The sequence below is a fragment of the Streptomyces sp. NPDC005551 genome (assembly GCF_042871785.1).
Lineage (GTDB): Bacteria > Actinomycetota > Actinomycetes > Streptomycetales > Streptomycetaceae > Streptomyces.
On sequence record NZ_JBIAJE010000007.1, the window covers coordinates 230,687 to 284,370 of the forward strand.

General features: G+C 71.2%; 55 protein-coding genes, 1 tRNA gene and 1 pseudogene. 32 read left to right on the top strand and 25 right to left on the bottom strand.

The window, feature by feature from the left end; translation table 11 throughout:
- The first annotated feature begins 99 nt into the window (after window positions 1-99).
- Window positions 100-1,416, top strand: a complete 1,317-nt coding sequence (locus ACFYP4_RS21685) for a chloride channel protein (RefSeq protein WP_388787610.1) — start codon at window positions 100-102, stop codon at window positions 1,414-1,416.
- A 117-nt stretch (window positions 1,417-1,533) separates the two neighbouring features.
- Window positions 1,534-1,607 (top strand) — tRNA-Met (locus ACFYP4_RS21690).
- A gap of 96 nt (window positions 1,608-1,703) precedes the next feature.
- On the opposite strand, the gene ACFYP4_RS21695 is transcribed toward ACFYP4_RS21690, so the two are convergent.
- A complete protein-coding gene (locus ACFYP4_RS21695; protein ID WP_358853193.1) occupies window positions 1,704-2,594 on the bottom strand; it encodes an NAD(P)-dependent oxidoreductase in 891 nt (296 codons plus the stop codon).
- A gap of 558 nt (window positions 2,595-3,152) precedes the next feature.
- Between ACFYP4_RS21695 and ACFYP4_RS21700 the strand changes: the two genes are divergently transcribed.
- Complete coding sequence (locus tag ACFYP4_RS21700) at window positions 3,153-3,494, top strand: alpha-amylase (protein ID WP_358853194.1); 342 nt, start codon at window positions 3,153-3,155, stop codon at window positions 3,492-3,494.
- 108 nt (window positions 3,495-3,602) lie between these two features.
- On the opposite strand, the gene ACFYP4_RS21705 is transcribed toward ACFYP4_RS21700, so the two are convergent.
- Window positions 3,603-4,136, bottom strand: a complete 534-nt coding sequence (locus tag ACFYP4_RS21705) for an HAD domain-containing protein (RefSeq protein WP_358853195.1) — start codon at window positions 4,134-4,136, stop codon at window positions 3,603-3,605.
- Window positions 4,137-4,696: 560 nt separating this feature from the next.
- Here ACFYP4_RS21705 and ACFYP4_RS21710 point away from each other — a divergent pair.
- Entirely contained in the window at window positions 4,697-7,246 is a 2,550-nt protein-coding gene (locus ACFYP4_RS21710; protein WP_388787191.1) for a discoidin domain-containing protein, read from the top strand.
- Window positions 7,247-7,384: 138 nt separating this feature from the next.
- Here ACFYP4_RS21710 and ACFYP4_RS21715 read toward each other — a convergent pair whose 3' ends face one another.
- Window positions 7,385-7,855, bottom strand: coding sequence for a GNAT family N-acetyltransferase (locus tag ACFYP4_RS21715; RefSeq protein WP_388787194.1), 471 nt, complete (start codon window positions 7,853-7,855; stop codon window positions 7,385-7,387).
- A 170-nt stretch (window positions 7,856-8,025) separates the two neighbouring features.
- Here ACFYP4_RS21715 and ACFYP4_RS21720 point away from each other — a divergent pair, with 170 nt between their 5' ends.
- From ACFYP4_RS21720 to ACFYP4_RS21735, 4 genes are all read left to right on the top strand, one after another.
- Window positions 8,026-10,152 carry a DUF1996 domain-containing protein gene (locus tag ACFYP4_RS21720; protein WP_388787197.1) on the top strand — a complete coding sequence of 709 codons (2,127 nt, stop codon included), beginning with the start codon at window positions 8,026-8,028 and terminating at the stop codon, window positions 10,150-10,152.
- Window positions 10,153-10,407: 255 nt separating this feature from the next.
- Window positions 10,408-11,211: an alpha/beta hydrolase gene (locus ACFYP4_RS21725; protein WP_358853199.1), complete on the top strand. Its 804-nt coding sequence runs from the start codon at window positions 10,408-10,410 to the stop codon at window positions 11,209-11,211.
- Complete coding sequence (locus ACFYP4_RS21730; protein WP_388787200.1) at window positions 11,211-12,542, top strand: PP2C family protein-serine/threonine phosphatase; 1,332 nt, start codon at window positions 11,211-11,213, stop codon at window positions 12,540-12,542. The genes ACFYP4_RS21725 and ACFYP4_RS21730 overlap by 1 nt, the downstream gene beginning before the upstream one ends.
- Window positions 12,539-12,886 carry an STAS domain-containing protein gene (locus ACFYP4_RS21735; RefSeq protein WP_358853201.1) on the top strand — a complete coding sequence of 116 codons (348 nt, stop codon included), beginning with the start codon at window positions 12,539-12,541 and terminating at the stop codon, window positions 12,884-12,886. The genes ACFYP4_RS21730 and ACFYP4_RS21735 overlap by 4 nt, the downstream gene beginning before the upstream one ends.
- A gap of 26 nt (window positions 12,887-12,912) precedes the next feature.
- Here the strand turns inward: ACFYP4_RS21735 and ACFYP4_RS21740 are convergent, their stop codons facing one another.
- The 3 genes from ACFYP4_RS21740 to ACFYP4_RS21750 form a co-directional block, all read right to left on the bottom strand.
- Entirely contained in the window at window positions 12,913-13,428 is a 516-nt protein-coding gene (locus tag ACFYP4_RS21740) for a GNAT family N-acetyltransferase (RefSeq protein WP_388787203.1), read from the bottom strand.
- Window positions 13,429-14,134: 706 nt separating this feature from the next.
- Window positions 14,135-15,628 carry a hypothetical protein gene (locus tag ACFYP4_RS21745; protein ID WP_388787206.1) on the bottom strand — a complete coding sequence of 498 codons (1,494 nt, stop codon included), beginning with the start codon at window positions 15,626-15,628 and terminating at the stop codon, window positions 14,135-14,137.
- 142 nt (window positions 15,629-15,770) lie between these two features.
- Window positions 15,771-16,241, bottom strand: coding sequence for an ATP-binding protein (locus ACFYP4_RS21750; RefSeq protein WP_358853205.1), 471 nt, complete (start codon window positions 16,239-16,241; stop codon window positions 15,771-15,773).
- A 226-nt stretch (window positions 16,242-16,467) separates the two neighbouring features.
- On the opposite strand from ACFYP4_RS21750, the gene ACFYP4_RS21755 reads away from it, so the two are divergent.
- Window positions 16,468-16,815 (top strand): STAS domain-containing protein, encoded by a 348-nt coding sequence (locus ACFYP4_RS21755; protein WP_358853206.1) that lies wholly within the window; start codon window positions 16,468-16,470, stop codon window positions 16,813-16,815.
- Window positions 16,816-17,020: 205 nt separating this feature from the next.
- Here the strand turns inward: ACFYP4_RS21755 and ACFYP4_RS21760 are convergent, their stop codons facing one another.
- Window positions 17,021-17,971 carry a hypothetical protein gene (locus tag ACFYP4_RS21760; RefSeq protein ID WP_358853207.1) on the bottom strand — a complete coding sequence of 317 codons (951 nt, stop codon included), beginning with the start codon at window positions 17,969-17,971 and terminating at the stop codon, window positions 17,021-17,023.
- 497 nt (window positions 17,972-18,468) lie between these two features.
- Between ACFYP4_RS21760 and rpmG the strand changes: the two genes are divergently transcribed.
- From rpmG to ykgO, 3 genes are all read left to right on the top strand, one after another.
- The gene (rpmG, locus tag ACFYP4_RS21765) at window positions 18,469-18,633 is read left to right on the top strand and encodes a 50S ribosomal protein L33 (RefSeq protein WP_358853208.1); all 165 of its coding nucleotides are present in this window, start codon (window positions 18,469-18,471) and stop codon (window positions 18,631-18,633) included.
- Between the two features lie 47 nt (window positions 18,634-18,680).
- Window positions 18,681-18,941 carry a type B 50S ribosomal protein L31 gene (locus ACFYP4_RS21770; RefSeq protein ID WP_388787211.1) on the top strand — a complete coding sequence of 87 codons (261 nt, stop codon included), beginning with the start codon at window positions 18,681-18,683 and terminating at the stop codon, window positions 18,939-18,941.
- Between the two features lie 77 nt (window positions 18,942-19,018).
- Complete coding sequence (gene ykgO, locus ACFYP4_RS21775; protein WP_358853210.1) at window positions 19,019-19,141, top strand: type B 50S ribosomal protein L36; 123 nt, start codon at window positions 19,019-19,021, stop codon at window positions 19,139-19,141.
- Between the two features lie 199 nt (window positions 19,142-19,340).
- Here the strand turns inward: ykgO and ACFYP4_RS21780 are convergent, their stop codons facing one another.
- On the bottom strand, window positions 19,341-21,014 hold the full coding sequence (locus tag ACFYP4_RS21780) for a cellulase family glycosylhydrolase (RefSeq protein ID WP_358853211.1): 1,674 nt from the start codon (window positions 21,012-21,014) through the stop codon (window positions 19,341-19,343).
- Between the two features lie 223 nt (window positions 21,015-21,237).
- Between ACFYP4_RS21780 and ACFYP4_RS21785 the strand changes: the two genes are divergently transcribed.
- On the top strand, window positions 21,238-21,870 hold the full coding sequence (locus tag ACFYP4_RS21785) for a TetR family transcriptional regulator (protein WP_358853212.1): 633 nt from the start codon (window positions 21,238-21,240) through the stop codon (window positions 21,868-21,870).
- A gap of 220 nt (window positions 21,871-22,090) precedes the next feature.
- On the opposite strand, the gene ACFYP4_RS21790 is transcribed toward ACFYP4_RS21785, so the two are convergent.
- Window positions 22,091-23,671, bottom strand: coding sequence for an MFS transporter (locus tag ACFYP4_RS21790; protein ID WP_388787216.1), 1,581 nt, complete (start codon window positions 23,669-23,671; stop codon window positions 22,091-22,093).
- A 596-nt stretch (window positions 23,672-24,267) separates the two neighbouring features.
- Between ACFYP4_RS21790 and ACFYP4_RS21795 the strand changes: the two genes are divergently transcribed.
- From ACFYP4_RS21795 to ACFYP4_RS21805, 3 genes are all read left to right on the top strand, one after another.
- A complete protein-coding gene (locus ACFYP4_RS21795) occupies window positions 24,268-25,191 on the top strand; it encodes an SGNH/GDSL hydrolase family protein (protein WP_358853214.1) in 924 nt (307 codons plus the stop codon).
- 104 nt (window positions 25,192-25,295) lie between these two features.
- Window positions 25,296-25,535: a hypothetical protein gene (locus tag ACFYP4_RS21800; RefSeq protein ID WP_358853215.1), complete on the top strand. Its 240-nt coding sequence runs from the start codon at window positions 25,296-25,298 to the stop codon at window positions 25,533-25,535.
- A complete protein-coding gene (locus ACFYP4_RS21805; protein WP_358853216.1) occupies window positions 25,535-25,912 on the top strand; it encodes a toxin Doc in 378 nt (125 codons plus the stop codon). The genes ACFYP4_RS21800 and ACFYP4_RS21805 overlap by 1 nt, the downstream gene beginning before the upstream one ends.
- 84 nt (window positions 25,913-25,996) lie before the next feature.
- Here the strand turns inward: ACFYP4_RS21805 and ACFYP4_RS21810 are convergent, their stop codons facing one another.
- Both ACFYP4_RS21810 and ACFYP4_RS21815 read right to left on the bottom strand, forming a co-directional pair.
- The gene (locus tag ACFYP4_RS21810) at window positions 25,997-26,725 is read right to left on the bottom strand and encodes an FAD binding domain-containing protein (RefSeq protein ID WP_358853217.1); all 729 of its coding nucleotides are present in this window, start codon (window positions 26,723-26,725) and stop codon (window positions 25,997-25,999) included.
- A 247-nt stretch (window positions 26,726-26,972) separates the two neighbouring features.
- Window positions 26,973-27,527: a YciI family protein gene (locus ACFYP4_RS21815; RefSeq protein ID WP_358853218.1), complete on the bottom strand. Its 555-nt coding sequence runs from the start codon at window positions 27,525-27,527 to the stop codon at window positions 26,973-26,975.
- A gap of 179 nt (window positions 27,528-27,706) precedes the next feature.
- Between ACFYP4_RS21815 and ACFYP4_RS21820 the strand changes: the two genes are divergently transcribed.
- Window positions 27,707-27,952: a hypothetical protein gene (locus tag ACFYP4_RS21820; protein WP_358853219.1), complete on the top strand. Its 246-nt coding sequence runs from the start codon at window positions 27,707-27,709 to the stop codon at window positions 27,950-27,952.
- Window positions 27,953-28,228: 276 nt separating this feature from the next.
- Here the strand turns inward: ACFYP4_RS21820 and ACFYP4_RS21825 are convergent, their stop codons facing one another.
- Both ACFYP4_RS21825 and ACFYP4_RS21830 read right to left on the bottom strand, forming a co-directional pair.
- Window positions 28,229-29,074, bottom strand: a complete 846-nt coding sequence (locus ACFYP4_RS21825; protein ID WP_388787222.1) for an RNA polymerase sigma factor SigF — start codon at window positions 29,072-29,074, stop codon at window positions 28,229-28,231.
- Window positions 29,075-29,417: 343 nt separating this feature from the next.
- On the bottom strand, window positions 29,418-29,858 hold the full coding sequence (locus ACFYP4_RS21830; RefSeq protein ID WP_358853221.1) for a hypothetical protein: 441 nt from the start codon (window positions 29,856-29,858) through the stop codon (window positions 29,418-29,420).
- 229 nt (window positions 29,859-30,087) lie between these two features.
- Here ACFYP4_RS21830 and ACFYP4_RS21835 point away from each other — a divergent pair, with 229 nt between their 5' ends.
- From ACFYP4_RS21835 to ACFYP4_RS21855, 5 genes are all read left to right on the top strand, one after another.
- The gene (locus tag ACFYP4_RS21835; RefSeq protein ID WP_358853222.1) at window positions 30,088-30,651 is read left to right on the top strand and encodes a WHG domain-containing protein; all 564 of its coding nucleotides are present in this window, start codon (window positions 30,088-30,090) and stop codon (window positions 30,649-30,651) included.
- Between the two features lie 469 nt (window positions 30,652-31,120).
- Window positions 31,121-31,603, top strand: a complete 483-nt coding sequence (locus ACFYP4_RS21840; protein WP_358853223.1) for a GNAT family N-acetyltransferase — start codon at window positions 31,121-31,123, stop codon at window positions 31,601-31,603.
- A 144-nt stretch (window positions 31,604-31,747) separates the two neighbouring features.
- A complete protein-coding gene (locus tag ACFYP4_RS21845; protein ID WP_358853224.1) occupies window positions 31,748-32,752 on the top strand; it encodes a TIGR03885 family FMN-dependent LLM class oxidoreductase in 1,005 nt (334 codons plus the stop codon).
- Complete coding sequence (locus tag ACFYP4_RS21850; protein ID WP_388787226.1) at window positions 32,743-34,443, top strand: alpha-amylase family protein; 1,701 nt, start codon at window positions 32,743-32,745, stop codon at window positions 34,441-34,443. The genes ACFYP4_RS21845 and ACFYP4_RS21850 overlap by 10 nt, the downstream gene beginning before the upstream one ends.
- 124 nt (window positions 34,444-34,567) lie before the next feature.
- A complete protein-coding gene (locus tag ACFYP4_RS21855) occupies window positions 34,568-36,229 on the top strand; it encodes a glycoside hydrolase family 13 protein (RefSeq protein ID WP_358853226.1) in 1,662 nt (553 codons plus the stop codon).
- Between the two features lie 37 nt (window positions 36,230-36,266).
- On the opposite strand, the gene ACFYP4_RS21860 is transcribed toward ACFYP4_RS21855, so the two are convergent.
- Window positions 36,267-36,617 (bottom strand): hypothetical protein, encoded by a 351-nt coding sequence (locus ACFYP4_RS21860; protein WP_358853240.1) that lies wholly within the window; start codon window positions 36,615-36,617, stop codon window positions 36,267-36,269.
- 309 nt (window positions 36,618-36,926) lie between these two features.
- Here ACFYP4_RS21860 and ACFYP4_RS21865 point away from each other — a divergent pair.
- Window positions 36,927-37,031, top strand: a pseudogene (locus tag ACFYP4_RS21865) (potassium-transporting ATPase subunit C); the annotation flags it as partial.
- Between the two features lie 2 nt (window positions 37,032-37,033).
- Here ACFYP4_RS21865 and ACFYP4_RS21870 read toward each other — a convergent pair.
- The gene (locus ACFYP4_RS21870) at window positions 37,034-37,459 is read right to left on the bottom strand and encodes an SRPBCC family protein (protein ID WP_358853227.1); all 426 of its coding nucleotides are present in this window, start codon (window positions 37,457-37,459) and stop codon (window positions 37,034-37,036) included.
- Between the two features lie 272 nt (window positions 37,460-37,731).
- Between ACFYP4_RS21870 and ACFYP4_RS21875 the strand changes: the two genes are divergently transcribed.
- Window positions 37,732-38,430 (top strand): class I SAM-dependent methyltransferase, encoded by a 699-nt coding sequence (locus tag ACFYP4_RS21875; RefSeq protein WP_388787230.1) that lies wholly within the window; start codon window positions 37,732-37,734, stop codon window positions 38,428-38,430.
- 73 nt (window positions 38,431-38,503) lie between these two features.
- Here the strand turns inward: ACFYP4_RS21875 and ACFYP4_RS21880 are convergent, their stop codons facing one another.
- The 3 genes from ACFYP4_RS21880 to ACFYP4_RS21890 all read right to left on the bottom strand — a co-directional run bounded on the left by ACFYP4_RS21880 (window position 38,504) and on the right by ACFYP4_RS21890 (window position 41,001).
- Complete coding sequence (locus ACFYP4_RS21880; RefSeq protein WP_388787233.1) at window positions 38,504-39,034, bottom strand: hypothetical protein; 531 nt, start codon at window positions 39,032-39,034, stop codon at window positions 38,504-38,506.
- 90 nt (window positions 39,035-39,124) lie between these two features.
- Complete coding sequence (locus tag ACFYP4_RS21885) at window positions 39,125-40,240, bottom strand: AI-2E family transporter (protein ID WP_388787235.1); 1,116 nt, start codon at window positions 40,238-40,240, stop codon at window positions 39,125-39,127.
- A gap of 266 nt (window positions 40,241-40,506) precedes the next feature.
- Entirely contained in the window at window positions 40,507-41,001 is a 495-nt protein-coding gene (locus tag ACFYP4_RS21890; protein WP_358853231.1) for a peptidylprolyl isomerase, read from the bottom strand.
- Window positions 41,002-41,415: 414 nt separating this feature from the next.
- Here ACFYP4_RS21890 and ACFYP4_RS21895 point away from each other — a divergent pair, with 414 nt between their 5' ends.
- Window positions 41,416-43,398, top strand: coding sequence for an amino acid transporter (locus ACFYP4_RS21895; RefSeq protein ID WP_388787238.1), 1,983 nt, complete (start codon window positions 41,416-41,418; stop codon window positions 43,396-43,398).
- A 91-nt stretch (window positions 43,399-43,489) separates the two neighbouring features.
- Here ACFYP4_RS21895 and ACFYP4_RS21900 read toward each other — a convergent pair whose 3' ends face one another.
- On the bottom strand, window positions 43,490-44,065 hold the full coding sequence (locus ACFYP4_RS21900; protein WP_358853233.1) for a TerD family protein: 576 nt from the start codon (window positions 44,063-44,065) through the stop codon (window positions 43,490-43,492).
- Between the two features lie 333 nt (window positions 44,066-44,398).
- On the opposite strand from ACFYP4_RS21900, the gene ACFYP4_RS21905 reads away from it, so the two are divergent.
- The gene (locus ACFYP4_RS21905) at window positions 44,399-44,587 is read left to right on the top strand and encodes a hypothetical protein (protein ID WP_358853241.1); all 189 of its coding nucleotides are present in this window, start codon (window positions 44,399-44,401) and stop codon (window positions 44,585-44,587) included.
- Between the two features lie 64 nt (window positions 44,588-44,651).
- Here ACFYP4_RS21905 and ACFYP4_RS21910 read toward each other — a convergent pair whose 3' ends face one another.
- The gene (locus ACFYP4_RS21910) at window positions 44,652-45,017 is read right to left on the bottom strand and encodes an STAS domain-containing protein (RefSeq protein ID WP_358853234.1); all 366 of its coding nucleotides are present in this window, start codon (window positions 45,015-45,017) and stop codon (window positions 44,652-44,654) included.
- Window positions 45,018-45,232: 215 nt separating this feature from the next.
- Here ACFYP4_RS21910 and ACFYP4_RS21915 point away from each other — a divergent pair, with 215 nt between their 5' ends.
- Entirely contained in the window at window positions 45,233-45,673 is a 441-nt protein-coding gene (locus tag ACFYP4_RS21915; protein ID WP_358853242.1) for an ATP-binding protein, read from the top strand.
- 380 nt (window positions 45,674-46,053) lie between these two features.
- Here ACFYP4_RS21915 and ACFYP4_RS21920 read toward each other — a convergent pair whose 3' ends face one another.
- Both ACFYP4_RS21920 and ACFYP4_RS21925 read right to left on the bottom strand, forming a co-directional pair.
- Window positions 46,054-46,320 (bottom strand): hypothetical protein, encoded by a 267-nt coding sequence (locus ACFYP4_RS21920; RefSeq protein WP_358853235.1) that lies wholly within the window; start codon window positions 46,318-46,320, stop codon window positions 46,054-46,056.
- A 64-nt stretch (window positions 46,321-46,384) separates the two neighbouring features.
- Window positions 46,385-46,579 carry a hypothetical protein gene (locus ACFYP4_RS21925; RefSeq protein ID WP_388787242.1) on the bottom strand — a complete coding sequence of 65 codons (195 nt, stop codon included), beginning with the start codon at window positions 46,577-46,579 and terminating at the stop codon, window positions 46,385-46,387.
- 371 nt (window positions 46,580-46,950) lie between these two features.
- Here ACFYP4_RS21925 and ACFYP4_RS21930 point away from each other — a divergent pair, with 371 nt between their 5' ends.
- Window positions 46,951-47,499, top strand: coding sequence for a DUF1062 domain-containing protein (locus ACFYP4_RS21930; RefSeq protein WP_388787245.1), 549 nt, complete (start codon window positions 46,951-46,953; stop codon window positions 47,497-47,499).
- A gap of 165 nt (window positions 47,500-47,664) precedes the next feature.
- Here the strand turns inward: ACFYP4_RS21930 and ACFYP4_RS21935 are convergent, their stop codons facing one another.
- A complete protein-coding gene (locus ACFYP4_RS21935) occupies window positions 47,665-48,390 on the bottom strand; it encodes an alpha/beta hydrolase (protein ID WP_358855839.1) in 726 nt (241 codons plus the stop codon).
- Between the two features lie 253 nt (window positions 48,391-48,643).
- On the opposite strand from ACFYP4_RS21935, the gene ACFYP4_RS21940 reads away from it, so the two are divergent.
- Complete coding sequence (locus ACFYP4_RS21940; RefSeq protein WP_358855840.1) at window positions 48,644-48,997, top strand: VOC family protein; 354 nt, start codon at window positions 48,644-48,646, stop codon at window positions 48,995-48,997.
- 50 nt (window positions 48,998-49,047) lie between these two features.
- Here the strand turns inward: ACFYP4_RS21940 and ACFYP4_RS21945 are convergent, their stop codons facing one another.
- Window positions 49,048-49,602 (bottom strand): hypothetical protein, encoded by a 555-nt coding sequence (locus ACFYP4_RS21945; RefSeq protein WP_358855841.1) that lies wholly within the window; start codon window positions 49,600-49,602, stop codon window positions 49,048-49,050.
- 763 nt (window positions 49,603-50,365) lie between these two features.
- The gene (locus ACFYP4_RS21950; protein ID WP_358855842.1) at window positions 50,366-50,539 is read right to left on the bottom strand and encodes a hypothetical protein; all 174 of its coding nucleotides are present in this window, start codon (window positions 50,537-50,539) and stop codon (window positions 50,366-50,368) included.
- Between the two features lie 91 nt (window positions 50,540-50,630).
- Between ACFYP4_RS21950 and ACFYP4_RS21955 the strand changes: the two genes are divergently transcribed.
- The 3 genes from ACFYP4_RS21955 (at window position 50,631) to ACFYP4_RS21965 (ending at window position 53,523) form a co-directional block, all read left to right on the top strand.
- Window positions 50,631-51,389: a hypothetical protein gene (locus ACFYP4_RS21955; protein WP_358855843.1), complete on the top strand. Its 759-nt coding sequence runs from the start codon at window positions 50,631-50,633 to the stop codon at window positions 51,387-51,389.
- A 179-nt stretch (window positions 51,390-51,568) separates the two neighbouring features.
- Window positions 51,569-52,351, top strand: coding sequence for an SRPBCC family protein (locus tag ACFYP4_RS21960; RefSeq protein ID WP_358855844.1), 783 nt, complete (start codon window positions 51,569-51,571; stop codon window positions 52,349-52,351).
- Complete coding sequence (locus tag ACFYP4_RS21965) at window positions 52,348-53,523, top strand: zinc-dependent alcohol dehydrogenase (RefSeq protein WP_358855845.1); 1,176 nt, start codon at window positions 52,348-52,350, stop codon at window positions 53,521-53,523. Before ACFYP4_RS21960 ends, ACFYP4_RS21965 begins: the two co-directional genes overlap by 4 nt.
- Window positions 53,524-53,684: the final 161 nt, after the last annotated feature.

Here is a 53,684-nt window from a genome sequence, read left to right on the forward strand (position 1 = left end):
ACACCCCGCGCCTTCCCAGGAGAGCGCACCGTGACCGGCGGGGCCGGGAAGAGCGGCGAGCCGACGGCTCAGCCCACGGAGGCGGACCTCCTACGGAACATGCTGCGCGCCCCCGGCTACCTGAGGGCGCTGGTGTTCTCGGCACTGCTCGGCATTCCGGTGTCCCTCGTGGCCTTCGGGTTCCTCGCCGGTCTCCACGAACTCGAGCACCTGCTCTGGGCCGACCTGCCCGAGGCCCTCGGCCGGCACTCACCCCCGTGGTGGTGGCCGCTGCCGCTGCTGCTGATCGCCGGGCTCGTCGTGGGACTGGTCGCCACCCACCTGCGCGGAGCGGGCGGCCACATCCCGGCGTCGGGCCTCCACGGGGGCGGGACGGCACCGGCGACGCTGCCCGGCGTACTGATCGCGGCGGTGGCGAGCCTGCCCCTCGGCGCCGTCCTCGGACCGGAAGCACCGCTGATCGCGCTCGGCGGCGGGCTGGCGCTGCTCTTCCGGGACCTAGCCCGCGCCCCCGCCACACCCCAGAGCACCGCTCTGCTATCAGCGGCCGGTGCCGCCGCCGCAATCGCGGCGATCTTCGGCAACCCGTTGATCGCCGCGGTGCTCCTCATCGAGGTGGCCGGCGTGGGCGGACCGCAGCTGATCGCCGTGATGCTCCCGGCGCTGTTGTCGAGCGGGGTGGGAGCGCTGGTGTTCACCGGGTTCGGCCGCTGGACGGGGCTGGAGACGGGAAGTCTCGCCCTCCCCCTTCCGGAGCCTCCCGCGCGGCTGGACGTCGGGGACGTCGTGTGGTCGGTTCTGATGGCCGTCTGCATCGGCGTACTGCTGCACGCCGTGATCGCGGGCGGGCGGCTCGCCGCCGCGTTCGTGGCGGCCCGCACACTCTCCAGGACGGTGCTCTGCGCGGTCGCCGCGGGTGGCTGCGCGGCTCTCTACGCGGTGATCACGGACCGTTCACCCGTGGAGGTCGCGTCCTCGGGGCAGGCCACGCTGGCCACGATGGCGTCCGATCCCCACGCCTGGGGAGTCGGCGCCCTGCTGGCGGTCGTGGTGCTCAAGGCCGCCGCCTACGCGTTGTGCCTGGGCAGTCTCCGGGGCGGCCCCGTCTTTCCCGCGCTGTTCCTCGGCGCGGCGGCGGGGCTGCTGCTGTCGCCCCTGCCCGGCTTCGGCGTCGTACCCGCGGTCGCCGCGGGCCTGGCGGCGGCCGCGGCGACCGCCCTCCGGCTGCCCGTCAGCAGCATCGTGCTCGTGGTCCTGCTGCTCGGCAGCACCGAGACCATTCCCGTGGTGATCCTGTCGGCCGTGGTCGCGTTCGTCACGACGGAACTCCTGCCCGTCGGCCGGTCGACCCCCACCCCGGCCAAGACCGGACCGTCGTCCCCGGCCGCCGGCGCGGATCGGACCACCGAGGCGTGAGCCGGCGGGCTTCCCGGCGCGATCGGCCGGGCGCGGGGCCCCGGCTGCCGTGAAGGGGGCGTCCGGCCCCGCACTGGTCATCGGCAGGCGATCCGTGGCGTAGGGTGGAGTCAACGACGCGGGGTGGAGCAGCTCGGTAGCTCGCTGGGCTCATAACCCAGAGGTCGCAGGTTCAAATCCTGTCCCCGCTACGCGAAGACGAGGGCCCGGCAGCCGACGCTGCCGGGCCCTCGCGCATGCCGAGACCCCCTCGGGTACGCGGCGGACCGGCCCCGGGCCGGCGCTGCTCAGGCGCCGGCGTCTTCCTCGAAGCTGGCGAAGTACGCAGCGGCCATGTCCTCGTCGCCGTGCCCCTGCGCGGCGGCGCGGGCGAGGCGTTCGGCCCCGGCGGCGGCGACGTCCAGGCGGATGCCGTTACGCCGGCCCGCCTCGACGATGAGGCGGGCGTCCTTGGCGGCCGTGGACACGGCGAAGGCGGGCGGGGTCAGCCGGCCGGTCAGGATGAGGTCCGCCTTGGCGTGCAGGTAGCCCATGTCGAGCGGACCGCCGGCGATCGCGTCGAAGAAGCCCTGCGGGTCCACGCCGAGCGCCTTCGCCAGCGCGAGGACCTCACCGGTCGCGTTCGTGGCCGCGATGACCCAGCTGTTGGCCACGAGCTTGAGGCGGGTGGCGCTGCCTGCCGCGCCGTCCTCGCCCGTCCACACCGTACGGCTGCCGACGGCGTCGAAGACCGGGGTGACGGCCTTCCGTTCCCGGCTCGGGCCCGCGGCCAGGATCAGCAGCTGCCCGGCCTCCGCGGGCTGCCGGGTGCCGAGCACCGGGGCGTCGTAGAACACCAGCCGGTGCTCGCGGGCCAGCGCGGCCAGATCGCCGATCGCGTCGATTCCCGCGGTCGTCGACTGCACCCAGGCCGTGCCGGCGCCGAGGCCGGGAGCCGCCTGCCGCATCACGTCGAGAACGGCCCCGCCGTCGTACAGCATCGTCAGGACGACGTCGGCGTCCCGTACGGCGTCGGCGGGGGTGCCGGCGACGAGCACACCGTCGTCGGCCAGGGGCTCGGCCTTGTCGCGGGTGCGGTTCCAGACCCGGACCCGGTGCCCGGCCCGGGCGAGATTGCGGGCCATGGCTGCGCCCATAATTCCGGTGCCAAGGACGCCTACGGTGAGCTTGTCGGTCATGAGATCAACTTCCTGCGGTGAGTCGTACGGTGGTCGCTTCCGTGCTCCGTCACGGCGCGGCGCGCCGCGCGGGCGGGAGGGGCGGGTCGGCCGGATGCCCGGCTGTTGCAGCGGGTACTGCCGGGACAACCGGTCGATGTCGGCCAGTTCCTCGTCGTCCCGGCGGCTTCGACCGGGGTCCTCCTCTGCTTCAGCCGTGTGTCGGTCGGCCTGCCTGGTACCGGACCGCGCCGGGTATGCCGGGAGACGCCGTTCCACGCTGCCACACGCGGATGGCCGCACACTTCACCGGCCCCGTGTCGTCGGCGGGGGAAGCGACGCGAACGCGGTGGTGGACGAGCCCACCTGACGGCGCGGCAGCTCCAGGTACGCGGTGGTTCCGTGAGCTGGCGGTATCCCGCTCTCGCCCCGAAATGGTTGACGTCAGGACCAACGACTGAAAGAACATCCATGATTTTGCGCAAGACTTGCAGTGGCTGCCAGAGTGACCGACCGCAACCTTCCTGCTCCGCACGGTATTCCGAGCTGCTGCAAACCTCGCCCCTGGAGAGTTCAGGCATGTTCCTCACACGTCGCTTCCCGCTCACCGTCGCCTGCGTGACCGCCGTGGCGGCGCTCCTCACCACACTGACGCCGACTCAGTCCGCCCGTGCGGCCGGGACCGAGGACGGAGACCTCTCCGTGCCCGACTGCGTCCAGTACTACGCGAGCTGGCGGTACACCACGGTCGACAACCGCTGTGGCGCCGAGGTGAGGCTCACCGTGGAGTACACCGACGGCCAGTCCGTCCCGTGCCGGACACTCCGGCCCGGCGACATGGCGACCTACCCCGGCTACGGCCCCCAGCTCAACTACGTCACCGGCCTGCGCGCCTGCCCGCCGGAGACGCCGTCGACGTGACACCGGGCCGGCACACGGCCCTGCCGGGCCGGCCGAGACGCCAAAGCCCGTTAAGGGAAACGCCCGTGGGGGGAAGCCGGGAAGCCGGGTGGCCGCCCCGCTCCAGACTCAGCAGGCGCTCAACCAGTCGTGGAGGCGGCGGTAGTCCGCGTCGGTGAGACCGCGCCCGGGATCAACCCGGTGAAGCAGAGCGCGCCCGCTGTGACAGGCGGCCACCCAGAGACGGTCCCTGTCGGTGATCTCGTCGTCGACCCATGCGAAGGGGCGCCCGGCCGCACGGTCGAGGATCGGACGGGTCTTCCAGTGCAGTCCCATCCGCGCGCCGCGTGCGTCGTCCTCCGGCGGCCCGGCCCGGTCGAGGACGGGCAGGTCGGGCAGCCCGAGCCGCGGCGCGACACACTCGTTCGCCTCTTCCATCCACGTCGTTGCCCAGACCAGCTCGCAGGGCAGACTCCGCAGTTTGGGTCCATGCGCGGGGTCGAGCCGCTCGAGGAGCGGATTCGCGTCGGGCGTCGGAGGACCAGAACTCGACGGGAAGGCCTGCCGCCCGTCGGCCCGCGGACGGGGCGACGACGCGCCGAACGGGATGAGGGGCCCGTCGACGTCGAGAAACAGCACGGGCCACTCCGCGGAACCAGGCACCGACGCAAGATATCCGCTCACCTCCCCCCTCGACGACCCGATCCGGGTCCAGGCCCGTTCCGGGCCGCGGAATGCCGGGCCGTGACTGCTTCTCGGAGCGGAGCCGCACCGTCGCGCGGCCCAGCGGGGGACCGCGTGACGAGCCGGGGCCCCGCCGGGCCGCGGGGACTGGTCGTCCGGGTGAGCGCAGACGGCGAACGGACTGGGCGCCTGTGCTGGGGCGGCCCCGGCGTCACGGCCCGGAGACGTTCAACCTGTGAAGCCGGCGTACCCACCTCACCCGGGCGGTCGTCGCAGGTCACGCACCGCGAGTCGCCCCTCGTCACGGACCTGTCGCCGGATCCGATGCAAATAAGTCACGTCGGAGGGGTTGCCGTCCGGTTCCCTCATTACTTAAATCAAACCCTGAACTAAGTAGCTGCGTACCACCGTTCATGCTGGCCGGGCCTTAAGGTCCCGGTCGGGGAACGCCCTGCGGCGCGCATCTGTTCGGAGAGTTTGTCATGCCTCGAACACGGTGAACGCCGCCCCGCTCTCCTTCACCCGCACGGAGTGGACCAATGAGATTCAGATCCTGGGGGATCGCGCTCGCCACAGCGGCGGCGCTGGTGACCATCCCCGCCCAGACGACACCCGCGAGCGCGGCCGAGGTGCCGCTCTCGCAGGGCAAGACCGCCACCTCCTCCTCCGACGAGAACGCCGGGACCGCCGCCTCGTACGCCGTCGACGGCAACACCGGCACCCGCTGGTCGTCGGCCGGCACCGACACCCAGTGGCTCCAGGTGGACCTCGGGGCGACGGCCAGCCTCACCAAGGTCGTCCTGAACTGGGAGACCGCCTACGGCAAGGACTACAAGATCCAGGTCTCCGGGAACGGAAGCTCCTGGACCGACCTCAAGACCGTCACCGGCGGCGACGGCGGCACCGACACGCTCGACGTCTCCGGACAGGGCCGCTACGTACGGCTGTACGGCGTCTCCCGCGCCACCCAGTACGGCTACTCCCTCTGGGAGTTCCAGGTCTTCGGCGACGCGGGCGGCACACCGCCCGCCGACTGCGGCACGGCCAACGCCGCCAAGGGCAGAACGGCCACCGCGTCCTCCACGGAGAACGGCGGCACGGCCGCCGCGAACGCCTTCGACGGCGACGCCGGAACCCGCTGGTCGAGCCAGGCCTCCGACCCGCAGTGGGTCCAGGTGGACCTCGGCTCGTCCCAGGACATCTGCAAGGTCGACCTGAACTGGGAGGCGGCCTACGGCAAGGCATTCAAGATCCAGGCGTCGGCCGACGGCCAGAACTGGACGACCCTGAAGGACGTCACCAACGGCACCGGCGGAACCGCCTCCTACGCCGTGAGCGGCTCGGGCCGCTACGTCCGCGTCTACGGGACCGTACGCGGCACCCCGTACGGCTACTCCCTGTGGGAGGTCGCCGTGCACACCGGATCGGGCGACGGCACCCCGCCCGTCGAAGGCGGCGGTGACCTCGGGCCGAACGTCATCGTCGTGGATCCGAGCACGCCCAACCTGCAGGACAAGTTCGACCAGGTGTTCAGCAAGCAGGAGTCGAACCAGTTCGGCTCGGAGCGCTACCAGTTCCTCCTCAAGCCCGGCACGTACAACGGCATCAACGCCCAACTCGGCTTCTACACCTCGATCTCCGGACTCGGCCTCAACCCGGACGACACGAAGATCAACGGTGACGTGACCGTCGACGCGGGCTGGTTCAACGGCAACGCCACCCAGAACTTCTGGCGTTCGGCCGAGAACCTGTCGGTCAAGCCGGTCAACGGCACCGACCGCTGGGCCGTCGCGCAGGCCGCGCCGTTCCGCCGCATCCACGTCGAGGGCGGCCTCAACCTCGCCCCGAACGGCTACGGCTGGGCGTCCGGCGGTTACATCGCCGACTCGAAGATCGACGGCACCGTCGGCCCGTACTCGCAGCAGCAGTGGTACACCCGCGACAGCTCCGTGGGCGGCTGGACCAACGGGGTGTGGAACATGACGTTCTCCGGGGTGCAGGGCGCGCCGGCGACCAACTTCGACAGCGGCCCGTACACCACGCTGGACTCCACCCCCGTCTCCCGCGAGAAGCCGTTCCTGTATCTCGACGGGAACGACTACAAGGTGTTCGTGCCCGGCAAGCGCACCAACGCCCGCGGGGTGTCGTGGCCGGCCAACGCGGGCGGTACGTCCCTGCCGCTGAGCCAGTTCTACGTCGTCAAGCCAGGCGCGACCGCCGCCACCATCAACGCGGCGCTCGCCCAGGGGCTCAACCTGCTGTTCACCCCCGGGGTCTACCACCTCGACCGGACCATCGACGTCACCCGCGCCAACACGGTGGTCCTCGGCCTCGGACTGGCGACCATCGTCCCCGACAACGGCGTCGACGCCATGCACGTCGCCGACGTCGACGGTGTACGGCTGGCCGGCTTCCTCATCGACGCCGGACGGGCCAAGTCCGACACCCTCCTCCAGATCGGCGGGGCCAACGCCTCGGCCGACCACGCCGCCAACCCGACCACCATGCAGGACGTGTTCATCCGCATCGGCGGAGCCGGCCCCGGCCTCGCCACCAACTCGGTGGTCGTCAACAGCGACGACGTCATCGTCGACCACACCTGGATCTGGCGTGCCGACCACGGCGAAGGCGTCGGCTGGGAGACCAACCGCGCCGACTACGGTCTCGTCGTCAACGGCGACGACGTCCTCACCACCGGCCTGTTCGTCGAGCACTTCAACAAGTACGACGTGCTCTGGAACGGCGAACGCGGCCGGACGATCTTCTTCCAGAACGAGAAGGCCTACGACGTGCCCAACGCCGCCGCCGTCACGCATGACGGCATCGTCGGGTACGCCGCCTACAAGGTCGCGGACAGCGTCAACACCCACGAGGCGTGGGGAATGGGCAGCTACTGCAACTTCACGTCCGATCCGACCATCGTCCAGCAGCACGGCTTCCAGGTCCCGGTGAAGACGGGCATCAAGCTGCACGACATCCTCGTCATCTCCCTCGGCGGCAAGGGGCAGTACGCCCACGTCGTCAACAACACGGGAGCACCGACCTCGGGATCGGACACCGTCCCCTCGAAGATCACGTCGTTCCCGTGACACCTTCGCCGACCGGCTGAACCGCCGTCGCGCGGTCAGTGACCTGTGGCCCGCCGCTCTCGCGGCGGGCCACATCCGTGCCCGGGGCGGGGATCGGCCGCTCAGCGCCGGAGTTCACCGCATATGCGCGGACGGCCGTCACGGACGCCAGTACAGCGACGGGTCCGGGTGGTCGGTGAAACCGAGTGCGCGGTACAGCGGCTCCCCGTCGGGAGAGGCGTACAGGTCCACCCGGGCGACCTCCCGTTCCCGGAACCAGTCCAGCAGCCCCCGCATGATCGCCCGGCTGTGACCGCGCCGCCGGTACGCGGGATCGGTGACCACCCCGATCACATGGCCGATCCGCCCGTTGCGCAGATGCGGCCCGGGCAGCCGTTGCTCGATCGTCCCGATGCCGCAGGCGCCGAGACCGCCGGCGCCGGGCACGACGAGGATGCGCACGGCGTCCGACGACACCTGGTCCCGGAGGACGGCGGCCAGCGCGTCCCGCCAGTCCCCGCTCCCCGAGGGCGGGTTGAAGAACTCGCCGCCGAGAGTGTCGAACAGCATCGCCCGCAGACGCACCAGTTCGGCGACGTCATCGTGAACTGCTTGGCGCACAGGTGTCATGTAATGAGCGTAGGGTCCATTGGGGGGTTACGTTCAGAGTGTCAGGTGTGCCCTGGCGATCACGCCTGCGATGTCGCCGGCCGGCATTCCGCGCCGACTCCCCAAGAGATTCCTGTGAATCCGAGCGGCGGTTGAACGGACGCGGGTCCGCCTCCGTACAGAAGGTGGCCATGCCGGCCCGGCAACGAAGCGGTAGGAGTACTTCCTTGGGACGCAATACGCGAAGACGCCCAACGGGTGCACGACGCGCCACCTTTGCGGCGGTCGCCCTGATGCTGGGCGGAGGCGGACTGGTAGCGGTGAACGTGTACGCCACGGCCAGCGAGGGGGACTCGGCGCAGCCGGGTCGGAGCCGGACCGATCAGGTGCTGGCAGCGGGAGCGGCCACGATCGACTGCCCGGACGTCGGCAGTCAGCTGACGGCGACGCCCGAGCAGGCGAGGGCCGAGGTCGACACGGAACTCGCCCTGCTGGACAAGCAGATCACCGAGGCCTACCGGCAGTTGCAGGAGGCGACGCGGGACGGGCAGCAGGACGGTGCCTTCGCGGACAACGCCATCATGACTCCGCTGAAGGACAAGCGGGCCGCGACGATCGAGCGGATCGCGGTCACGATCGACCGAGTGGGCGACCGCCCGGCAGGCCTCGAAGCCTTCGCACCCTGCACGCTCCGCGCCTCCGGAAACCAGGACGGCCAGGACAACGGCCAATCCGGCGACCAGAGTTCCGGCGGACAGGACGACAACGGCGGCCAGGACGGTCAGGACGGCCGGAACCAGGGTGACGGCGAGGGCGGACAGCAGGGCGGCAACGGCGGGCAGGCGGGCAACGGCCCCGTGGCCGCCGACTTCCAGGACATCAGGACCGTCCAGCCGAACGTGCGGAACCCGAGCCCGCAGGGCGACGCCTCGCGCGGCACCTTCGCCACCAGCTGCGGCGTCAACGCGGGCGGCCTGTTCAACTCCGACAACGTGATCGTGGCCCCCGGTGTCTCCAACGGCGCCCACCACTTCCACGACTACGTGGGAAACCAGGCCAACAGCGCCTTCGCGAGCGACGACGACCTCGCCAACGCGGACACCACCTGTGCGGACGAGGGCGACAGGTCCTCGTACTTCTGGCCCGTGCTGCGCGTGCAGAACGGCGCCCAGGAGGAGGACGCGGACGCGCCCGGCGGCGGTGTCGAAGGCAACGCCGGCGAGATCGTCACGCCCAAGCAGGTCACGATGACGTTCGAGGGCAGTCCGCGCGGCGAGGTCACGGCCATGCCGAGGCTCCTGCGCATCATCACCGGGGATGCCAAGGCGTTCGTCAACGGAACCGCCAACGCCAACGCGTCGTGGAGCTGCACCGGGTTCGAGGACCGGCAGTTGAAGGACAAGTACCCGCTGTGCCCCGCGGGCAGCGACGTGGTCCGCACCTTCAGGTTCCAGAGCTGCTGGGACGGCCGGAACATCGACAGCGCCAACCACCGCACGCACGTGGCGTTCGCCGACGCCGAGGGCAACTGCGGCAACGGCTTCCGGGCGATCCCGCAGCTGGTGCAGCGCATCGTCTACGACGTCGACGCGCCCAGCCTCGAGGACGGCGGGCGTACGACCCCCCTGTTCGGGGTGGACTCCTTCCCCGAGCAGCTGCACAAGCCCGTGACCGACCACGGCGACTTCATCAACGTCTTCGACGAGAAGCTGATGCGGGAGATGGTGGACTGCATCAACGACGGACGGAAGTGCGGCGCGGGAGCCGGCTCCGGTGCCGGCGAGGACGCGGGGAACACGCCGAAGCCGCCGCCGGCGCCGAAGCCGCCGACGTCGAAACCGACCTCCGAGCCGGCACCGGAGCCGTCCTCCGAGGCCCCCTCCGGCGGTGACGAGCAGGACGACGATCCGGCGGACACCGGGAGCGGACCCGCGCCCGAGCCGTCCGGCGCGCAGACCACGAAGCCGGCCGGCGGAGCGGGCGGCGACCGCGAGGACGCGACGCCCGAGGCCGACACCCCGCCGGAGGCCGACGCGACGCCCAAGGCCGATGCGACGCCCAAGGCCGACACCTCGCCCTCGGCCGTCCACCGCGACCCGGTCACGACGTCGGACGACCCGGGCGCCGAGGAGAGTGCCGTTCCCGGACCCGAGCCGACCCTGCCCGCGGACGGTGATCAGGCGAGCGGTTCACTGACCGAGCCGCAGGCGACCACGGGCGGGCTCGCCGACACCGGAGCCCAGCTGTGGCCGGCGGCGGCCGGAGCGGTTCTGCTGATCCTCGGCTTCGTACTGCTCCGCCGTATCAGCCACCGGTAGGCGGAGCGACGCCCGCCGGGCGGGGTGACGCCCGCCGGGTGGCACAGGCCCGAAGGCGACCGGGACCGCGTTGGGCGGCCCGGTCGCCTTCGACTGTGGGGACACGCACGGGCGGACACGCACGGGCGGGAAGGGCCGGGCGGGAACGGCCGGCCGCCCGGAACCGCCGAATCCGTGATCATCCGATTGCAGGCCGAAAAGATGTTTGAATCGGCGGTTCACATGCACGGCGCACCTGGTGGCACCATGGGCGGCATGGATGTCGCGAGTAGGAACAATGTCGTGGTCACCGGGCGCGAGGACGGGCCGGTGATGATGCTGGCGCACGGCTTCGGCTGTGACCAGAACATGTGGCGCCTGGTCCTGCCCGCCCTGTCCGAGCACTTCCGCGTAGTGCTGTTCGACTACGTCGGTTCCGGCTCGTCCGACGTGTCCGCGTGGAGCGAGGCGCGCTACGGCACCCTGGACGGCTACGCCCAGGACGTGGTGGACATCTGCGAGGAGCTCGACCTGCGGGACGTGACGTTCGTGGGGCACTCCGTCAGCTCCATGGCCGGCGTGCTGGCCGCGGCGCGCGCCGAGGAGCGGTTCGCGAAGCTGGTCCTGCTCGTGCCCTCCCCTCGCTACATCGACGACGGCGACTACAAGGGCGGCTTCAGCGCCGAGGACATCGACGAGCTGCTCGAATCGCTGGACTCGAACTATCTGGGCTGGTCGGCGGCGATGGCGCCGGTGATCATGGGCAACCCGGAGCGGCCGGAACTGGGGGAGGAGCTGACGAACAGCTTCTGCCGCACCGATCCCGACATCGCGCGTGTCTTCGCCCGCACCACCTTCCTCACCGACAGCCGGCCGGAGCTGGCCTCGGTGAAGGTGCCGACGCTGGTCCTGGAGTGCTCCCAGGACGTCATAGCCCCGCAGGGCGTCGGGGCCTACGTGCAGGCGTCCATCCCCGGCAGCCGCCTGGTCACGCTGGACGCGACCGGTCACTGCCCGCAGCTGAGCGCACCCGAAGCCACCGCCGAGGCCATCGTCACCTTCGCGGCGCCGCGAAGGTGATGTGCCGCACGGACCAGGATCCGGAATCGCGCAAGCACAGGGGACAGAGCCCGGAGAACAACGGGACGACCGAAGACGTGCGTCCGTCCGACGCGGCGTTCAACGCGCTGCTGGAGGACGACGTGGAAGACCTGTACGAGAACGCTCCGTGCGGTTATCTGTCCACGCTCCTCGACGGACAGATCGCCAAGACCAACACGACCCTGCTGCGCTGGCTGGGCCGCACCCGCGAGGAGACGGTCGGCCGACTGTACTTCTCCGACCTGCTCACGGTCGGCGGAAAGCTCTACCACGAGACCCACTTCGCACCTCTCCTGCGCATGCAGGGCGAGGTCAACGGCATCGCCTTCGAGCTCAAGGCCGCCGACGGGTCCCGGCTGCCCGTCCTCATCTCCTCCAAGGTGAAGAAGGGCAGCGACGGGCAGGCCCTGCTGATCCGCACGACGATCGTCGACGCCCGGGACCGCCGCGCCTACGAGAAGGAGCTCCTCCGCCGCCGCCGCGAGGCCGAGGAAGCCCGCGCGGAAACTGAGCGGGCCCGCCGGGAGGCCGAGCGCGACAAGGAGCGCCTGCAGAGCGTGCTAACCGTTCTGCAGCGCAGCCTCGTCCCGCCCTCGCTGCCCCAGGCGCCCGGGATGCAGACGGCCGCCTACTACCACACGGCCTCCACGGACCAGCTCGGCGGCGACTTCTACGACGTGTTCGCGCTGGGCGACGGACGCTGGGGCTTCTTCCTCGGCGACGTGTGCGGCAAGGGTCCCGAGGCGGCGGCGGTGACCTCGCTCACCCGCTACACGCTGCGGGCGGCCGCCATGCACGATGCCGATCCCGTCGCGGTACTCAAAACCCTGAACACCGTCCTCCACCAGCACTACATCCGGGGAGACCCCCGCTACTGCACGGCCATCTTCGGCACGCTGACCCCGCACGACGCCGGCGTGACCGTCCGCCTCGCCAGCGGCGGCCATCCCCCCGCGATCCTGATGCGCGCCGGCACCGACGCCGAGTACCTGCCCACTCCGGGCGGTCTGCTCGTGGGAATTCTGCCCGAAGCGCCCTTCAGGGACGTCACCCGCGAGCTGACGGCGGGGGACACCCTGCTGCTCTACACCGACGGTCTGACCGAGGCGCGGATCGGTCCCGAGGGCGCGCGGTACGGTGACGAGGCCCTGCTCGAATTCACCTCGGGCCTGGCACCCGCAAGCCCCGACAAGGCCGTATCGGCCGTCACCACTCTGCTGGAGAGTTTCGGCGACGGTCTGGACGACGACACCGCCGTCCTGGCGATCGGTATCCCCGCACCCACCATGATCGACGAAGAACAGACGTGACAGAACTGACCGCCATCACCCGGAACACCCCGGCCGGACCCGTGATCACCGTCAACGGCGATCTCGACCACTACAGCGCCGGAACGCTGCGTGAGACCATCCGCGACGTGACGTTGCAGCCGGGCCAGCTCCTCGTCCTCGACCTGCAGCGCCTGGCCTTCTGCGACTCCAGCGGCATCTCCGTCTTCGTCGCCGCGCACCGCCAGGTCCTGGCCGCCCAGGCCCGCATGGCACTCGTCGCCGTCCCCGCGATGATCATCCGGACCCTCGGAATCGTCGGCCTCGACCAGGTCCTCGACATCCACCCGGACCTCGACCACGCGGTCAGGTCGAGCTCCGCCTGACGCGCGGAGGCGGCCCGGGGGGCCGGTCAGAGACGGGTGAACGGCTCGGCGTACTCAAAGGTGCCGTGCAGCGCGGGGTCGTACGCCGACAGGGTGCGCACCTGGAAGTACCTCCCCCAGGCGGGATCCGGCGGGGCGATCCGGTGGTCCGTGGCGGTACGGAAGCCGTATCGGGAGTAGTACTCGGGGCTGCCGAGCAGGGCGACGAACGGCTCGCCGAGCGCGTCCGCCGCACCCAGCACGGCGTGCATGAGCGCGAGCCCGACCCCGCGCCGCTGATGATCGGGGCGGACGCTGAGCGGACCGAGACCGAGGGTCGGCGCCGCGCCGACGTGACCACGCGTGCAGACCACATGGCCGATGACCTCCCCGTCGGCGTCGGTCGCCACGAGCGACAGAGCGGGCAGCCAGCCGTCGCAGTCACGCAGGGCGTCGAGGAGTGTCACCTCCACGGGGACCGGTGTGTCCGGCTTGGCGAAGGCGGCGGCCGTGACGGCACGGACGGCGGGAACGTCGGCGGGAAGCTCACGTCGGATCAGCACCGGCACAGTGTGTGGCAGCGGGAACCGGGGCGCAAAGCAATTTGGCACTCACCCGTCCGGCGGAGCGGCGCGCGGGTGGAAACGGTGCCCCGGGCCGGCTCACCGGCATCCGGCGGCCCACCCGGTGACACACCGACGCCTGACCCTCCCTCATGTCGTGGCGCGCGCGGCCGCCTTGGATGGGGTATGCTCGATCTTGAGCGCGCAGCCGGTTTACCCGGGGCCGCGTCTCGCGTCGATGGTCCAAGGAAAGGCGCCCCGCTTCCTGCGGGGAGATGCAGGTGCAAGGCCTGCTCGGCGCTCCACTGAACCCCATCCCGGTTATCCGGGGTGGGTTCTTCGCGTTCCCGGTGGGATCAGCGCGCGGCGTCAGATTCCGGTGCATCGCAAGGCGGAGGATCGTCCTCATGCCGGGCGTATTACGGCGATCCGGCAATGCGGCGAGTTGCCGTGGCTGTCGCCGAGCGCCCGCCGGGGACTGCGGGACAGCCTTCAGCCCCGCGCCAGGGCCTCGACCTCCGGAGGCAGGCTGCCACCGGGTTGGACGGCGAGGAGCAGGAGCTCGTCGGAGGTGTACCGCACCCGCGTCCGAGCGGGCGGGCCGGCTCCGTGCCGTGGCGGCCGGCGGGCCACACCGGCAACCCCGGGACCCTGAAGGACGTGTCGCAGGCATCTTCCTCCGGCCGCCCGATGATCCAGACAGGCCCTACGGCTGCGACAGGGCCTTTCGGACGGCGTCGATGCCGAGAGCCAGGTCCGCGTGGAAGCTCTGGTGGAGGTCGAAGTCCCGGGTCATGTCGACGTAGTAGCCGTCCGGCAGGGTCGAGTCGGCACGCGAGAGGTCGCTGTTCAGTTCGTCGAGCTGGTGGATCATCCGGTGGGTGTCGCTCAGGGACCGCGTGAGGGCCCCGGTGAGCGCGCCGCCCGACCGGGGGAGGGCGTCCGCACCGGGCCGGTGCGCCGCGCGCAGCGCCGCCCGTACTGCCGCGCGCCGGAACTGGGCCAGAGCGAGAGACGCTGCGATCCCGTCGTAGGAGACCTCGTTCGTCCAGGGGTCGTCACGGGCGAGGCCCGACGCCAGGAAGGCGACGCGGCGCGGGACGTCGAGGTCCTTCACCGCGTCGAACATCGGCGCGGCGAGCGCGGCGTCCTGGGCCAGGGCGGCCGCGAACGCCCGGGCGTCCTCCCTGCGGAACTCGTCCCTGGTGGCCCGTGTCCCGGACCTCTCGGCCTCCCGCCGGAACCGCTCCAGGTGAAGGGCGAGCACCGCTCCGAGCCGTACAGCCGCCAGTTCGGCCGCGGGGAACCCGCCGAGCGCCGCCGCACGGCCCCGAGCGTCGCCCTGGGCGAGGCCGGCCGCGTACGCCCGTACCCCGGACGGCACGGGCTCGGCGAACGAGTGCGGGACGGGTGCGCCGAAGGGCGGCACGGGCAGCGAGGGGCGGAGGCTCCACAGCGGCGGTACGGGGGCGCGGCGAGCGGTGGACGCGTCCGCACCAGTGGAGTCGCTCACCTCGTCCAGCCCGGCCCGCAGGTCGAGTACGGGATCCAGTGCGGCGGTCAGCTCGCCCAGCAGTTCCGCGAACTCGACGTCTGCCTCCGCGGACCCCTCGGTCACCCCGGATTCCTCGGTTTCCCCCGGCGGCTCGGCACCGCTGGCCCGCCGCGCCCCCGTCTCCGCTCCGAGCAGCTTGCCGACGTGGCGCAGGGTGCGGTGCACCGTCGGCATCGACAGGCCCAGCTCGTACCCGATCGCCCCCGGCGCGCAGCCGGCCAACCTGAACGCGGTGACGTTGAGTTGGCGCTCGTTCAACTCTCTCAGCGGGGCGAGCGCCACCACCGTCCGGGCCTGGACCAGGGCGTCGGTGCCGGCCTTCCCCAGGAGGGCGGGCACCGCCCCGCGCGCAGGGCGGAACGCCCCGCAGCCGCCGCCGACGGTCATCCGGCACGTCCAGGCCCGCAGCGCCTGCGCGGTGACCACGGGAGTCCTGGTGTCCTCTGCGGATCCGGCCGCGTCCGCCCCCAGCAGGTCCGTCCACCGCCGGGCCACCGTCATCGAGTCCTGGGCGAGTCGCGCCGCCTCGACCAGGTCCGTGCCCCGCAGCAATGACAGGGCGATGAGCGGCCCCGCATGCGCCCGGTAGTAGTCCCCGAACCCGACCCCGCTGACGGACGGAGTATCTGCCGGATCTGTCGCCATTGCCCCAACCCCCTTGCGCCTACGGTCACTTGTGGTTTCCGCCGGAGTTCAAGGTAGTGGCTCGACGCACGGGGACGGCTGCCCGAGGATTCCCGGGGTTGCAGCCGCGGGGACGCAGGGCGGCACCCGGCCGCCCTGGTGGTCAGGGGGACTGCCGGCCGGCCGGGCCGTCGGTGAGGGCGAGCAGGACCGTGGTGCGCTTGCCCGCCGGGGCCGGCTGCACGTCGTAGTTCAGGCAGACCGCCAGGACTATCTCCAGCCCGTGCTGGCCGATGCGGGCGGGATCCGGCTCACGGGGGGTCGGCAGGGCCGGGGCGCCGTCCCACACGGTGATCTCCAGCCTGCCCTCGACGACCCGCAGATCCAGCCGGGACGGGCCGGGGGCGTACCGGCAGGCGTTGGTGATCAGTTCGCTCACGACCAGTTGCGTCATACCGACCGCCCGGGGTGAGAGGGGTACGCCGTGGTCCGCGTGCACGCGAGTCAGATAGGCGGTGGCGAAACGGCGGGCGGCACCGATGCAGCGGGTGTCTCCGTCGTAGGCGGCGCACGCCGCCGGGGCGGAACGTGCGCGCGAAGCCTTCTGTTCGCTGTAGTGCGCGGTCTGGTCCATACGGTCGCCTCGCGTTGCCTTGGTCACATGGCCCCGTTGGACGCGTACCCCTTGAGCGCGCCTCCACGTGACTGTCTGGCCGGTCTTTCGCCTCGGCAGCGAGGCCGCGGATCGGTCCAGGCTGATGGTGAGATTAACAGGCGGCCGGTTGACACCTGTGCGACAGTTCCGTTTGCGTGGACGCAGCATCAGCGGATCCGCCGCTGGAGACGATGAGGGAGATGGCATGAGTGCCGCCCGTCTGGTCATCTCCCGCCACGTCACCCCACAGGGCGTGAGCGTTCTGAAGATGGCCGGAGAGATCGATTTCAACACTGTGGGGGAGTTCCGCCGGGCGCTGGCCGACCGTGCGAACGCCCCGCGGCACTGCACGGTCGTGGACTTCAGCGGGGTCACCTTCATGGACTCCAGTGGGATCAACGTCCTGGTCGCCGCGCACCGCGACGCGGCCGCGGGTGGCGGCTGGCTCCGGCTGGCCTGCCTGCCGGTCGGCGTCCACGACGTCCTGCACATCGTCGGCCTGGACGAAGTGCTTCCGCTCTACCCGACGCTCGACCTCGCGCTGACGCCCTGAGCCCCGTCCGGCGCGCGCGGGTTCAAGACGGACACTCCGGCCGCCGCGGAAGCACCGGGACGGCGGCGGCCGCCTCCCGCACCGGGCCCCGACCGCAGGGTCCGCCCGCCGGTCCCGGCGGGCGGACCGGGACGGCGTACGGAAGCGGGGCGCGGTGCCGGCGGGCGCGGCCGGCCCCGTGCAGCGCCGGGGCGCGGCGCCGCGATCAGTCGGACCGGAGATTCTCCAGCGTCGACTTCGTGTCGGTCTTGAGCCAGCCCGCGACGTCGGTGACCTCGGCCGGTGTCGCGCCGTAGGAGGACGCGTACGCGTTCCAGTTCATCTGGTACGTCATCCAGCCGTCCCGCACGGCGAGGATGACCGACCTGCTGCCGCTGGTCGAGGAGCCGGACGTGGTGTCCTGGGTGACGAGGTAGGCCTCGTCGCCGAAGCCGCTGACCTTGTCCACCTCGTAGTCGTCGTAGCGCTCGTCGTACTCGGACCACAGCGCGGTGAACTCGGCGGCGGGGTCCGTCTCCTTGTGCAGGTCCATCTGGACCGAGAGGTAGGCGTCCGAGTAGGACGAGGCGGAGGACTTCTTCAGGGAGATGCTGCAGTAGCTCTGGTCCAGAGCGTCGTGCTCCAGAGAGTTGTGGGTGGGGGAGGAGTCCTCCTCGGTGTACTCGGTCCTGACCGACGAGTAGTCGACCGCGGAGCAGAGATTGGCCTTGGCCCGGTACCCCGCCAGATCCGGCGTGTCGCCGTCGCCCAGGTCCAGCAGGAACACCCCGCCGGCCCACAGGGCGGACGCGATCAGCGCCCCCACCGTCGCCCACGCGAAGGCGTGCCCCGCCGTGCCTCTTCCTCCGCCCGGCGGTGGCGCGGCGGGCTGGACGAAGCCCGGCCCTCCGTAGGGGTGGTGCTGCGCCGGCACGGAAGCGGGAGGCGGCCCGAAGCCGCCCGGCTGCTGGAGGGTCGGGTCGGGCTGGGCGGCAGGTCTGGGCGGTGCCGCCTGCCGCGGGGTTTCCGGCTGCCCTCCGGGTGCGGTCGGCGGCGCGGGCACGGTGGGGCCGCCCGGGCCGCCGGCATCGGCGGGCGGGGCCGGCTGGGCCTGGGCGTGGGGCTGGGCCTGGGCGTGGGGCTGGGCCGGAACGTCGTCGGGCCGGTCCTTCATCATTTCGCTCCTTCTCCGTGGTCGGTGGAGATGCACTGAGCCCGGGGTGTGACTCCTCGGGCCGCGTTGCCCGCCGTCGCGCGGACGCGGCCGGCAAGGTCGGGACGGGCGAGATCGGACCGGCTCGGCGGCGGAGAACATCTCCGGTGGGCTCCGGGACCCGATGACGGAGCCGGGGTGCAACAGGCGCAGATCGCTCAACCAGGCGATTCTAGACGGAAGTTCGCCAGGAGGCCGCTGTCCGGAACTGTTCGCGGGGAAGCCGCGTCCTGGAACTGTTCGCCTGCGGCACCGCGCCCGCCCTTCGGCCGCCCGGTCCCGTACGGAACCAGGTCCTCGGCAGGGGAGTGAACGATCCGGCCGGGCGGCGGAGCGGGCCGGGCGGGAGAGCCGGGGACGGAACCGGCGAGGCGGGAATGCGACGGCCGGAGGTGCTGTTACACCCCACAGCTGACATGCGCGGGTCAAGAGCCGCAGATGTGGGCGGAAGGAGGACCCTCATGGCACGCACCAGCGAGCGCCCCGTCGTCACCCTGAGGTCGACGGCCGGGACCGGCGCCACCTATGTGACGCGCAAGAACCGCAGGAACGACCCCGACCGGCTCGTGCTGCGCAAGTACGACCCGGTGGCCGGCCGGCACGTCGACTTCCGGGAACAGCGCTGAACCACGGCCGGCGCGACCACGCGAACATCCCCGAGGAAGGACATCACATGAAGCCCCGCATCCACCCCGAGTCCCGCCCGGTCGTCTTCCGTGACCGCGCCGCGAACGTGTCCTTCCTGACCCGTTCGACCGCGTGGTCCGCCAGTACCGTCGCCTGGGAGGACGGCAACGCCTACCCGGTGATCGATGTCGAGATCTCGTCGGCGAGTCACCCGTTCTACGCCGGGAACTCGCGGGTGCTGGACACCGCCGGCCGCGTCGAGCGCTTCGAGCGCCGCTACGGCCGCGCGACCGCGGCCCGCCGCTGACCGCAGGCCCCGCCCCGGGCGAGCGGCCCGGCGCTGACCGCCCGCCCGGCCCGGGCGGGCAGGAGGAGAGCAGAGCGATGAAGGTGCGCAGGTCCCTGCGCTCACTGAAGTCCCTTCCCGGGGCTCAGGTGGTCCGCCGACGCGGCGCGACCTTTGTGATCAACAAGAAGAACCCGCGCTTCAAGGCCCGCCAGGGCTGACGCGGTCCGCACAGCCCGGATCGACGGTCCGGGGAGCTCGTGACGGAGCGCCTGAACCCGGTAGGGTTCAGGCGCTCCGTCATTCCCGCAGATCATGCCGGGACCCGCGCCCGCGGACGCACGACAGGACCCGCGGCGGCGGGGCGCACGACAGGACCCGCGGCGCGTGTGCGCGGCCGCGGGTCCCTCGGCGGTCGGCTCAGCCGGTGGCGCAGGTCCTGCCGCTGAGGCTGAACGCGGTCGGAGCGGTGTTCGTGGCTCCCTTGGCAGCGGTGAAGCCGACGGTGACGGATCCCTTGGCGGGCACGGTGGAGGTGTAGGCGGCGGGGGAGACGCTCACCGCGCCGCCGTTCTGGGTCGGGGTGCCTCCCCACATGTTGGAGACGGTCTGGCCGTTGGCGAAGGCGAAGGCCAGCGTCCAGCCGTTGATGGCGGTGGTTCCGGTGTTGCGGACGACGATCTCGCCCTGGAAGCCGCCGGGCCACTCGTTGACGACGCGGTAGCCCACGGAGCAGCTCACGCCGGGTGTGCCGCCGTCCTTGTCGGTGGTGACCTTCACGGTCGCCGAGCGGGCGGAGCGGTTCCCGGCCGCGTCGCGGGCGTACACGGCGAACGTGTAGGCGGTGTCCGGGGTGAGACCGGTGACGGCGGCGGTGTTGGTGGCGGAGGCCGCGACCGCGGACTCGGTGTCGCCGCTGACGCGGACGATGTCGTAGCCGGTGACGCCGACGTCATCGGTGGCGGCGGCCCACTTGAGAGTGACGGAGGTGGCCGTCACGGCGGAGGCGGTCGGGGTGCCGGGGGCGGTCGGGGCGTGGGTGTCGCCCTGGTTGCCGCTGTAGACGGTGGCTTCCCGGGAGGTCTGGAGGATGCCGTTGGCGCCGTGGAAGATGCGTTCGCCCCAGGAGCTGAGCCGGCCGGGATCGAAGTCGACCGCCAGGTCGAGGATCGGGTCGGTGTTCCCGCTCCAGGACCAGGCGAGGTAGCCGAGCCGGAGCCGTTCGGCGGCGGCCATCATGGTGTCCTCGTCCGGGTCGCCGTACTGGTCGGGCGGCCCGCCGAACTCGCCTATGAGCAGGGGCAGTCCGGCGTCGACGAAGGCCTCGAGGTAGTCGGTGACCTTCTGTGCGGTGTTGTAGACGCTGTACATGTGGATCGAGAAGATCAGATCGCCGGTCGGGTCCGCGTCGTACACGGACTGGGCGTTGGCGCGCATGACGCCCTGCCAGTCCTGGCCCCAGTTGGGCGCGTCCACCATGATCGTGTGTGTGAACCCGGCGTCGCGGAGCTTGTGGACGGCGGCGATGGTGGGCGCGGTCCAGCCGGCGGGGTCGGTGTTGCCCCAGGGCTCGTTGCCGATGTTGATGATGACGTGGTCCTCTTCGCCCTGGAGCACGTCTTTCAGGCTTGTCCAGTAGTCGGCCGCCTGGTCGAGCGAGCCGGCCGCGCTCTCCTCGCCGTAGCCGGTGGTGTCGTGGACCTCGAGTACGCAGATGAGCCGGTTTGCCTTGCACTGGGCGATGACGGCGGTCACGTCCGCGGCGCTGTTCCTGGTCCAGCGGTGGCCGTTGGACAGGACGACGCGGACGGTGTTGGCGCCCAGCGCCTTGATGTCGGCCAGTGACTGCGTCTCACCCGGATACCAGGTGTGGGCGTGGTTGACGCCGCGCATGACGAAGTCGTTGCCGTTGCCCTCCAGGAGGCGGCCGTCACTGATGTGCAGGCCGGTGGCGAGGGCGCCGGCCGGCTGGGTCTGCGCCCGGGCGGGGACCGGGTTGAGCGCACCGAGCAGGACGAGGCCGAGCACGGCGGCCAGTCCGGTCAGCAGTGCCTTGACGACGTTCCTTCGTGCCGTTCTTCTTGTCGGTCTCACTGCGACTCCAGGGAGTAAGGATCAAGAACCAGAGCACCGGCGCAGGTGTGGGAGCGCTCCCATGAAGCCACTCAGTCAGGATCACGTCAAGATGTCGCGCACGGGTGACGGGGCCGCGGTCGCGCGCCGGGGGTGTCGGTACGGGGGCTGCCGGACGCGCTTCCGCTGGTACCGGGGCTCGTGCCCGGCCAGGCCCGCGCCCGTGGCTTCCTAGAATTCGTCCGTGACGAACAGAGCGGGACCGCGGCGGGGCCGCAGGCCGGGAAGCCCCGACACCCGGGCGGTCATTCTCGCGGTCGCGCGGCGCCGCTTCCTGGAGGACGGCTATCACGCGGTCACCCTGCGGTCCGTCGCGGCCGAGGCCGGGGTCGACCTGGCGCTGATCAGTTACTACTTCCGTTCCAAGAAGGGGCTGTTCGGAGCCGCGCTCGCGCTGGGTGCCAACCCGGCCGAGGTCCTCGCCCGGCTCCTCGACGAAGGAGACCTGAGCACGCTGCCGGAACGGGTCGTGCGGCAGGTCGTCACCGTCTGGGACGATCCGGTGTCCGGTCCGCCGTTGCTTGCGATGCTGAGGAGCGCGGCCGCTGACGAGGCCGTCGGAGAGCTGCTCAAGGAGGCCGTGGAGCGAGAGATCGTCGACCGGATCGCGGCGCTCCTGCCGGGGAGGAACGCGCGGCAGTACGCGGGCGCCTTCACCGCCGTGGTCGCCGGACTGATCACCACCCGCTACCTGCTGCGCCTGGAGCCGATCGCCTCCATGAGCGCGGAGGACGTGGTCCGTCGGGTGGCACCGCAGGTGCGGCTGGCCCTGCGCGGTTCACCGCGCCCGCCTGCCGCGGCGCGTCGTATGCGATGACCGTTCGGCACGCCTGCGGCGCCGTCTCCGGTGTGCGTCGTATGCGATGACCGGTCCGCACGCCTGCGGCGCGCCGTCTCCGCCGCCGTACCCGAGGTCTCGCGGTACGTCCGCCGGACGCGAGCCGCCCGGAGTGGGCGCGGCGCCTGTACGGAACCGGCCGGTGCCTCCCCTGCCCGGAGCCGGCGCGGGCCGAGCGGGGGAGACGCCGGCCACGACTTCACCGGTACGAGTGCTGCTCCCGCGCGGTGGCCGTGCCGGAACTCTCCCCGGCAGGACCGGACTTCGTGTCCTCGTCGGACGACGAGAGGCGACCGGACGAACGGAGCAGCACGGCGACGGCGAGGGCGGCGAACGCGGCCGCCCCGGCGGCACCCAGGAGCGCGACGCGCATGCCGTCGGTGAACGCGTTCGTGGCCGGACCGGCGACCGCGTCGCCCATGGTGTGCGCGGCGGCGAGGGAGGACCGGGCGGCCTCCACCGCGTGCTGCGGCAGACCGGGCAGTTCGAGCCGGTCCCGGTAGGCCGCGCCGAGCAGGCTGCCGAGAACGGCGATTCCCAGTGCCCCGCCGAGTTCACGCGCCAGGTCGTTCATGGCGGACCCGATGTTCTGCAGGGAACGCGGCAGCGCGTCCGTGATGCACGTCGTGGCAGGCGTCATGGCCAGCCCCATGCCGGCGCCGAGCGGTACGAGACCGGTGGCGATGAGCCAGTACGGGCTGGACTCGTCCAGCCGGGACAGGACTCCCATGCCGGTCGCCACGGCCACCAACCCGGCCGTCCACGGACCCCGCAGACCGAACCGTGCCACCAGACGAGGTGCGGCTCGGGCGAGCGGGATCAGGCACACGGCCATCGGCAGCATCGCCACCGCCGCCATGAGAGCGCTGTCGCCGCGCACCAGTTGCAGGTACTGCATCATCACGAAGATGAAGCCGAAGAACACGAAGAACTGGAGCGTGATGGACAGCGAACCCGCGGTGAAGTGCCGGTTCAGGAACAGCCGGGGGTCCAGCAGAGGATGCTTCCGGCGCAGTTCGAAGAACACGAAACCGGCCAGGACCAGCAGGCCGAGCGCCACCCCGCCGAGCGTCGTCGCGCTGCCCCAGCCGCGGGTCGGAGCCTCGATCACCGAGTAGACGAGGACGACCAGTCCCAGGACCGCGAGGAGTGCGCCGCCGATGTCGAGGGGCGGCCGGTGCGCCTCGGCCGACTCGGGCACGTACAGCAGTGTCCCGATGAGGGCGGCCAGCGCCAGAGCGACGTTCAGCAGGAACACCGAGGGCCACGACCAGGTCTCCAGCAGCGCACCCGTCGCGAACAGGCCCACGAGCGCGGCGGCTCCCGCCACGGCTGCCCAGACGCCGACCGCGCGGGCCCGCTGAGCGCGGGGGAAGGTGCTGGTGATCGTGGACAGGGTGGCCGGCATGACCAGCGCGGCACCCGCGCCCAGCAGCGCCCGCAGGCCGATCAGCGTGGCCGGGTCGGTCGTCAGCGCGGCGGCGGCGGACCCGCCGCCGAAGAGGGCGAGCCCCGCGAGCAGCGCCCTGCGGCGGCCGAACCGGTCGCCCAGAGCTCCGGCGGGCAGCAGGAGAGAGGCGAAGACGAGGCTGTACGAGTCGATGATCCAGGACAGTTGGGTCTGTGTGGCGTGCGTCTCGCGGGCGAGGTCGGGCAGGGCGACGTTGAGCGAGGCCATGGCGGCGACCACGGTGCCCAGGGCGAGGCACGTGACGATGAGAACCAGTTGGTGACGTACGGCTGGAGGGGGTCCGGCGGCGTGAGCGCGGATGGACGACATGTCGCCCTTCTTTCGTCGAGGCGTTCCGGGAGATCCCGATGTCCGGGGCTCCACAGTCAGCCGTACGCCCGCCGATTTCCATGCTGATGAATTAAGGGAACGGCGCAGGGACAGCCGCTGCGGAACGGCGTCCGTCGGGATCCGGGACCGGACGGTCCTGGTGAGGACCCCGTACCGCAGGACGCGGAGACCGGCTCCGTACGACGGTCCGTGGGCCTTCGCCACCCAGGACCCTGAAACGTCGGGGCGGCGTTGAATTCACGTCGGCCACGGTGTGGAGGCCTGCGGCTGGACCGACCCGGGCCCCCGCCCGGGTTCGGGGCTTCCCCGGAGATGTCCTGGCGAGCGGGGACCGTCCGTTCCACCGGACCTGAGGGTCCTGAACTGCGCAGGCCGCGGACTGCCCGACGGCCGGCCGGGGTGCGGTGGTGTTGTCAGAAGCCTGGCCGGGGAAGCTACCTGCCGGTATACAAGCGACGTAAGCCTGTGGGGCGGAAGGTTCTCCGTGTCACGGCGGAGTCGCACGCACACGTGCGTGCCGTCGTGGAGCACTGCCGGTCCCCGGCGCACTGTCACCGCTTCAGGGGAGGGGCACGATGGATCACGACCAGCACGAGGACGGCGCCGCGCCGAGACGGCGGCGGGCCGTCGCACTGGGGGCCGCTCTCGGCAGCTGCGCCCTGGTGGCAGGTCTCGCTCCCGCCGCCTCGGCCACGGCCGGAGGCGGGCACTCCCCGCACCGGACGGACTATGTCGCGCTCGGTGACTCGTACACCTCCGGTCCGCTGATCCCGCGTCAGGTCGACGCCAACTGCGCCCGTTCCGACAGCAACTACCCCTCGCTCGTCGCCGCCGCCCGCGAGGTGGCCACCTTCACCGACGTCAGCTGCGGTGGTGCGACGACCGAGGAGATGTGGAAGGCGCAGGGGACCAACGCGCCCCAACTGGATGCCGTGCGAGGCGACACCGACCTGGTGACCGTGCAGATCGGCGGCAACGACATGGGCTTCGGCTCCATCATCGGCACCTGCGCCGCCCTCAGTTCGACGGACCTGGCCGGAAATCCCTGCCAGCGGCACTACGGTTCGTCCGGCACCGATCAGCTCACACTCAACATCCTCCGGACGGCGCCCAAGGTCGCCCGAGTGCTGCGGGCGGTGCACGCCAGGGCGCCGCACGCGCGCGTGGTCCTCGTCGGCTACCCCGATCTGCTGCCCGAGGACGGCAGCGGGTGCTACCCGTCCGTTCCGTTCGCGGCGAAGGACTTCCCCTACCTGAGGGACACCGGCAAGCGGCTCAACCTGATGCTGCGCACGGTGGCGCTGCTGAACCGGGCCGAATACGTCGACACGTACAAGGCGACCATCGGCCACGACATGTGCAAGGCGCCCGCCGACCGCTGGATCGAGCCGCTGCGCCCCGCGGCGCCCGCCGCACCCGCGCACCCCAACGCGAAGGGGATGGAGGCCATGGCGGGAGCGGTGCTGGCGCGTCTGGGCAGGCACGGGGGACACGGCTGACCGCCTGCCGGGGAGCCGGGCGCCTCCCACGGCGCCCCGCTCCCCGGCAGGCGCGTGGTGCGCGGGGGATTCCCTCGGTGGCACCAACTAGGTACCATCGAGGTATGCCATCGCTCAACGTGTCCTTCACCGAAGAGGAGCTCAGGGGCGTCCGGGCGGCCGCCGCGGCGGCCGGCAAGAGCCTCAAGCAGTACCTGCACGACCTCGGGGTGCGGGAGATGCAACGCAAGCAGTTCGTCGACGGCGCGGGCGTGTGGGCCGAGCGGCTGCGCGGCGAGTTCGACGCCGCGTTCCCCGACGAGGTGCCGCCCTCCGAGCGACGTGACGGCGCTGCGGCTGCCTGATGCACTTCTACGTTGACGTTGCCTGGCTGCTCGACGTCCAGGAGACCGCCCTCCTGAGCGAGGACATGTCCGTCGCGGACTACTCCGCCCTGGTGGCGGCGGTCGCCCGGCACCGGACGAAGCTGCCGACGCTCGCCGCGGCCGACCCGGACGCCGCGTGGCGGGCGGCGGCGCTCATGCACACCATCGTGCGCCTGGAGCCGCTCCCGCACCGCAACAGCCTGTTCGCGGCGTTCGTCGCCGCCCAGTACATGGATCAGTCCGGAGAGGGCATCGACCCGCCCTACGGCGGTCTGTCCGACCTCGTGCGCAAGATCCGCGACAGTCGCCTCGGGGTCCTCGCCGTCGCCGAGCAGCTGCGCTCCTGGAAGGTCTGAGCCCTTGACTCGGTAGGTGCCGTTGGCGTCGCGAGACGCCGGGGAGTGTGTTCGGCCCCTCGCCCGGCGACGGACCGGGGGCCGTCAGCGTTCGGCAGGGCGGTCCAGCAACCCGGTGACGTGCTCACGGACCACCTGCCAGGCCGGGGCGTGCAGGGCGCCGACATCCGTACGGGCCAGTGCCTCGACGACCTCTTCGGCCCCGGTGCCGACGTCGTAGGCGGTGCTGTCGCCGAGCACCTCGTAGCCGTCACGGACGGCGACGCGAACACGGGCGCGCCCGTCACCCTCGGCGTGCACGGCAGCGGCGACGACCAGAGGTGGCGCCCCACCCGCTTCGCCCTCCAGCTTGCGGTAGCCGCTCACCACCGGCTCGCGCCAGCGCAGGCCGAGCAGCAGGGGACGCTTGCTCACCAGCTCGGTCAGGTCGGTCTCGTACGCCCCGTCCGGTGTCAGTACGCGTGCGCGGGCGTCCAGGACGAGCGCCGCCGGCAGCAGGCAGCGCAGTGTGCTGCCGACGATGTTGCCGCCGACCGTGGCGGTGCGGCGTACGGCACCGGTCCCCACCGAGGCGGCCGCCCGGTGCAGCACCTCCGGGACCCGATCGCCGATCCGGTGCAGCACCACGGCCCCGCCCAGCGCTTCGCGTTCGACCACGGTGGCTTCGGGCAGACTGCTGAGCGACATCGCCAGGTCGGGGAAGCCGTCCCGCTGCCAGGCCGCCCAGATCAGCGTCGCCCCGCCCACCGGTACCGCTCCCTCGGCCAGGCACTTCTGCGCTTCGGACACGGACGTGGGCAGACGCAAGCGCACGGCAACCGACCTGCTTCCTGGGACGTTGGGTAGGGCAGAGGCGGGATCTCGGCCACATGGCGTCGACGTGGCGCATTCTGCCCACGTCTGCGGGGGCGCGTACAGGGCTCATCACGTCACCGTGTGCGCCCCTCCCACAGGGGCGTACGCAGTGAGGCTGCCGGGCCGGGCGTGCGTTTCGGGGGTGACGTTCCGCCTGCGCCGACCGCGGGCGGCTGACGCCGTCGGCGAGACCGCGGGGAGTCGCTCACGAAGGTCGCCCGCCGAACTGCCAGTTGTGGACCTCGACGGCGGCATACCGGTCCGTGGCCAGGACGCCTCGTGCCGTGTCCGGATCCGGGGCCCGGACCAGCGCCGCGGTGCCCAGGACGGTCGTGCCGTCGTCGGACAGCAGGGGTCCGTACGCGATCAGCTCGTCGCGGTCGGACGGCACGGCGAGGCCGACGGCGTCCTGCTCGGGGCCGAGGCCGAGCACCAGGTACCGGTTTCCGCCGGTCCGGCCGCCCGGGAAGTCCCACATCGTGCGCCCCAGCACGTTGCGCCAGCGGCGCAGCAGTACGTCCCGGTAGACGCCCGCCTGGTAATTGGGCTCCTCGAAGGCGAACGCGCGAGCCGCGGCCGGATCCGGCAGGTCGACCATGTGCACGCTGCCGGTGGGCAGCTCGCCGTCGTCGGTGAGTGTCGGACCACGGGCGATCATCTCGGCGGCGTACCGGTCCATGTAGGACCAGTGCGCTTCCAGCAGTCTGTCGCGGGCGGCGACGGAACCAGGACGGTCGCGGTGGAAGCAGAAGAACTCCATGGCCCGACTCTGTCCGACATGGGACGGCATCTCAACGGACTTCCACCCACGGCGTCCGTCGAGGAGCGACGGCTCGGTCCGCACGGTCCGGTGCGAGGTGCCGGTCGGTCGGAGAGGTCGCCCGGATGGCGGAGGAGTCCGCGTGCCCAGAAAATCGAACACGTGCTCTAATGGATTTCATGACGCGCAGATCCTTCCCGCCTGACCTGGTCGAACTGCATCTGGCCTACGTCCGCACCTATCGCGCCTTGGCCGGTCCGCGGTCCGATCGCACCGCACGGCTGCGCCGGGACCTCGTCCGGCTGCATGCGCAGGTGCTGCACCACCCGTACTGGTCGAACTGGTCGGGCCGGCCGTCGGCGGGATGGGCGTCCATGCGGCAGCAGCTGCGGGCCGAGGCCGGCACGCGCCGGGAGGTGCCGTGAGGTGTGGTGGCGGCGGAGGCGGTGAGCCGCGCTTTCGGGCGTCTCGTCAGGGGCGTCGTCCGCACCCGGCGTGGCGCGGAGGCGGCCCGGCTCTCCGCCGACAGCCCATCCGGTAGTGCAGGAGCCGAACCCGACGGCACGGTTCCAGTGGTTCCGGCCGCCGCAAGGCGAGGTCGGAGCGTGGGGCGAACCGAAGGAGCCCGCCACCGAATCCGGTGGCGGGCTCCAGCGGCACCATGAGTGCCGCGGTACATCCGGTTGGGTGCGTCATCCGGCTCAGCGCGTGGAGAGCATGCCCTCACGCAGGTGGGCCAGCGTGCGGGAGAGCAGCCGCGACACGTGCATCTGGGAGACGCCGAGGCGCTCGCCGATCTGCGACTGGGTCAGCTCCTCGACGAACCGCATGTGGATGATCTGCCGGTCCCGCTCGTCGAGCTCGGCGATCATCGGGGCGAGCGCGTGGAAGTCCTCCACCAGCTCCAGGGAGGCGTCCTGGGTGCCGATGAAGTCGGCCAGCGCCGTCTCGCCGTCCTCGTTGCCGCCGATGGCGGCGTCCAGGGAAGCGGAGTTGTAGCCGTTGGCGGCCAGTCGCGCCTCGATGACCTCCTCCTCCGGCAGGCACATCAGCTCGGAGAGTTCCTTCACCGTCGGGGTACGGCCCAGCCGGCTGCGCAGCTCCTCGGTGGCCTTGGCCAGCTGTACCCGCGCCTCCTGCAGGCGGCGCGGGACGTGCACGGCCCAGCTGGTGTCGCGGAAGAACCGCTTCATCTCACCGACGATGTAAGGAACGGCGAAGGAGGTGAACTCGACTTCGCGCGTCAGCTCGAACCGGTCGATGGCCTTGATCAGGCCGATCATGCCGACCTGGACGATGTCCTCCATCTCCTGTTCGCCGCGGCTGCGGAAGCGGCCGGCCGCGTAGCGGACAAGAGACATGTTCATCTCTATCAGCGTGTTACGGACATACTGGTAATCCGCGGTGCCCTCTTCGAGCACTGCGAGCTGGTCGAAGAACTGCCGTGAAAGTTCCCGTGCGTCCCTGGGTGCGACCTTCTGCGGGTCCGCGATCTCCGGCAGTCCAGCCATACCCGCGTCGGTCCTGCTAGCCGTCATAGCCGTCATTGTGATGCCCTCCCTAACGAATCGGCCCCCCATGTGCCCCCTGTGGGCCGACGACCCGCGCTTACCCCGGGCCTCGCCGGACATGCGTGTCTCGCGGGGAAGATTTTGAATGGGTGGCGCTCCGCCGCGGAGGCGGGCGTCCGGCGGGTGGTCGACGGGGTCCGGACCGACGGGTTGACCGGCCGACGGTCAGGGGGAGTTGGGGACACCGGGTCCGTCGCGGGCGGACGGGCCACGGGCGTCCGGCGGGTCACCGGCGGCCGCGCGGCAAGCGGCCGGGCCCGCCGGAGCGGAGAGCTCCGGCGGGCCCGGGAACAGAACCACCTACGTGGTGTCCTGCTGGTCAGAGACGACCGCCGGTGAGGCGGGAGAGCGGCCCCCGCTGCCGCAGGCCGGCACGCCGACCCACGGTGTAGGAGCAGAGGACCACGGTTGCGGTCCCCGCGCCCGCGGCGGCCGCCACGACCTTCCTGGCCTTCAGAAGGGTCCAGGCCAGTCCGGCCTTGCCGGCCGTCTGCTGAGCGGCGGACGTAACGGTGCCCTGCACCGTCTTGGCCGCCACCCTGGCCTTCTCCGACGCCGCACCACCGATGCCCGCCAGCTTTTCCTTGCTGCCGCGGCTCGCGGCGCCGGCTGCTTCCCCAGCGCCCTTGGCCGTCCCGGTGGCAGACTGCTGTGCCTCCTTCGCCGGTGCCGAGGCTCCTTCGGTCACGGTGCTCTTCGCCGCTCGCGCGTTCGCCGTCGGCGACTGTCCGTTCGTCGTCTTGTTGCTCGTTCCAGCCATACCGCTCGGTTATCCGGCCCTTCCATCGGCAAACCGGTAACTCTCGATCGGCTGCAACTCGCCTGCGCGGCACGCCGATCGTCGACCTCGGAACGCCGCGTCAGCGAGTACCGCGCGCTGGAGTGGGAGCTGCGGATCTGCCGTCCCGTCAGCATTGCCTTAAGGGTGATGTAATTCGCCTAAAGGCATTAGCTAGCTGCATGATGGGCTGCGAAAAGGGAGGGGCGGCATGGTGCGCGTCGGACTGACCACGGAACGGCTGACCCTGGCGGGAGCCGAACTGGCCGATGAGGTCGGGTTCGGCCAGGTGACCGTCTCGGAGCTCGCCAGGCGGTTCGACGTCAAGGTCGCGAGCCTGTACTCCCACGTGAGGAACTCGCAGGATCTGCGGACCAGGATCGCCCTGCTGGCCCTGGAGGAACTCGCCGACCGGGGCGCCGCCGCCCTGGCCGGCCGGGCGGGCAAGGACGCCCTTCGCGCGTTCGCGAACGTCTACCGCGACTACGCCCGTGAGCACCCCGGCCGCTACGCCGCCGCCCAGCTGAGGCTCGACGCGAAGACGGCCGCCGCCAGTGCCGGCGTCAGGCACGCGCAGATGATGCGGGCGATCCTGCGCGGCTACGACCTGACGGACGTGGACCAGACGCACGCGGTCCGGCTGCTGGGCAGTGTCTTCCACGGCTACGTCAGCCTGGAGGCGGGGGGAGGGTTCAGCCACAGCAGCCCCGACTCGGAGGAGTCCTGGTCACGGATCCTGGACTCCCTCGACACCCTGCTGCGGAACTGGGCCTGACGGTGCCGGGCCGACCCCGCTGGAGCTGGAGCACACCGAACACGGCTCGCTGCCGCACCGGCTGCCCACGCGCCCGCGCCCAGTGCCCCGACGGCCAGTTGGCCGCTCCGCCGCCCGAGCCTTCGGCGCGGGGGACCGGTCGGCACCGACCGTGCCTGAAGGCCCGACACGGAGGTGGCTCCACGGCGCCCGAGGGGCGGCTCCACGGCGCCCGAGGCGCGACTCCACGGCGCCCGAGGGGCGACTCCACGGCGCCCGAGGCGCGACTCCACGGCGCCCGAGGGGCGACCCCACGGCGCCCGAGGGGCGACCCCACGGCGCCCGAGGGGCGACCCCACGCGCCCACCGCCGCCACCGGACATCCGCGGTCACAGGCCCGCACATCGCCCGACTTCACGAGGCGGGGCCGGGGAGCGCGTGCCCCCTACCCCCGATGCGCGGGTGCCTCCCGGTGCGTAATACTCACCTCATGAACCCGAGCATTACGTCCAGGAACGGCGCGACCGTGATACGGCCGGCCGTAGCCCGGGACGCCAAGCGGCTCACCCGGCTCGTGCGCGGGTCGCGCGCGTACGAGGGGCAGTACGCGGCGATGGTCGCGGACTACCGCGTCGGGCCCGACTACATCGAGGCGCACCGCGTCTTCGTGGCCGTCGGCGCCGACGACGCCGCGGGCCCCGTACTCGGGTTCTACTCGCTCGTCGTCGCCCCGCCGGAACTCGACCTGCTGTTCGTCGCCGACGGCGCACAGGGACGCGGCATCGGGCGACTGCTCGTCGAACACATGCGGACCGAGGCCCGCGCGGCCGGACTCGACCGGGTGCGCGTGGTGTCCCATCCCCCCGCCGAGGGCTTCTACCAAGCCGTGGGCGCGCTCCGCACCGGAACCGTGCCCGCGAACCCGCCCGCGGTGGCCTGGGACCGGCCCGAGCTGGAGTTCCTCATCCGGTAGGGCCCACCCGCACAGCGTCCGCCGGACGGGGCCACACACCACATCCGCGCCGCGTCTCCGCCCAAACCCCCTGTCCGGCAACGGACTTGTCGCGGACCTGCACCCGGTCCCGCTGAGCGGCGATCCCGGGGGTACCCGCTCGGCATGACTGTTTATGGACTGCACGCCTCGCACGAACAGATCCCGCCCGCGGATCTGCTCGACGCCGTGGTGCACGCCGAACGGGCGGGCTTCACCGCCGCCATGTGCTCGGACCACTTCTCGCCGTGGAGCATCCGCCAGGGTGAGTCCGGATTCGCCTGGTCGTGGCTCGGTGCCGCCCTACAGGCCACCGAACAGATGCCGTTCGGCGTGGTGAACGCCCCCGGCCAGCGCTACCACCCGGCGATCATCGCCCAGGCAGTCGCCAGCCTCGCGTCGATGTACCCGGGCAGGTTCTGGGTGGCGCTCGGCAGCGGTGAGGCCTCCAACGAGCACATCACGGGCACCGGCTGGCCCCGCAAGGACATCCGCAACGCACGGCTGCGGGAGTGCGTCGACGTCATCCGCGCCCTGCTGCACGGGGAGGAGGTCAGCCACGACGGCCTGGTGACCGTGGACCGGGCCCGGCTGTGGACCCGGCCGCCCGCCGTGCCGCCGCTGATCGGCGCCGCGTGCAGCACCGCCACCGCGGCCTGGTGCGCCGAATGGGCGGACGGCCTGATCACCGTCAACGCGCCGCGGGAGAAACTGCGGGAGATCACCGGCGCGTACCGCGACGCCGGCGGGCGCGGCCCCCTGCACCTCCAGGTGCACCTGAGCTGGGCGCCCGACGAGGACGAGGCACTCGCCCTGGCGCACGACCAGTGGCGCAGCAACGTCCACGCGCCCCCGGTCAGCTGGGACCTGGACTCCCCGGAACTTTTCGACATCGTCAGTGAGCACGTCACCCCCGAACAGGTGGCCCGCACGGTCAACGTCTCGTCCGACCTCGGCCGGCACACCGCCTGGCTCCAGGAGTACGCCGAACTCGGTTTCGACACCGTGATGCTGCACCACGTGGGTCGCGAACAGGGCCCCTTCATCGACGCGTTCGCGGCCGAGGTGCTGCCGCGGCTCGACGTCACCCGCCCCCTTCCCGCCACCGCGAAGGAGTACCGATGCGTCTGACCCGCACGTCCGACCTGTGGTGGAAGAACGCGGTGGTCTACTGCCTTGACGTGGAGACGTACCAGGACGGCAACGGGGACGGGATCGGCGACTTCGCGGGACTCACCCAGCGCATCGACCACCTGGTGCGCCTCGGCGTGACCTGCGTCTGGCTGATGCCCTTCTACCCGACGCGGGAGCGCGACGACGGCTACGACATCACGGACTTCTACGGGGTCGACCCCCGCCTCGGCACCCTCGGCGACTTCACCGAGTTCGTCCGCACCGCGCGCGACCGGGGCATCCGCGTCATCGCCGACCTCGTCGTCAACCACACCTCCGAGGACCACCCCTGGTTCAAGGACGCCCGCTCCAGCCGGGACTCCGCACACCGCGACTGGTACGTCTGGCAGGACGAGCCCCCCGAGGACGGTCCTGAGGGCGTGGTCTTCCCCGACGCGGAGGACAGCCTGTGGGAGTACGACGAGGGCAGCGGCCAGTACTACCTGCACCGGTTCTACAAGCAGCAGCCCGACCTCAACGTCGCCAACCCCGCGGTGCGCGACGAGATAGCCCGCGTCATGGCGTTCTGGACGCAGCTCGGCCTGTCCGGCTTCCGCGTCGACGCCGTGCCCTTCCTGCTGGAGACGGACGGGCAGGACGACGCCGGGAAGCTGCCCGACCCGCACGACTACCTCGCCGACCTGCGCGCCTTCCTCGGCCGTCGCAACGGTGAGTCCGTGCTGCTCGGTGAGGTCAATCTGCCGTACGACGGGCTCACCCGCTTCTTCGGCGACCCGGCCTCCGACCGCGGCGACGAACTCACCATGTGCTTCGACTTCGTCGGGATGCAGCAGATGTACCTGTCGATGGCCCGCGAGGACGCGGGCCCGCTGGCCGCCGCGCTGGAGGACCGGCCCGCCGCCCCGCGCGACGCCCAGTGGGCCACGTTCGTGCGCAACCACGACGAACTCACCCTCGACAAGCTGAGCGACGACGAACGCGCCGAGGTCTTCGCGGCCTTCGGCCCCGACAAGGACATGCAGTTGTACGACCGCGGTCTGCGCCGCAGGCTGCCGCCCATGGTCGACGGCGACCGCCGCCGCGTCGAACTCGCCTACAGCCTGCTGTTCACCCTGCCGGGCACTCCCGTGCTGTTCTACGGCGAGGAGATCGGCATGGGCGAGAACCTGGCCGCCGAAGGACGCCAGGCCGTACGGACGCCGATGCAATGGACACCGGAGACCGGCGCCGGCTTCTCCACCGCCGAACAGGACACCTTCCCCAATCCGCTCGTCGAGGGCGCGTTCGGACCGCAGAAGGTGAACGTGTACGAGCAGAGCCGCGACCCCGGCTCGCTGCTCAGCCGCATCCGGCTGTTCGCCGAGCGCTACCGGGAGGCTCCCGAGCTGGCCTGGGGCGACTACAGCCTCGTGGAGACGGGGGAGCGCGCCGTCCTGGCGCACCTCGCCTGCACCACCGACGGGAAGGTCCTGGCCGTGCACAACTTCGCGGGCGAGCCGGCCACCGTGGGGCTGAGGCTGCCCGAAACCGGCCCCGGGGACAGGCTGACCGATCTCCTCGACGAGGGGCACGACGGACTCACGGTGGCCGAGGACGGACTGCTCAAGGTCGAACTGCCCGCCTACGGGTACCGGTGGCTGCGCCTCGGTACCTCCGCGGACGACCCCGAAAGGGTCGCGACCGACTGACACCGCGCCCGCCGGGAAGTCTCCTGGAGTGACCGAAGGCTCCCGGCGGACGCCCGGGCCGGCCGTGGGTCCGAAAGCACGGCACGACCAGGCCATACGCACAGCTCAGCACAGGGAGAAGCCGGTGGACTCAGCCCGTACCCGCACCTCCTGGTGGCGCGACGCCGTCATCTACCAGGTGTACCTGCGCAGTTTCGCCGACGGCAACGGCGACGGGACCGGTGACATCGCCGGACTGCGACGACGTCTGCCCCACCTCGCCGGGCTGGGCGTCGACGCGCTGTGGATCACGCCCTGGTATCCGTCCCCGATGGCCGACGGAGGGTACGACGTCGCCGACTACCGGGACATCGACCCGCTCTTCGGCACACTCGACGACGCGCAGGCCCTGCTCGACGAGGTACACGGGCACGGTCTGCGCCTGATCATCGACATCGTGCCCAACCACACCTCCACCGCCCACGCCTGGTTCCGCCAGGCGCTGGCCGAGGGGCCCGGTTCCGCGGCCCGGGAGCGGTACATCTTCCGCCCCGGCCGCGGTGCGGAGGGCGAGGAGCCGCCCAACGACTGGCGCAGCGTGTTCGGCGGGTCGGCCTGGACGCGGATCACGGAGCCCGACGGCTCGCCCGGCCCGTGGTACCTGCACCTGTTCGCCCCCGAGCAGCCCGACCTGAACTGGGACGACCCGGAGGTGCGCGCCGAGTTCGAGTCGGTGCTGCGCTTCTGGTTCGACCGGGGTGTGGACGGAGTGCGCATCGATGTCGCCCACGGCCTGGTCAAGGCTCCCGGCCTGCCCGACCTCGGCTCACTGGACGGCAAGCTGCTCGAAGGCGCCCGCCGCGAGGACCACCCGCACTGGGACCGCGAGGAGGTGCACGCGATCTTCCAGGGCTGGCGGGCCGTCGCCGACAGCTACGCCGAGCCCCGTGTCTTCGTCGCCGAGGCGTGGACGGGCGCACCCGAACGGCTGGCCCGCTACGTGCGCCCCGACGAGCTCCACACCGCCTTCAACTTCGACTACCTGATGACACCGTGGCGCCCGGAGCGACTGCGACACGTGATCGACCAGTCCCTGGACGCGCTGGGCCAGGTCGCCGCCCCCGCCACCTGGGTGCTCTCCAACCACGACGTGGCCCGGCACGTGTCCCGCTACGCGCGCCCCCAGCCGGACGGGCCGCTGCGTTCGCTGTCCGACCTCACGGACCCCGCGGATCTGGACCTCGGTACGAAGCGCGCCCGCGCCGCCGCACTGCTCACCCTCGCCCTGCCCGGCAGCGCCTACCTCTACCAGGGTGAGGAACTGGGCCTGTGGGAGGTCGAGGACCTTCCCGAGGAACTGCTCCAGGACCCCACCTGGTACCGCTCCGGGCACACCGACCGGGGCCGCGACGGCTGCCGTGTCCCCCTGCCGTGGAGCGGGGACACCCCGCCGTTCGGCTTCGGACCCGAAGCCGGTGGTGCGGGGACGTGGCTCCCGCAGCCGGAGGCGTGGAAGGCACTGACCGTCGCCGCCGAGGAGGGAGACCCGTCCTCCATGCTGGAGCTGTACCGCGAGGCACTGCGCATCCGCCGCGCGGAGCCCGCCCTGGGAGACGGGACGCTCTCCTGGCGCAGTGCCCCCGACGACGCACTGCTCGACTTCCGCCGCGACCCCGGTTTCCGCTGCGTCGTCAACTTCTCCGCGGAGCCGGCGGACCTCCCCGCCCACGGCGCCGTGCTGCTGGCCAGCGGCCCCCTGGAGGACGGCCGCCTCCCGTCCGACACGGCGGTCTGGCTGGCGGACTGACACCGGGCGCCGCGGACGCCGCTGGAGGAACCCCGGGTCAGGCGGCCGCGGCGAACGCCGCCGTGATGGCCGTGTCGACGCGCGCGTGGATGACCATCCGGGTGCCGCCGGTGTCGGCGTTCGCCTCCAGCAGCCGCCGCGCCGGTGCGCTGTCGGTGGCGACGGACATGACGACGCCGAGGTGGTTGCACATGTGATGTGCCCTGATGACGGCGCTGACGGCGGCGCTCGTGGCCGCCTCGCCGTCGAGCGTGATCACCACCGGGTACTGCCGGTAGGTGTGCACGAGATCGCTGATGGCCAGCGCGAGTGCCGCGCGCTCGTCGGTGTCCGGATCGGAACGCAGCCTGATCACCAGAACCCCGCCCTCGATCGTGTGGGACAGCAACACGTCCTCCCCCTTCAGTCTGCTCACCGCTCCGCCTTCGGCCCCCGGGTGCCCAGCGCCGCCATGGTCATGCCCACGATGTCGACGAGTCGTGCTCGGACACTGTGACCGCCGAGAACGTCGTCGCCTCGTCGTGGCCGTCGCCCTGCTGCGCTGTCTCGGCCTCGCGCCGATATTCCCCGAGAGGTTCTGAGAAGCACCGAACGGCACCTGCGCGTCGGGAAGTGGGTCTACAAGGCCATCGGCGCCGATCCGGACACCGAGATGCGCTGGCCCGCTTACCTGCGCGGCGTGCTGGCCTTCTCCACGGTCGACGAGCACACCGAGGGCCGCACCCTGGGCTTCACCGGAGAGCCGCGGGTCAGCGTCCTCGCACTCAACATCGCGCTGAGGACGCTCACGGCGAAGCGCTGACGTCAGCTCGCGGCTGCGGTCTCGGCGAGCTTCTGGAACTCCCCGAGGTCGTAGTTCGCGAGCGCCGAGTCCAGGTTGGTGAGCGCTCCGATGTGCTCCACGAAGCCCTTCGGGTCGTACTCGATCTGCAGGGTCACCCTGCTCGACGTCTCGCCGAGCCGGTGGAAGGTGACGACGCCCGCATGGTGGACGCCGTTCGTGGTCCGCCAGGCGATCCGCTCCTCGGGGATCACCTCGGTGAGCTCGGCGACGAAGTTCTTGTCCGCTCCCGGCAACGACAGCTGCCAGGCGAAGCGCCGTTCGTCGAGCGGCTCCACGATGCGTACGTGGCTGAGGAAGGCCGGCCACCTGGTCACGTCGCTCCAGAGCGCCCAGGTGACGGCCACGGGGGCTTCGATGTCGACGGTTTCCACCAGGGATGCGGACATGCGCCACCTCTTTCTCGGCCGCCGGGACTGCGGCCTCACGGGATCTGTAGCGCCCTGCTACCCGCACGGGGCGGCCTCACACGGTGACGGCAGCGCCGCGGGGGATAGCGCATCGCGCCATCCCGGCAGCGTCCCGGGCCGGGCGCATGCGGTTTTCTGGCCGGCGCACCGCACCGGGCCCGGCGGGCGTCCCCGCCGCGCGACCCTGGAACGGCCGTGGGCGGAACGGCTCCGCACGGCACCCGTTGTGAGCCGCCTGCCGCGGTGCGAGGATGCCAGGCACCAGCACACCGCGAACCGGAGGGTGCTTCGTGACCGACGAACAGCGGGAGCCGCGGGCGGCCGCGGTCTTCGACGCGTTGGGAGCCGACTACGAGAAGGCGTTCGCCGGATCGGAGCCGCACCGGGTGTCGCTGGAGCGGCTGCTTGCCCGACTGCGTCCCGGCAGCCGCGTGCTGGACGTGGGCAGCGGTACCGGCCGTCCCACCGCCTGGACGCTGGCCGCGGCGGGCCACGACGTGCTGGGCGTCGACGTCTCCCCGGTCATGGTGGACATCGCCACCCGTCAGGTGCCGCGCGCCGCGTTCCGGTGCGCGGACATCCGCGAAGTGCCGCTCGACGAAGCGTCGTTCGACGCGGTCTGCGTGTACTTCGCGCTGTTGCAGATGTCCCGCCGCGAACAGTCCGCGCTGGTGCGGCGGCTGACACGGGCCTTGAGGCCCGGCGGCGACCTGGTACTCGCCACCGTGCCGGTGGACGTGGAGGACCTCGAGGTCGTGTTCATGGGGCAGCCCGTACGGGCGACCAGCTTCGCCGCTCCCGACTTCACCGCCATGGTCGGGGAGGCGGGCCTTGAGGTGCTGACGGAGGAGAGCCTGATGTTCACCCCCGCGCACCCCGAGGCCACCCCCGAACCGCACCTCTTCGTGCACTGCCGACGTCCGGACGAGGCTCCCTCCGCCCAGCTGTGAGCGGGTACGTCGACGCGACCGTGAGCGTGGTACGGCAAGGAGACCGTGAGCCTGGTACGTCAAGGAGACCGTGTCAGACGGCGACGGCCGAAGTCCCGGGCTGCGGTGGCGGCGTGAGAGCCTCCAGCCGCTTGATCCTCCTGCATACGGCGTACAGCGGGATCACCCCGAAGACCCCGAACGAGATGTCGATGAGCGTCCACCAGAAGGGAATCCCCCGGACCGGCCCGCAGATCAGCGCGAGGGGGACGATCCCGGCGCAGGCGATCATCCCGAACTCGACGACCCAGATGTTGCGCACGGGGTCGCGGTAGGGCCCGTAGAAGGCGACCGCGATGACGAGGTGCGCGAAGGCCAGCCAGTCGGTGCCGTACAGGACGAAGGGGTACTCGGCGTCGGTGGCGTCGAGCCCCTGGCGTACCCGCTCGATCCAGTCCATCAGCCCCGGAAGGTGCTGGGGAACGGACAGCGCCCGCAACAGGTCCTCCGTCCAGCGCAGTTCGTGCACCAGGGGGAAGGCCGTGGCGCCGCTCAGCACCAGGCAGACGACGAAGACGGCCAGCCACGTACGGATGCCCTTCAACAGGGCGGCTCTGTCGCTCATGGCAGGACAGTACGCCCTTACTTGAACGTGTTCAAAACCGCCCCCGCGGTTGTCGCGTGTGGCGTCCCGGCAGCCGCCCGCGTCCGACTCCTACGACGCGACGACCGCGCCGTCCTGCGCGTCGTCGGTCCCCGGTTCCCGCGGTGTGTCGGAGAGTTGCTCACGCACGTAGTTCCAGACCACGGCGATCAGCGCGGCGACCGGAACGGCGAGGAGGCTGCCGACGACGCCGGCCAGGCTGCCGCCCAGGGTGACCGCGAGCAGGACCACCGCGGCATGCAGACCGAGCCCGCGACTCTGGATGATGGGCTGGAAGACGTTGCCCTCGAGCTGCTGCACCACGACGATGATGGCCAGCACGATCAGCGCGTCCGTGAGGCCGTTGGACACCAGCGCGATGAGCACCGCCACGAAACCGGCGAACAGCGCGCCCACGATCGGCACGAACGCGGAGACGAAGGTCAGCACCGCCAGTGGAAGCACCAGTGGCACGCCCAGTATCCAGAGCCCGATGCCGATGAGGACCGCGTCCAGCAGGCCGACGACCGCCTGCGACCGCACGAACGCCCCCAGGGTGTCCCAGGCGCGGGCGGCCACGGTCGGGACGTCGGTGGCGAGCCGGCCGGGCAGCTGGCGGGTCAGCCAGGGCAGGAACCGCGGGCCGTCCTTCAGGAAGAAGAACATGAGGAAGACGGCCAGGACGGCGGTCACCACCCCGTTGACCACGGTGCTCAGCCCGGTGAAGACGGCCGTGACCATGCTTCCCGCACTGTTGCGGATGCGCTCCACCGCGGCGTCTGAAGCGCCGGTGATCTGGTCGTCGCCGATGTTCAGCGGCGGCCCCGCGGCCCACTCCCGCAGCTTCTCCACGCCGTCGACCACCCCGTCCGTCAGATCGCCGGACTGGGACGCCACCGGCACCACGATCAGCGCGACGGTGCCCGCGGCGACCGCGAGGAACAGGACGGTGACGACCGACGCGGCGAGAGCGGGGCGCAAGCCGCGGTTGCGCAGGAAACGGGTCAGGGGCCAGGTCAGGGTGGTGATGAAGAGGCCGACTATCAGGGGCCAGACGACCGACCACATGCGGCCCAGCAGCCAGAGCACCACCGCCGCCATGACGAGGACCAGCAGGAACTCGGCGGAGGCACGTGCCGATGTACGGAGCGCGGCGCGCGTTTTCGTGGAACTCAACGTGGCAGACATGGGGGTCACCCTATGGGTACGGCTCTCGGGCCTCGCCGACACCATTGGTCATCGGCAACCACCTGCGACCCTCGGCTGGCTGTCCGTCAGTTTCCCGGGAAGCGCCCCGCCGAACCCGACGCCCACCCGCCGAAAACCACGCCCCCCGCTGAACGCGCGCGCCCCCCGCCGGTGGGAAACCGACAGGGGGCGTCTTCGCGGGTCCGGATCATGGAGTCCGAGTCCGGTCGGTCCGCTTGCCGAAGCGGCGGACCGGCGCGGAAGGCTCAGACGGTCCCGGACTTGGCGATCTTGATCGTCGTGTTGGGGGTGCCGCTGGAGGAGCCGTGGCCCTCGATCTTCTTCACGAGGTCGAAGCCCTCGACCACCTCACCGAACACGACGTGCTTGCCGTCGAGCCAGTCGGTGACGATGGTGGTGATGAAGAACTGCGAGCCGTTGGTGTTCCGGCCCGCGTTGGCCATGCTCAGCAGGCCGGGCTTGGTGTGCTTGAGCTGGAAGTTCTCGTCGTTGAACGTCTTGCCGTAGATGCTCTTGCCGCCCGTACCGTCACCCCGGGTGAAGTCACCTCCCTGAAGCATGAACTGCGGAATGATGCGGTGGAACTGCGATCCCTCGTAGCCGAAGCCGTGCTCACCGGTGGCGAGCTCACGGAAGTTTCGCGCCGTCTCAGGCACGACGTCGTCGTACAGCTTGAAGACGATGCGTCCGGCCGGCTGGCCGCCGATCTCGATGTCGAAGAACACGTTGTCTGTGGTCATACCCACCATGATCACACCATCGCGGCGCGGAACCGACCGATTCCCGGCAGCTGTCGCCCTCCTCTCACCGTTTTCCGCATGATCACGGTCGGTGAAAGGCGCCCGCGTGCCTGACACGGGTTGTGGTCATGACGGGTGAAATGCGCGATACCAGGCTGAATGCGACAGTCGGAAGGGCTGTCCGACGGTCCCGGCGCGCCCTGCGGCTCGCATCCCGCGGTTCCCGGCGGCCGTACGGCCGGCGCGGTGAGATCCGGGTGACGGGGAAGAAGGCTGCGGTCGGCATACCGGGGCGGTGGGCCGCCCCGGTGCGGGCCAACCGTGCGGGAGGTCGCATACTCGGTGATCGTCCGCCCGTGCCGGTGACTGCGACGGGTGCGCCGACGTCAGCAGGAGAAAGGACCGATGGGGGACATGAACGTGCCGAACGAACCGGCCCTGCCGGAGGAGGTCGAGAGTCCCGCGCTGCGGGCCCAGCCGACCGGAGGCCTGGCACGGTGGATGCTGCGCCACCGGGTGCAGCCCGTGGGCCCCGCGGCCGGCGAGGGGCACACCCGTCCGCAGTCCTGGTGGAAGGTGATGTGCCTGACCGGGGTCGACTACTTCTCCAGCCTGGCCTACGTCCCGGCCATCGCCGCCCTCGCCGCGGGCGCCGTCTCACCGCTGGCGACGCTGCTGATCGTGGCCCTGACCCTGGTGGGCATGCTGCCGATGTACCGCCGTGTCGCCCGGGAGAGCCCGCACGGCGCCGGCTCGGTGGCGATGCTGGAGGATCTGCTGCCGTTCTGGTGGGGCAAGCTCTTCGTGCTCGTCCTGCTCGGCTTCGTGGCCACGTCGTGGATCATCACGATCACTCTGTCCACCGCGGACGCCTCCGTCCACGTGGTGGAGAACCCCTTCTTCCCGCAGGCACTGCACGGCCACGAGGTCGGCCTCACCGTGACCCTCCTGCTGCTTCTCGGCGGGGTGTTCCTCCTGGGGTTCAGTGAAGCGGTGAAGGTGGCCATCCCGCTCGTCGGTGTCTTCCTGGCGCTCAACGCCGTGATCATCGGGGTCGGTGTGGTGGACGTCTTCACGACACCGGGAGCGTTCTCGGCGTGGACCGACGCCCTCGGTGACGGCGGAGGCGGCTTCGGTGATCTGGTCGGGCCCGCCTTGCTGGCGTTTCCGCTGCTGGTCCTCGGCCTCTCCGGTTTCGAGACCGGCGTGAGCATGATGCCCCTCGTGGCCGCCAAGGGCGACGACCCCGAGCAGCAGCTGCGGTCACGGATCCGCAACACGCGCCGGCTGCTGACCACCGCCGCCCTGATCATGAGCGTCTACCTGCTGGCCGCGAGTTTCGTGACCACCGTCCTCATTCCGCACAAGGAGTTCGAGTCCGGCGGCGAGGCCAACGGACGCGCCCTGGCCTGGCTCGCGCACGAGAAGGTCGGCGAGGTGTTCGGCACCGCCTACGACATCAGCACCATCCTGATCCTGTGGTTCGCCGGCGCGTCCGCGATGGCCGGACTGGTCAACATCGTGCCCAGGTATCTGCCGGACTACGGGATGGCTCCGGAGTGGGGCCGTGCGGTGCGCCCCGTCGTGATCGTCTACACCGCTCTCTGCGTCGCCATCACCATCGCCTTCGACGCCGACGTGGACGCGCAGGCCGGCGCGTACGCCACCGGCATCCTGGCCATGATGGTCTCCGGCGCGTTCGCCGTCACCATCTCGGTCGTGCGCAGCGGCCGGCGCGCGGCGGGGACGGGCTTCGCACTGCTGACCGCGGTGCTGTTCTACGCGCTGGTGGCGAACATCGTCGACAAGCCGGACGGGATCGCCATCTCCGGATTCTTCATCGCCGGGATCATCGTCGTGTCGCTGGTCTCCCGAGTCTCGCGCACCACCGAACTGCGCGCCGACCGGATCGTGTTCGACGAGGGCGCACGCCGCTTCATCACCGACACCCTCGCCCACGACAACTCCATCAACATCATCGCCAACCGGCGTCAGGCCGGCGACAGCGCCGAGTACGCGTACAAGGAACGCGAGCAGCGCGGCACCAACCCGGTGCCGGGCCCCGCCGACGTGCTGTTCCTCGAGATCGACGTGGTGGATCCGTCCGACTTCAGCGAGACCCTCTCCGTGCACGGAGTGGAGGTCGACGGCTACCGGGTCCTGCGCGCCGAGGCCCCCGCCGCCCCGAACGCCATCGCGGCGATCCTGCTCGCCCTCCGCAACGCCACCGGTGTCCAGCCGCACTGCTATTTCGCCTGGGCCGAGGGAAGCCCCCTGAAGCACATGTTCCGCTACTTCCTGCTCGGCCGCGGCGACACGGCTCCCGTCACCCGCGAGATCATCCGCAGTCACGAACCCGACCCCGACCGCCGTCCCGGCATCCACGTGGGCGGCTGACGCGGCCGGAGGCACGGACGAGGCGGGGAACGACGCCGCCGCCCGGCCCCCTGAGGGAGGGGGCGCGGGCGGCGGCGGGGGAACGGGAGCGTCAGACGTTGACGCCGAAGTCGGACGCGATGCCGGACAGGCCGGAGGCGTAACCCTGGCCCACCGCACGGAACTTCCATTCGGCGCCGTGCCGGTACAGCTCCCCGAAGACCATCGCGGTCTCGGTGGAGGCGTCCTCGGACAGGTCGTAGCGGGCGAGCTCCTGACCGCCCGCCTGATTGACGACACGTATGAACGCGTTGCGGATCTGGCCGAAGCTCTGGCCGCGGCTGTCGGCGTCGTGGATCGAGACCGGGAAGACGATCTTGTCGACACCGGCGGGTACGGCGGCGAGGTCGACCTTGATGGACTCGTCGTCGCCCTCGCCCTCACCGGTGAGGTTGTCACCGGTGTGCTCCACCGAACCGTCCGGGCTCTTCAGGTTGTTGTAGAAGACGAAGTGCTGGTCGGAGAGGACCTTGCCCGCAGCGTCCACCAGGAGCGCGGACGCGTCGAGGTCGAAGTCTGCGCCGGTGGTGGTCCGCACGTCCCAGCCCAGACCGACGAGGACCGCCGTCAGGCCCGGCGCCTCCTTGCTGAGCGATACGTTGCCACCTTTGGACAGGGAAACTCCCACGCTGTTCTCCTCCGCGTCAGGGCCAGTTGGGCACCCGCACCGGAATGGGCGGACCCGTACGAAATCTACACGGGCCGGCCTCCGGCCGGTCGGCGGAGCCGTCCGCTTGCGGTGCCGGCAACCCCCGTGGAAGCGTTGATCATTGGTGGGTGAGGGCGGCGAGTAGCGGGGGTAATCGGAGAGGGTGGTGTGCACAGGCCCTCGGACCAGGGCTCGGGGGCCGCCCAGCGCGCGAGGTGGGGCGGGGCCGGACGGCATCCGGCCCGGACAACGGCCGGCGGGAACAGAGGAGTGTCGGTGAGGGAACAGCGTCAGGACCGCGACTGGACGGCTATGACGCCGGGAGACTTCGACCGGGACGCCCCGCTGCGGCTGAGCATCGGCACGGGGCCCGCCGCGGTGCCGGCCGAACCGGACGAGTACGGTACCGAGCCCCTCTTCGGCAACGAGACACCGGTCCGGAACTCCGGCCGTCGCGCCCGGCGCCGGTCCGCGCCCGTCGACCAGGAACAGCTGTTCTGACCGGCCCGCCGCCCACGCATCCGCAGGCTCGGCGCCCACGCACGGCCGCGTGACGGCAGGCCCTTCAGGCGTCGAGGGCCCGGCGGAGAGCGGGGTAGCAGGGGATGACCGCGTCGAGGCCGACGATCTGCATGACCCTCAGCACACCCTCCGGGGGAGCGGCCAGGCGAAGCCAGCCCTGCGCGTCCACGGCGGCCCGATGGGCGCAGATCAGGACGTTGACACCGGTGGAGTCCATGAAGGTCACGCCGCTGAGGTCGACCACGATTCGCGGAGCGGAGGTCGGGCCGTCCCGGAGCAGGGCCTGCTGGAGGTGGTCGCGGATGCGGTGGTCGATCTCGCCGCGCAGGGCCACGATCCGGACGGCGTCGACGGCGGAGGTGCCGATCGACAGCGGCGCGGGTCGTACTGCTTCGTGAGCGTCTGCCACCGATTTCCCCGACTGCACTCGCTGGTGGGCCCTGCGGGCGACGACATGTGTGGAGAGCCTGCCCCGCCGGTGCGCGGAAATGCACCCGTGCCGGCCCCGGACGAAGAAGCGCGGATGCATGGGTGGGGGAGCGCGGGGTAGGCGCGCGCGTGAACGGGGGAACGAAGGTGGATTTGGTGGAGTCAGGTTCCGGCAGCGAGGAAGGCGGCGACGGGATGCCGGCTTCCCGACCGACGAAATTTGCCGTCGCTCTCGAAGGTGACGGCGCCTGCATCGCCGAGGGCCGGCGTTTCGCGGCCGCTTTTCTCACCGGCGTCCAGGCCGAGCAGGGCATCCCGGTGTCCGCGCGGGCGATGGACCTGACCCAGCTGGTGGTCAGCGAACTGGTCACCAACGCCCGCAAGTACGCCCCTGGGCCCGTGCTGCTGGAACTGCGCATCGTCGATTCCGCGGTGGAGGTGACCGTCTGGGACAGCGATCCGCATCTCCCGGAGGCCCGGGACGCCGACCCCGGCCGGGTCGGACAGCACGGTCTGGAGATCGTCATGGCCGTCACGTCGGGCTTCGAGGTCGAGCGGGAGCCGGTCGGCAAGCGCATCACCGCTCGCCTCGCCCTGACGGACGGGACGGAAGGAAACCCCGGCGTACGCCCGTAGTGGCGAGTCCGGACGTGTGCGGCCGACCAGGACGGCGCGAGCGTCCGAGGCCGGCACGGCCGGGCGGACCGCACGGTGAGCCGTGGGCACGCGTCGGCCCTCCCGTGGGGAGGGCGCGGGAGGGACGGCGCGGTCCCGCCCGGACCACCGCGTACGGACAGGACCAGGTGGTTTCCGCCCCGGAGGGGAGGATCACCGCGGTCCCAGCATGGCACTGCATTCGGCCACACAACAGTGTTGTGACTGAAACCTGTCGCGGGAAGACGGCCCGGTCCGCGCCCCTGGAGCGGACGCCCGGAGCCGGCCGCCGCGGACGTCCCCGGCACGTCGTCACGCGGGCGCCGCACCCGGTCCCGCGGGTGTCGCCGTACCGGGTGTCGTCAGGCGCGGACCCGGCGGCTGATCAGATGCGTACGCAGTCGTTGCAGCGGCGGCAGGAGACCGTAGACGACGATTGGCACCGCGACGGTGGCCAGGACCAGGGTGCGCAGGATCATCGGCGCTCCGTCGAGCAGGCCGAGACCGCCCAGCAGCAGTTGCAGAACGGTGAGGGTGGGGAAGACGGCCAGCCAGATCATCAGCGCCATGTGATGTCTGGGCGGTGGGCCGACGCGCGGGGCCGGTCGGGTGGGGGAGTACTCGCTCATGTCGGGTTGATCCTCACAGGCTGACGAAGGTGCGGAGGGACGGGGTCGACGCGCGGGAGCGGTTTCACAGGCCGTGCCGGCGGTCGCCGAGGACGGCCTCGGTGACCTGGCGTTCCATCTCCGGCGAGAACGCGGGGAGTCGGGCGCCGCGGTCCCCGGGGGCGCGTGGGACGACACCGCCCGTCGAGTCGGAGTCGGGGGCGGAGTCGTCGACCGTGGCGGTGGACCCGCCGGCTTCGGTGTATCCGTTGACTGTCATGCCGCCAGGTTGCGTGCCAGGCGGACGCCGTCCCACTTTTGTTGCTGTTTCCGGGACAAGTTTGCTGTTCCGGCCACAGGGCGGTGCAATACCGGTTCGGCAGCACCGGCGGACACCCCGTGGAGATACTCAGCCTCTTCGACCACCGGGGCGAGCACATACGCGTACGCACCCGGCCCCGCTGACGCGCCCGAAAACCGGTGGAGCGGCGCCGCCCCGCGCCACTACCGTGCTGGCGAACCACGTCGTCTGAGCAAGGACGTCCCGTTGTACACCCTGTGAGACCTCCCGAGCGATGAATCGTCGCGCGTCGCGCAAGTGCGCCGCGCTCCTTTTTGCTGCGGACTTCTCACTGAAACCGGTGTACTTCTGTGCTCGAAAACTGGGTGGTCATACCCACCTGCCTGCCGCTCGTTCTCCGTCGTTGCCACGTATGCGCGTCCGAACGCTTCCGGGCGGACGGCAAGTTCCGCGTCAACGCACACCACAAGCGCATCGACGCCTGGCTCCTCGTGCTCTGTACGGCCTGCGGGGAAACCGCGAAGCTGACGGTCCTGGAGCGCGTGAACGTGCGCTCCGTACGATCCGAACTGCTGGACCGGCTGCACTCCAACAACCCTGTGCTGGCAGCCGAGTTGCTCCAGGACCCGGACATACGGCGTCGCAATCGCATCGCCCTCGACTGGGACAACGCCTGGCGCCTCGAAACCGGTGGATCGGATCATCCGGACCGTGAGGTGGTCGACGTCTCGGTCCGCTTCGCGGCGCGGATTCCCGTCCGGCCGGCCCGACTGATCGCCGAAGGGTGCGGCTTTTCGCGGGCCGAGGTCGAAAGACTCCTCACGGAAGGGCGGCTCGTTTCGGCGGTCCGCCTGAGCGGCAGGCTGTCCGACGACTTCACGTTCACGCTCAAACGCTGAGCGGTTGACGGCCGTTGAAGGGCCTGCGGTGGCACAAGTGACCGGCCGGCCGGGGCGGCGGCGCGCGTGCGGGTCACCGTCATCGAGGACGGCCGGGGCCTGTCCTCGATGACGGCATCGTGACCGACATTGCCTACCGTCTGCCGCCTGCCGGGCGGCCCGGCCTCACTTCAGGTGCCGGTCCAGGAACCGGCACCCGTCCTCCAGCTCGAACCACGGGGTGCCGGTGTGCCCTCCCGGATTGGCGTGCAGTGTCTTCTCCTTGCTGCCGAAGGCGTCGAACAGGTCCAGGGCCCGTTGCCGGGGGTTCCCGTGGTCGTCCCACTGCAACAGGAACAGCAGCGGAATGGTGACCTGCCGGGCCTCCTCACGCTGGGCACGGGGCACGTACCCCCCGGCGAAGAAGCCCGCGGCCGCGATGCGCGGCTCGACCACTGCCAGCCGGATACCGAGGGCGGTCCACCCCCCGGAGTACCCGACGGGGCCGCCGATCCCGGGCAGCTCAAGGAGGGCGTCCAGAGCGGTCTGCCATTCCGGGACCGCGTTCTCGACCAGCGGGCCGATGAAGGACTCGAAGATCTCGTCGACCGGCTCACCGGCCTGCATCGCCCGCCGGAGGTCGGCTCGGGCCTGCTCGTCGGCGGCGGAACGGGGCCGGTCACCGCATCCGGCGGCGTCGATGGTGGCCACCGCGTAGCCGCGCGCCGCGGTGTACCGGGCCCGGGCCACCAGCCGGGGTTCCGCCTTGGGCAGGCCGTTGTTGTGGGCCATCAGGACCAGCGGGACCGGTGCGGCGGATGCGGGCGTCCACAGGGTGCCGGGGATCTCGCCGAGGGTGAACTCGCGCTCGACGACGCCGTCGTCGAGGGGCTTCTCAGAAGTGATGTGCATGGTCGTGCCTTTCGGGAGTGCCCTTGAACGGCGCTCCCGGACGACCTATCGCCCGACCGTGACCCCGGAGGGGAGCACCCATGTCGATACTGCGTTCACGGGTACCACCTCCTCGTTCTCTCGCACGGCCTCCGGGAGACTAGCAACGGTCGCCGTGTTCCGCCATTGATTTCTCGCGGAGGCCGCCGGATGCGACCAGGCATGTCCGAAGTGGTTTCCGGATGATGTATGGCGCAGGCCCTACGCTCACGGCATGACCTTGGAATGGGAACAGGTAGTCGTTCACTCGGTGGATCCGATGGCCCTGGGACAGTGGTGGGCCGAGGCTCTCGGCTGGGTCGTCGTCCACTCCTCCGACGAGGAGTTCGAGATCCGCCAGGAGCCGGACCGCCTGCCGGGACTGGACTTCGTCCGGATCGACGAGAGCAAGAAGGCCAAGAGCCGGTTGCATCTCGACTTCAGGCCCGATGACCAGGACGCCGAGGTGGCTCGGCTGGTGGCCCACGGCGCACAGCGTGTCGACATCGGCCAGGGTGTCCAGCCCTGGGTTGTATTGGCGGACCCCGAAGGCAACGAGTTCTGCGTCCTCGGCCAACGGCGCCAGTAAGGGCGGACGCCACGCTGCGAGGCGGCGCCCCGGACAGGCAGGCGCCGGGGTCACAGGCCTCGGGCGTCGGCGAGGCCGGCGGCCCGACCGAGCACGCGGATCGGGACGCGGCCCGTGCCGTGCGCGTCGTTGAAGGACGCGACCGAGTCGACGGTGTCGCCGAACTGACGGCGGATGGTGTCCAGCACGACGCGGGCGGCGTCCGCCTCCAGGCCCCGGTCGCCGCCCGCCTCCCTGCGGAGCGCTCCCAGCAGACAGACCGCACCGTCTTCGTCGGTCAGCGCACCGGCACACCAGCCGTCCGTCTGCACCCGGTGGTGGGCGCGCTGCAGGAGCGCGGCCACCGGCGTGAGGTACGGCGCTGCCGACGGCGGGAGGGCCGGGGGCAGCGGGACGGTGACGACGTCGGCCAGGTCGAACGGCTCGGTGGGGATGTGGGCGGTGCGCACCTCGTGGGCGACGGCGGCTTCCTCCAGCCGGACGGTCATGGCCGCGTCCGCGGCGGCCATGCGGGCCTCCAGAGTGAGTGCCGCGGACGGCGGAGCTGCGGCTGCCGCGGGCTGCCGGTGCGGAGCGATGACTGGTGCGGGCGCGGGGTCTGACATCGGGTCCTCCCGGGACGTCGAGAGCCCTGCCGGGGCCGGTGGTCTCCCCTCGTTGTGCGGGAGTGGGGCCTTCCGCGGCGTGCGCCACGCTGGTCCGAGAGCGGGAATTCAGCCGGTCGGCGCGCCACAAGCGCGGGCCGAGGCAGGTACCGGGACTGCGCGAAGGGGCCGAGCCCACCGCTGCACGGCCGGTGGCAGCCCCTGACCTTTTCGGCGGCGATGCCCGACCATGCCGTTACCGCGCCCTCCACCTCGTCGTTCTTGTAGCGCGTTGCCGACTCACGGGGCGTTCTCTGCCCCTGCGGTAGGCCGAGGGGCGCTGCTCGACGCACGGAACAGGGGGCTTTGTGGTGAGCGGGTGGGTCACTGTAGGTCTCGGAGTTGCGGCCCTGTGTCCGCTGCCCGGCTTCTCCGGCGCGGGAACCGGCGTGGAGATCGATCACGCCGCCGCCCACATCGTCGTATGCGCTCCCGGGGTGTGGGTCGAGATCGGCGAGACCCCGACCGCCCCGGAGACCGAGCCCCCCACCCCGGCGCCCGTACCCGCCCCGTCGGCCCCGGTGCCGCCACCGGCTCCTCCCGCCCCGCCCGCGGCTGCGGCCCCACCGGCCCCGCACGGTGCGCCGCCGCGAGCGGCACCGCGGAGAGCCGCACCACCGAGGACACCGGCGGCCGCTCCCGAGCCGCCGTCGGTCCACCGGGTACGGCCGGCCCGACCCGCCCCGCCGGACGCGCCGGCCTTCCGCTGGGTGCCGCGGCGCCACTACACCGGCGGCCCCCGGCGCCCCGTCCCCGTCGGCATGTCGACGGTCATGACCACGACCGTCGTCACCACACCCGCGATCCTGGCCGCCGCCGCCCTGCGGCCCGGGTCCCGTCGGCGCAGCCGCGGCTGACCGCCGTCCACCACGGTCAGCCGCGCTCGACCGCCGTCCACCGGGTCAGGCGCGCTCGACCCCCCTCCACCGCGGTCAGCCGCGGCTGACCGCCGTCCACCACCCCCACTCACGTAGTCCTGGAGTTCTCCCGTGCCGGAATGGATGATCTACACCCTGGCTTCCGTGCTGGTCTGCGCCCTGGTGATCGCGGTCACCGTGATGCGCCATCGCCGCCTGGCCGACGAGGACACGTCGCAGACACCCGACGTGCTGGAGTACATGGTGATGATGGTGGGCGTCGTCTACGCCATCGTCCTGGGTCTGGCCATCGCCGGCGTGTGGGAGGCCCGCAGCGCCGCGGAGGACACCGTCCAGCGCGAGGCGCAGGCTCTCTACGAGATCAACCAGCGCCTGGACGTCTACCCCGCCGCCTTCCGCGGTCAGGTGCGTGACCACATCGACACCTACGCCCGCCATGCCGTCACGGCCGAATGGCCGGCCATCCAGGACGACGAGGACCCCGGAGCCGAAGGCGCCCGGCTGATGGGCCGCATCCGGGCCGACATCGCGCACCACTCTCCCGCCGACGAACTCCAGGCCCAGTCGTATCAGCCGCTGTTGGACCAGGTGGCCGCCGCGGACGACGCCCGGCACCAGCGTCTCGACAGCGCCGGCACCACTCTTCCCGGCGTGGTCTGGTTCGGCCTCATCGCCGGGGGAGCCGTCACCCTCGGCCTGCTCTACACCCTGCAGATCCGCCACTCGCCACGGGAACTGCTCCTGGCCACCACCTTCAGTGCGCTGGTGGTGCTCCTGCTGTTCATGGTGTGGAGCTTCGACGCCCCCTTCGGGCACTCCGGAGCGGACTCGGCGCAGCCCCTGCGGGACCTGTACGCCACCAGTGTCTGACGGGCGCCATGGACTCGGGCGCCCTTCACGAGCGCCATTCCCGTGATCCGGCACCCGGATCCGAGGAACCAATCCGGCGTTGTTGTTTGATTCCCCCGGATCCGGGTGCTCGTCACAGTGGCCACACATCGCGAACCGATTTTCCGGACTCACTGACCGACTTCGTTCAGGAGTGAACCATGACGACCGGACTGGAACCGCGCCCGCGCGCCGTGGGCCCTCCGGACGAGGGCCCGCCCGACGCCCGTCGAGCGCGCAACGGCTCGCCCGGGGTCGTCATCGACCTGACGCTGCCGGCCAAAGCACTGAAGAACCACGACGGCCGCAGGAGTGGCCGCACCGCACTCGCCACCGCGGCGGTCGCGGCGATCACCGCCACCGACGTCTGCGCGGCCGTGATCCGTTCGAACAGGAGCATGCCCATGGAACTCACCGCGAGCACGACCGTGATCCGATCTCCGCAGGAGGTGTACGCGCACTGGCAGCAGTTGGACAGGCTGCCGACCTTCATGACCCACCTGGACGAGGTGCGGTCCACCGGAGGACGCACCAGCCACTGGAAGGCGTCCGCGCCCTTCGGCACCAGCGTGGAGTGGGACGCCGAGATCGTCAAGGACGTACCCGGACAGATCCTGGCCTGGCGGTCCCTGGAAGGCGCCGACATCGACAACTCCGGCGAGGTCCGGTTCGTTCCCGCGCCCGGCGACCGGGGGACCGAGGTCCACGTCACCCTCCGCTACGACGTCCCCGGCCGCGCGCTCGGCAAGGCCGTGGCGCGCTACTTCGGCGAGGAGCCGTCCCAGCAACTCGACGACGACCTGCGCCGGTTCAAGCAGGTCCTGGAGACGGGCGAGGTAGTCCGTTCGGAAGGGGCGCCGGGCGGCAAGCAGGCCCGCCAGGAGTTCCCCCAGCACCCCGCCCAGCCGCTCACCAAGGCCGAGCTGAAGGAGGCACTGTCGTGAAGGCGACCTGCTGGATGGGAAAGAACAAGGTCAAGGTCAAGAAGGTCCCCGACCCGTCGATCCTCAACAGTCGCGACGCCGTCATCAAGGTCTCCTCGACGGCGATCTGCGGATCCGACCTCCATCTGCTCGACGGTTACGTCCCCAGCATGCAGAAGGGGGACATCCTCGGGCACGAGTTCATGGGCGAGGTCGTCGAGGTCGGCCCCGGAGTCGACGGCAGCAAGCTCCAGATCGGCGACCGTGTCGTGGTGCCGTTCCCGATCGCCTGCGGCTCCTGCGCGGCGTGCCAGGCGGAGCTGTACTCCTGCTGCGAGAACTCCAACCCCAACGCGGGCATCGCGGAGAAACTCTTCGGTCATCCCACGGCCGGGATCTTCGGCTATTCGCACCTCACCGGCGGCTACGCGGGAGGCCAGGCGGAGTACGCGCGCGTGCCCTTCGCCGACTTCAACCCGCTGAAGATCGAGTCCAACCTCTCCGACGAGCAGGTCCTGTTCCTCTCCGACATCCTCCCGACCGGGTACATGGGCGCCGAGATGTGCGACATCCAGGACGGGGACGTGGTCGCCGTGTGGGGCGCCGGACCGGTGGGGCAGTTCGCCATGGACAGTGCCCGGATGCTCGGTGCGGCGAAGGTCATCGCGATCGACAAGGTGGGCTACCGGCTCGACATGGCCGCCGCCGAGGGCTACACCACCATCAACTTCGATGAGGTTGACGTGCGTTCGGCCCTGCTGGACCTGACCGGCGGGCGCGGGCCGGACAAGTGCATCGACGCGGTGGGCCTGGAGGCGACCCACGGCTCAGGACACGTGCATCTCTACGACAAGGCCAAGCAGACGGCGCGCTCGGAGACCGACCGTCCGCACGTGCTGCGTCAGGCGATCATGTCGTGCCGCAGCGGAGGCATCGTCTCGGTCGTCGGCGTCTACGGCGGCTTCGTCGACAAGTTCCCGGCCGGGGCCTGGATGAACAGGTCGCTGACCCTGCGCACCGGGCAGTGCCACGCCCAGCGGTACATGAAGCCCCTCCTGGAGCGCATCGAACGGGGAGAGATCGACCCGACGCGAGTGATCACCCACACCCTGCCGCTCAGTCAAGCGCCCCACGGCTACGACATCTTCAAGAACAAGCAGGACAACTGCGAGAAGGTCGTCCTGAAGGCCTGACCGGTACCCCGCACGACCGCACGGCAGCCCTACCCCCGCCAGTCCGGCAGCCCGACCACACGGCAGCACGGCCGCACGGCCGCACGGGCCGTGACGACTGACCCGTCGCCGCCGTGCGGTCGTGCCTGCACTGACCGCACGTGTCCGTCGCCTGTCGCCGG

Excerpts from the sequence above, each read along its gene's own strand:
- ACFYP4_RS21685 (WP_388787610.1), top strand. The coding sequence starts at position 100 with ATGCTGCGCGCCCCCGGCTACCTGAGGGCGCTGGTGTTCTCGGCACTG.
- ACFYP4_RS21695 (WP_358853193.1), bottom strand. The coding sequence starts at position 2,594 with ATGACCGACAAGCTCACCGTAGGCGTCCTTGGCACCGGAATTATGGGC.
- ACFYP4_RS21700 (WP_358853194.1), top strand. The coding sequence starts at position 3,153 with ATGTTCCTCACACGTCGCTTCCCGCTCACCGTCGCCTGCGTGACCGCC.
- ACFYP4_RS21710 (WP_388787191.1), top strand. The coding sequence starts at position 4,697 with ATGAGATTCAGATCCTGGGGGATCGCGCTCGCCACAGCGGCGGCGCTG.
- ACFYP4_RS21715 (WP_388787194.1), bottom strand. The coding sequence starts at position 7,855 with ATGACACCTGTGCGCCAAGCAGTTCACGATGACGTCGCCGAACTGGTG.
- ACFYP4_RS21720 (WP_388787197.1), top strand. The coding sequence starts at position 8,026 with ATGCCGGCCCGGCAACGAAGCGGTAGGAGTACTTCCTTGGGACGCAAT.
- ACFYP4_RS21725 (WP_358853199.1), top strand. The coding sequence starts at position 10,408 with ATGGATGTCGCGAGTAGGAACAATGTCGTGGTCACCGGGCGCGAGGAC.
- ACFYP4_RS21730 (WP_388787200.1), top strand. The coding sequence starts at position 11,211 with ATGTGCCGCACGGACCAGGATCCGGAATCGCGCAAGCACAGGGGACAG.
- ACFYP4_RS21745 (WP_388787206.1), bottom strand. The coding sequence starts at position 15,628 with ATGGCGACAGATCCGGCAGATACTCCGTCCGTCAGCGGGGTCGGGTTC.
- ACFYP4_RS21750 (WP_358853205.1), bottom strand. The coding sequence starts at position 16,241 with ATGGACCAGACCGCGCACTACAGCGAACAGAAGGCTTCGCGCGCACGT.
- ACFYP4_RS21755 (WP_358853206.1), top strand. The coding sequence starts at position 16,468 with ATGAGTGCCGCCCGTCTGGTCATCTCCCGCCACGTCACCCCACAGGGC.
- ACFYP4_RS21760 (WP_358853207.1), bottom strand. The coding sequence starts at position 17,971 with ATGATGAAGGACCGGCCCGACGACGTTCCGGCCCAGCCCCACGCCCAG.
- rpmG (WP_358853208.1), top strand. The coding sequence starts at position 18,469 with ATGGCACGCACCAGCGAGCGCCCCGTCGTCACCCTGAGGTCGACGGCC.
- ACFYP4_RS21770 (WP_388787211.1), top strand. The coding sequence starts at position 18,681 with ATGAAGCCCCGCATCCACCCCGAGTCCCGCCCGGTCGTCTTCCGTGAC.
- ykgO (WP_358853210.1), top strand. The coding sequence starts at position 19,019 with ATGAAGGTGCGCAGGTCCCTGCGCTCACTGAAGTCCCTTCCCGGGGCT.
- ACFYP4_RS21790 (WP_388787216.1), bottom strand. The coding sequence starts at position 23,671 with ATGTCGTCCATCCGCGCTCACGCCGCCGGACCCCCTCCAGCCGTACGT.
- ACFYP4_RS21795 (WP_358853214.1), top strand. The coding sequence starts at position 24,268 with ATGGATCACGACCAGCACGAGGACGGCGCCGCGCCGAGACGGCGGCGG.
- ACFYP4_RS21800 (WP_358853215.1), top strand. The coding sequence starts at position 25,296 with ATGCCATCGCTCAACGTGTCCTTCACCGAAGAGGAGCTCAGGGGCGTC.
- ACFYP4_RS21805 (WP_358853216.1), top strand. The coding sequence starts at position 25,535 with ATGCACTTCTACGTTGACGTTGCCTGGCTGCTCGACGTCCAGGAGACC.
- ACFYP4_RS21815 (WP_358853218.1), bottom strand. The coding sequence starts at position 27,527 with ATGGAGTTCTTCTGCTTCCACCGCGACCGTCCTGGTTCCGTCGCCGCC.
- ACFYP4_RS21820 (WP_358853219.1), top strand. The coding sequence starts at position 27,707 with ATGACGCGCAGATCCTTCCCGCCTGACCTGGTCGAACTGCATCTGGCC.
- ACFYP4_RS21825 (WP_388787222.1), bottom strand. The coding sequence starts at position 29,074 with ATGACGGCTATGACGGCTAGCAGGACCGACGCGGGTATGGCTGGACTG.
- ACFYP4_RS21830 (WP_358853221.1), bottom strand. The coding sequence starts at position 29,858 with ATGGCTGGAACGAGCAACAAGACGACGAACGGACAGTCGCCGACGGCG.
- ACFYP4_RS21835 (WP_358853222.1), top strand. The coding sequence starts at position 30,088 with ATGGTGCGCGTCGGACTGACCACGGAACGGCTGACCCTGGCGGGAGCC.
- ACFYP4_RS21840 (WP_358853223.1), top strand. The coding sequence starts at position 31,121 with ATGAACCCGAGCATTACGTCCAGGAACGGCGCGACCGTGATACGGCCG.
- ACFYP4_RS21845 (WP_358853224.1), top strand. The coding sequence starts at position 31,748 with ATGACTGTTTATGGACTGCACGCCTCGCACGAACAGATCCCGCCCGCG.
- ACFYP4_RS21850 (WP_388787226.1), top strand. The coding sequence starts at position 32,743 with ATGCGTCTGACCCGCACGTCCGACCTGTGGTGGAAGAACGCGGTGGTC.
- ACFYP4_RS21870 (WP_358853227.1), bottom strand. The coding sequence starts at position 37,459 with ATGTCCGCATCCCTGGTGGAAACCGTCGACATCGAAGCCCCCGTGGCC.
- ACFYP4_RS21875 (WP_388787230.1), top strand. The coding sequence starts at position 37,732 with ATGCCAGGCACCAGCACACCGCGAACCGGAGGGTGCTTCGTGACCGAC.
- ACFYP4_RS21880 (WP_388787233.1), bottom strand. The coding sequence starts at position 39,034 with ATGAGCGACAGAGCCGCCCTGTTGAAGGGCATCCGTACGTGGCTGGCC.
- ACFYP4_RS21885 (WP_388787235.1), bottom strand. The coding sequence starts at position 40,240 with ATGTCTGCCACGTTGAGTTCCACGAAAACGCGCGCCGCGCTCCGTACA.
- ACFYP4_RS21890 (WP_358853231.1), bottom strand. The coding sequence starts at position 41,001 with ATGACCACAGACAACGTGTTCTTCGACATCGAGATCGGCGGCCAGCCG.
- ACFYP4_RS21895 (WP_388787238.1), top strand. The coding sequence starts at position 41,416 with ATGAACGTGCCGAACGAACCGGCCCTGCCGGAGGAGGTCGAGAGTCCC.
- ACFYP4_RS21905 (WP_358853241.1), top strand. The coding sequence starts at position 44,399 with ATGACGCCGGGAGACTTCGACCGGGACGCCCCGCTGCGGCTGAGCATC.
- ACFYP4_RS21915 (WP_358853242.1), top strand. The coding sequence starts at position 45,233 with ATGCCGGCTTCCCGACCGACGAAATTTGCCGTCGCTCTCGAAGGTGAC.
- ACFYP4_RS21920 (WP_358853235.1), bottom strand. The coding sequence starts at position 46,320 with ATGAGCGAGTACTCCCCCACCCGACCGGCCCCGCGCGTCGGCCCACCG.
- ACFYP4_RS21925 (WP_388787242.1), bottom strand. The coding sequence starts at position 46,579 with ATGACAGTCAACGGATACACCGAAGCCGGCGGGTCCACCGCCACGGTC.
- ACFYP4_RS21935 (WP_358855839.1), bottom strand. The coding sequence starts at position 48,390 with ATGCACATCACTTCTGAGAAGCCCCTCGACGACGGCGTCGTCGAGCGC.
- ACFYP4_RS21940 (WP_358855840.1), top strand. The coding sequence starts at position 48,644 with ATGACCTTGGAATGGGAACAGGTAGTCGTTCACTCGGTGGATCCGATG.
- ACFYP4_RS21945 (WP_358855841.1), bottom strand. The coding sequence starts at position 49,602 with ATGTCAGACCCCGCGCCCGCACCAGTCATCGCTCCGCACCGGCAGCCC.
- ACFYP4_RS21960 (WP_358855844.1), top strand. The coding sequence starts at position 51,569 with ATGACGACCGGACTGGAACCGCGCCCGCGCGCCGTGGGCCCTCCGGAC.